Below are 55,954 nucleotides of genomic sequence, written 5' to 3'. Positions count from 1 at the left end.
AGGCCCATCGGGAGGATGGCGAGCGCGCGCATGCCGCGTTTCCCGCGGACGAGTTCGTGGGTCAGCACCAGCGCGATGGTGATCCCGACGAGCAGCTTCAGCGTCACGCTCGTCGCGACCCACAGCCAGGTGATCCCGAAGGAGTTCCAGAACTCCGCGTTGAAGTTGCTCCAGCGAACGACGTCCCACACCTGCCAGAGGGGCACGTCGGCCCGGAGCACGGGACCGGTCGCGAACAGTTGCGTGTAGTTCTCCAGTGGCAGGGTGACGCCGAGCACTTCGGGACCGCCGACGAACTGCTCGTCGCCGCTGAACATGTTCCGCGGCCGCGCGTTGGTGAACGACAGGTAGATCAGGTACGCGACCGGGTACACCATGAACAGTGAGAAAAGCAGCAGTCCCGGCGCCACGAGCAGGAACCAGGCGTCGCCACTGTCGAACGGGAAATGCGTCCCCGCCGTGTCGAGCATCCGGTTGACTTTACGCCGGGCTCCGCCGCCGGCGCTGCTCGATGCTTCGGAGTCAGCGGACATCGCTACTCCCAGTCGTCCCGGATGGTCTCCGCGGCGTTTTCGAGCGCCGGCTCGAGCTCCTGCTCGCCGTTGATCGCGCTCTTGAACGCGTTCTCGGTGGGTTCCCAGACCTTGTCCATGTGGGGGTGGTTAGGCATGCGCTGGCCCTGTTCGACGGCCGCGGCGTACCCCCGGACGTTCTCGGGCAGGTCGTCGCGGTCGGCCACGCTCTTGAGGACGGGGATCGCCGCCTGTTCCTCGGCGCGCTGGGTCGCGATGTCCTCGTTAGTGGCGTACCACTCGACGAAGTTCCGCGCCGCCTCCGCGCGCTCTTCGTCGTCGTCCATGCGGGCGGTGAAGTACCACATCTTGATGCCCGTGAACGGCTTGGGCTCGCCGCCCTCCGGCGACGGGAGCGGGGCCGCGCCGACGTCGTAGTCGTTGCCGGCGACGGTGCCGAGGAACCACGGGCCGTTGATCGCGAACGGCGCGTTCCCGTCGGCGAACGCGGCCGCCTGCGGGTCGTACTCGTAGTCGGACGGCATGTACGGGATGAGCTCGTCGAGGATGAACTGGAACCCCTCGATCGTCTCGTCGTTCGTGATCCCGAGTTCGTCGTTCTCCTGGTCGTAGTAGTAGCCGCCGAACGCGTGCGCCCACGCGCTGATGAAGTACCCGTCGACCGGGTAGCTCAGACCGTACTGGTTGTTGTCCGGGTCGTGGTACTCGTCCATGATCGACTGCATCTCCTCGATCGTCTCCGGCGGCTCGTCGACCATGTCCTTGTTGTACACGAGCCCGACGGTCTCCGCGTTCACCGGGAGCCCGACCAGCGCGCCGTCCGTCTGGACGGCGTTGGCGGCCGCGTCCGTGAACTGACCGAGGTCGACGTCGACCTGGTCGCTCTGGTCGCTCAGGTCGCCGCGCTGGTGGAACTTGACGACCCAGTCGTGTGCCCACTGGTACGCCTCCGGCCCGTCGCCGGCCGGGATGTTGCTCGTCACCTTGGACTCCAGATCGGCGATGTGCGACCCGGAGATATTCACGTCGTTTTCCTCGTTGTACGTCTCGAGGTTCTCCTCGAACTCGGCTTTCGGCCCCTCGGCGCGAGCATGCCACAGCGTCGCGTCGTCGTTCGGACCGCTACTGCCGCTGATGACGTCCATGCAGCCCGCGATTCCCAGCGTCGATGCACCGGCCATTCCCTGCAGCAGGGTTCTGCGATCCATTCTCATGGGTCAATATGTGATGAAGTATGTATTCACTTATTTAGTACTTTGGGATCGTTCCTGATAGTACCAGCTACTCGGAGAAACGTACGGAGGGTGATAAGTATCGCGGCCGGGAAACCGGACCGTGGCGACGGAGACGGGACGATCGGAATACCGTCCTCACCCCTGTAGGACGGGTGCGAGTGCGGGTTATCCCGGCTGGTATAGAAGTACTACGAAATATTGCATCATAAATCCTATCGATAGGGGAAGAATTATACCGTGGGAACTACCCACAGAGTACAATGGCAACTCTCGAACTGGACGGCCTAACGAAAGAGTTCGGCAACGGCAGTATCGTCGCCGTGGACGACCTCTCGCTGACGGTCGAGGACGGCGAGTTCGTCACCGTGGTCGGTCCCTCCGGATGCGGGAAGTCTACGACGCTGCGTATGGTCGCGGGTCTCGAACGGCCGACGCGGGGGCGGATCCGCATCGCCGACGAGGACGTGACCGAGCAGCACGCCCGCACGCGGAACATCGCGATGGTGTTCCAGAACTACGCGCTGTACCCGCACAAGACGGTGTTCCAGAACATGGCGTTCGGCCTCCGGATGAGCACCGACCTCACCAAGGACGAGCGCCGCGAGCGCGTCGAGGAGACCGCCGAGATGATGGACATCGAGGAGCTGCTGGAGCAAAAGCCCGACGAGCTCTCCGGCGGGCAGAAACAGCGCGTCGCGCTCGGCCGCGCCATCGTCCGCGAGCCCGACGTGTTCCTCTTCGACGAGCCCCTCAGCAACCTCGACGCGAAGCTGCGGACCTCCATGCGCACCGAGATCCAGCGCCTGCAGAACGAACTCGACATCACGGCCGTCTACGTCACCCACGACCAGGAGGAGGCGATGACGATGGGCGACCGCATCGTCATCCTCAACGACGGGAGCCTCCAGCAGGTCGGCGACCCCAAGACCGTCTACGACGACCCCGTCAACGAGTTCGTCGGCGGCTTCATCGGCTCGCCGAGCATGAACTTCCTCGACGTCTCGGTCGAGGGGAGCGGCCGGTCGGTCACGCTGCGCACCGACGACGGGGCCGCGTACGAGCTCTCGCCGTCGCTCTCCGAGCGCGTCACCGACCGGACCGACGCCGACCGGCTCGTCCTCGGCATCCGGCCGGAGGACGTCCGGACCGCGGACCCCGGCCGCGAGGACGCGGTCCGCACGTCGCTCGAAGTGCTCGAACCCATCGGGAGCGACAACTACCTCTACCTCGCGCTCGGCGACGACTTCATCGCGCGCGTCGACGCCGACGTCGAGCCAGACGTCGGCGAGACGGTGTCGGTCACCTTCGACGAGTCGAAGATCCACCTCTTCGACGCCGACACCGGCGAGTCGATCTTCTACGACGGCGAGACCGAGGCCCCCGTCGCGCCGACGCCATGACGGGCGACGCCGACCACCACCCCGGTCCGCCGCGGTTCGTCAGAGTGGGCGAGGACGTGGAACTCGCCCCCAGATCGCCCGGCCCCGACGCGTCGTTCGCCTGGTCGGTCCTCGACGCGCCCGACGACAGCGACGTGACGGTCGGCGAGGCCCCCGTCGAGCACGTCGAGCCCGACGTTCCGGGGCGCTACCGCTTCCGCCTCGACGCCCCCGACGGCGCGCACGACCTCACCGTTCGCGCGTTCCCCGACGAGCGCCGGACGGCCCGATTCGATCTCTCGCTCGACGAACTCCCGGACCACGACCGCGACGACGTCTCCGTGATCGGGCCGTTCAACGACTACACGCTGGGGGTCGACGCCCCCCGCGTCGAGGGCGACGCGTACGTCCACGAGCGACCGCTCGAACCCGGCGATCACTCCGCGATATTCGTCGTCGGCGACGACTTCGAGGCCACCGCCACCGCCGACTGCACCGTCGAGGGCCCCGGCCGCCCCCGCGTCCGACTCGACGCGGCGGTCGAGGACGGCGAGGTCGTCGTCTCCGCGGAGACGTTCGCGCCGCCCGAGGACGACCTGACGGACGGGGACGTCGACGTCGAGTTCTACGTCGACGACCGCGACCGCGGGACGCTCACCGACGACCTCTCGGTCGAGGGACGGGAGGCGCGCTTCGACCTGAGCGCGGTCGACGACGCCGTTCGAGTCCACGCCGTCCCCGTCGGCGAGCGCCACGGCGTGGCCGACGCCGTCAGCGTCGCGGACGACGGGCGCGTCACCCGCCTCAACGAGCCGCCGGAGTGGGCCGAATCGGCGACCATCTACGAGATATTCACCCGCGAGTTCGCGGGCGGGGCCGACACCACCTTCGCGGAACTGGAGCGCCGCGTCGACTATCTCTCGTGGCTCGGCGTCGACGTGGTGTGGCTGACGCCGGTCCTCGACAGCATGCGCCGGCACGGCTACCACATCACCGACTACTTCGACACCGACGACGACCTCGGGTCGCGGGCGGAGTTCGAGTCGTTCGTCGAGCGCTGCCACGAGGACGGCATCCGCGTCGTCTTCGACCTCGTCATCAACCACTCCAGCCGCCAGCACCCGGCCCACCAGATGAGCGCCGCCGGCGTCGACGAGTACCGCGACTGGTACGTCTGGGAGGACGGCGAACCGGAGTACTACTTCAACTGGAACCGCATCCCCAACTTCAACTTTGACTCGCCGGCGGTCCGGGAGTTCCTCCTCGACGTGGTCGAGGAGTGGGCACCCGTCGTCGACGGCTTCCGCTGCGACGTGGCGTGGGGCGTCCCCCACGGCTTCTGGAAGGAGGTCCGAGACCGCGTCCGCGCGGTCGACGACGAGTTCCTCCTGCTCGACGAGACGGTGCCGCGCGACCCGGACTTCCACGAACTGGAGTTCGACGTCCACTACGACACCACCCTGTACGGCCAGCTGCGGGACATCGGCTCGGGCGACGCCCCGGCCGGATCGCTGCTCGACGCCGCTCGCGCGCACGAACAGCGCGGGTTCCCGACCGACGCCGCGCACATGCGCTACGTCGAGAACCACGACGAGGACCGCTACCTCGACGAGTGCGACCGGGACGCCCTGCGGGCGGCCGCCGCCGCCGTCTTCTCGCTCCCGGGCTGTCCGATGATCTACTACGGGCAGGAGCGCGGGATGACCGAGTACCGGGGGCCGATGCAGTGGACCGAGGGGGACGACGACCTCACGCGCTTCCACCGCCGGCTCGTCCGGACGCGCGCCGACGAGCCGGCCCTCAGAGCCGGTGACCTCGCCGCCGTCGACTGGGAGGCGGACACCGACGACGCGGTCGCGTTCGCCCGCCGGCACGACGCCGGGGACGTCGTCGTCTGCCTCAACTTCGGCGAGGGGAGCGCCGCCGTCACCGTCGACGAACCGGTCGGCGACCGCGACCTCCTCGCGGGCGAACCGGTGGGCGTCGAGCGCGAGGGCGGGACCGCGACCGTCTCCGTCGACGACGCCGTCGTCCTCCCGGCGGCCGACCGCTCGGTCGACGGGTGACGCCGCGTTCGGGATGAGCGACTGACAAATCTTTATAGCTGGCCGGAAATAGCAGAGACAACCGAATGGACGACAACGATCTCACGGATAGACTGCGTCGCTTCGGGTTCTCCGGGAAGGAGATCGACACGTACCTCACCGTGCTCGAACACGGCTCGGCGAAGGCGAGCACCATCGCTGAGGACTCCGGCGTCTCGAAGCGTTACGTCTACAACATCGTCGAGAAGTTCGAGGACCGCGGGCTCGTCGAGGTCAACGACCACGTCGTTCCGACGATGATCGAGGCGAAGCCGCCGTCGGAGGTCGTCGACCTGCTCCAGCAGGAACTGGCCGACATGGAGGACGACCTGGAGGACCGCTACAGCGAGACGCGGGACGCCCCGCAACAGTTCGAGGTGATCAAGTCCCGCGCCACCGTCCACAAGCGCATCGCCGAGCTCACCGCCGACGCCGAGGAGGAGGTCGTCCTCTCCATCCCCGCGCCGGTCGTGCCGAAAGTCCGCGAGGACCTCGTCGACACCGTCGAGCGCGACGTGTTCGTCCTGGTGCTCGTGACCGGCGCCGACGGCGACGCGGCCGAAGACGAGTACGACGGACTCGGCAACGTCGTCCGGACGTGGGCGGAGAACGCGCCGATGCTGCTGGCCGCCGACCAGCGGGTCGGCGTGTTCGCCCCGAACGAGCTCCTCGCCAAGGCCCACTCGACGCGGCAGGCGCTCGTCCTCGCACAGGAACAGCTCGTGCCGACGCTCATCGGCTCGTTTCTGGGCAACTACTGGCAGGTCGCCGACGAGGCGTACGTCGACGCCCCGCGGGACCTGCCGGCCACCTACCGGACGTTCCGCCACGCCGTCCGGGACGCGACGCTGCATCTCCGCGCCGACGCGCCGATCGCCGCGGCGTTCGAGACGCCCGACGGGGAAACCGTGAACGCGCGGGTCGTCGACGTCCGGCAGGGCCTCGTCGAACCGACGAACAACGCCTTCCCCGTCGAGAACACGCTCGTCCTCGAAACCGACGACAGGCGGTTCACCGTCGGCGGCGAGGGCGCCTTCATCGAGGACTACGAGGCGAGCGAGATCACGTTCTCCGAGGCCGAGACGACCGAAGAAACGGGGACAGAGGGGGCGTAGCTACGGCGCGACGGTGGCGTTCGCGTCGTCGACCGGCGCTTCGATCGTCAGGTCCTCGTTGAAGTTATCGAACGTCATCACCATCTCCTGGCGCATCGTCTGGCCGTTCGTGGTCATCTCCAGGCTCATCTCCGTCTTGACGACGTACATGCTCTCCGTGTCGACGTACTGCGTGATGCTGATCTCGGAGTAGTTGACGTCGCTCATCGCCTGTTGCTGCTGTGCGTCGCTCATCATCTGCTGGTTCGTCAGGTTCGTGAACCCTTCCTCGTCGATGTCCATCTCGATGACGTAGACCTCCTGCCCGTCGATGGTGGTGGTCTTCTCGTCGCCGAACGAGACCTCGGACCCGTTCAGCAGGGCCTCCTGCTGCTCCATCGTGTCGCTCTGGTTCCACATGTCGTCGACGCCCATCCCGCCGGGCATCTCGGAGAGGTTCATCGTCTGCCACGCGCCGCCGTCGTACGACGAGTACATCGTGTCGCCGATCATGTACGACGTGCTGTTTATCGTCATGTTCCGACCCTGCGTCTGCATCGTGATCGTCTGGTTCTGTCGGAGGCGACGGTCCGCGATGTCCGCAGCACCTTCGCTGGTGGAGTTCATCGTCATGTTGTCCGACACCATCGACATCTCCATCGTGAACGTGTAGGACTCGACGTCCTGCATCTGCTCGGTGGCCGCCTCCTGCACGGCGGTCGCGTTGTCGTACTGTTCCGCGCCGTCGTCGTCACCGGCGGCGTCGCCGCCGGTCAGGCCGGCACAGCCCGCGCCGGCGACGAGGAGGGCGATCAGGGCGACGGTAACGAACCGTTTCGGTATATCCATACGACGAAAATATTGTCGTCCCAACTGTTTAAAATTTCCCTCTATCGGTCGTCGGAATCCGGCGGGGGCGCTTGCGGTCCGTGCCCGCGCCCGCGCTCGTCGTCGCCCGCAGGGGGTTCGGTCAGGCCCGAAGTATTCACCACAATATATTTGTAACTCGACAAACGCTACAGTACCGTGCAAAGCGACGGGTCCGGTGTCCGAACGGCGGGGATACGCCTCGCCGTTGCGCTCGTTGTCGTCTTGCTGTGTGCCGCCCCCGCGGCCGCAGCGGCGCCGCCGGGCGATTCATCCGGGAACGGTCAGGGACCACCCGACGGATCCCCGGGCCAGAAGACGAACGCGACCGACGCCGCGACGACCGGCGCGAACGCGACAGCATCCGGTGCGAACGCGTCGTCACCCGGGAACAGCTCCGGACCCGCCGGGAACGGGTCCGAATCGGCGGGCAACGGCGGATCGCCCGGTCCCGCCGGCGACCGCGGCGGCTCGACCGCCGGTAGTCCGTCGAACGGTTCGTCGGCACCGACCGGTAACGCGTCGGACGGCGGGAGCGCGGCGCCCGACACCGCGAACGCCGACCGAGAGGAGACCAGCGGGTCGTCCCCCGGCGGCGCCTCCCACGACGATACGCCGGGAAGCGATGCGGCGACTAGCGGACCGCCGGGACGGACCGACGGCGGTCCGACCGACGGCGGTCCGGGACAGAGCGCGGATGCGCCCGGCGCGAGCGGAACGGGAACCCCGTCCGAGCAGCGCGACAGCGGACCCGGCGCCAGCGGAAACGAGCCGCCGGGCCAGAGCGACGGCCACTCCAGCGGATCGGCGCCCGGACGGAGCGGTTCTTGGCCCGGCCCCGACGGCGGCGTTCCCGGCGAAGGCCCCTCCGACGCGCCCCCCGGACAGGCGGACGCGCCCCCAGGACAGGCCGACGGGAACCCCGGTGCACCTCCGCACGCTCCCACGGGCGCGAACGGTCCCGCCGGAAACGACTCTGCCGCGCCCGCCACGAGCCAAGGCGCGGAGAAGTCGTCGGGGATGGGCGGCGCTCAGGACAAGCCGGACGCGGGCGGTGCGACGCAGATCGACGAGACAGAGCCCGCGTCCGACCCCGGCGAGGAGGAGCGCAACGGCGGCGACCATAACCACAGCAACCTCACGAACGAGGTCGTCGCCGCGGGCATTCCGGGCCCGGACGCGCCGAGCGAGGGAACCCCGCCGATGGGGTACGGCGTCGGGGTGATCGCCGCCGGCGCGGCGGTGCGATACGGCAACACTACCGCGACCCACCTCACCACCTCCGCCGCGACGACCGCCCTGCCCGACCACCGCTGGTTCCTCCGCGGGATGGCCGGGCTGTACAGCAAGTTCGACGACTCCGACCCGCTCGAACACGAGTCCCGCGAGCGCCTGTACGAGACCGTCGTCGACGCTCCCGGCGTCCACCTCTCCGAGCTGTGCGACCGCGCCGGCGTGACGCTATCGACCGCCAGACACCACCTGCGCGTACTGGAGGACGAGGGCCTGATCGCGACCGCGAAACACCGGGGCAAGCGCCGCTACTTCCCGGCCGGCGACGACGAGCGGGAACTCGCTGCGGCGATGTCGGACGACGCGGCCGCCACGGTGCTGGAGACGCTGGCCTACACCGGCCCGGCGACGGTGTCGACGCTCGCCGAGGAGCTGGGACGGGACCCCAGCACCGTCACCCACCACCTCAAGCGCCTCGACGAGGACGGGTTGGTCGCCCGCGAGCGCGACGGCCGCGCGGTGATGAACAGCCTCGAACCCGCCGTCGAGAGCGCCCTCGCGCCGACCGTCGCCGACGCCGACGCTCCCCGCCAGACGGGAAGCGCCGACTGACGGCGGCCGCCGCTTTTACAGGCTGTCATGGCGAATGCCCCGGGGCTTGATCCCAGGGTTGAAGCCGACACCCCGTGACACAAACCATTAAGCAGTGACACACCGATAATCATGGTACAGCGATGTGGTACGACTACCGCTTCCGCGCCTATCCAGACCGGACAGGTGTGACTGCAGAAGTGGAGCGCCACATCGACATCCATCGCCAAGCCTACAATCACACCCGCTACGAATACCAAGCCCTCGACACCGACGAGGATAACATCGGCTCCACGTACCAGCATCAGAAGCGTCTCACCGAATGGAAGGACGAGTGGCCCGTGTTCTCCGAAGTCCACTCAAAAGCGTTACAGAAGACCGTCGAACGCTTCTACACGAACCTCTCGATCCTCTCCGAAAAGAAGCAAAACGGGCACAACGTCGGGTGGCTCAAATGGAAGTCACCACGGGAGTACCAGAGTATGACGTATTCGCAGTCCGGTTTCGAACTCAAAAACACGAGTGGCCGACACGCGACACTCTGGCTCTCCAAAATCGGTAATATCCCCATTCGCTACCACCGCTCCATCCCCGACACCGCCACCATCAAAGAAGTCACCTTGAAGAAAGAACGGACGGGTGAATGGTACGTCACGTTCGGCCTCGAAGTCGATAACACCGCGCTCCCCGAGAAACCCGACGTGGACGACTTGGATGCCAAGGACTGCGTTGGCATCGACCTCGGCATCAACAACTACATCTACACGTCGGATGACGACAGCGTGGACTGGCTCGACCTCGAAGACGAATATGAACGCCTACGCCGCGAGCAACGCAGTCACTCCCGGAAAGAACACGGTAGCAACAACTGGGAGAAACAGCGGCGCAAGGTCGCCAAAGTCAAGCGCAGGATCAAGCGAAAGATCGAGGACTTCCAGCACAAACTCACGACGTGGCTTGTCAAAGAGTATGACGCCGTGTTCGTGGAGGATTTGAACGTCACAGGGATGCTCCAAAGCGAAGGAAATGCGCGGAACGAGCAGGACGCCTCGTGGCGCAGGTTCATCGAGATGCTGGAGTATAAGGGCGACCTGTACGGGACGCACGTCGTGCAAGTGAACCCTGCGGGGACGACCAAGGAGTGCGCCGAGTGTGGTATCGAGACGGAGAAGCCGTTATGGGTGCGGGAACACAGTTGCCCGAGTTGTGGGTTCGAGGCAGATAGGGACGAAAATGCATCGTACAACGTTCTTTTTCGCGGTCTTCAGGAGTTAGGTCTGGGACAGGCCGAAGTCACGCCCGTGGAGACTGCGACCGCTGTGGAAACCGACGGAGGACGGTCTTCGTCGGTTCCTGCAAGTCGCGTCATTGAAACGGGAAGCCTCGGGGCTTGACCCGAAGCGATTCACTGCTGCTGGTCGTAGTGCCCGCCATGCGTGCGCGACTCCGGCGGGCGCTGGCTGTCGTCGTCACCGTCGTCCGCGTCGCCCGGCGGAAGAACATCCCGTTCATGGCTGGCAGCATCGCCTACAACGCCTTCGTCTCCCTGCTGCCGCTGCTGCTGATCCTCTTTCTCGTCGTCGCGGCGGTCGGCGACGACCCCCTCGCGCTCTACGTCGTCCGGCTGACCGAGGAGTACCTCACGCCGACCGCGCAGCTACTGGTCGCGAGCGCGCTCTCCGACGACGCGGGGCAGGCCGGCCTGTCGGCCATCAGCGCCGTCACGCTCCTGTGGGGGACGTTCAAGATCTTCCGGGGCATCGACACCGCGTTCGGCGTGCTGTACGGCGTCGCGGCGGACTCGTCGATCGTCGACCAGCTCCGCGACGGGGCCGTCGTCCTCTTCGCCGTCCTCTTTGCCATCCTCGCGGCGGGGGTCGCCGGCGCGGCGTTCGCGATGTTCCCCGAGATACCGTTCATCGGGGTACTCAACCCGCTGTTGCTGGTCGCGGGACTCACGCTTGCGTTCTTCCCGATGTACTACGTCTTCCCCGACGCGGACGTGACCGCCCGCGAGGTCGTCCCGGGCACCGTCACCGCCGCGGTCGGGTGGGCGGCGCTGGAGGCGGTGTTTCAGGCCTACGCCGCGGTGGCGAGCACGTACGAGGTGTACGGCACCATCGGCGCCGTTCTGCTATTGCTCACGTGGCTCTACTTCGGTGGCCTCGTTCTCCTGCTCGGCGCGGTCGTCAACGTCGTCCTCGCCGACCGACTGGACGAGGACGCGGCCGCCGTCGAGGACGGGGACGATCTCAGTATCGACGACATGTTTCCGAATAGATCCGGATAGTTTCCGGGGTAGAGCGGCGCTGTTGCCCGCGTGAAACTGACAGAAACAGTATAAAACCGACAGACCTACAAGTAAGTTCGACGGTTCGACAGGCGATGCTCCCGCTACTCTCGCAGTGGGTGGTGCCGTTCACCGCCCTCCTCGCGACCTCCATCACGGTGTACAAGTTCTGGATACAGCGGCCGTCGCTGATCGTCGACGCCGAGGTCGCGGGCGCGGCCCGGACCGCCGACGGCGTCGCCCTCGACCTGGACCTGTACGTCGCGAACGTCGGCCGAGATTTCGCCGAGGACGGCTACGTCGCCGTCACCGCGAGCGACTGGACGCTCGACGCGACGCCGGTCGACGGCCTCTCGACGACGACCTGCGACGACGAGACGACCGCTCGCGACGGCGAGTGGAAGGCGTTCATCGACGACATCGTCTACCGCGACACCGGCTTCAAACTGTACGACGGGACCGCCACGGTGCCCGGCGACGGCCGCTATCGGCTCTCGTACACGACGGCCTGCCAGTCACAGCGCCCCCGAACCGGCACGCTGGACGTGATAGTCGAGAGCGGGACGGCGACCGTCAGAACCTGAGGACGCCCGCCTCTCTCGCCGCGGTCACTCGGTGTGGTGGGCTTCGCCGGACTTCTCCTCTTTCGCGATTATCCGGCCCGAGAACCACGTGAGCAGGGCGAGCAGCAGGAAGTGCCACGCGACGATGAACAGGGCCAAGCCCGTGAACAGCGGGTCCCACCCCCACGGGTCGAACGCGACGAAGACCACGAAGAAGAACGCGAGGATCCCGAGCGGAATGAAGTTCACTGTGAGATCCAGCATCGTCTCCCGGTCGATGTATCGGTCCATCCTGTCCGGACGGACGGCGTCGACGCGAAAAGGCGTTTTCCGGTGTTCGAGGCCACTTACTTGCAGGGTAGTCACCGGGTCCGACGCTCCCGCGTGTCAGAATCCCGGCCGATACCGGGGCTTATGGACGGACCGGCCGTGTGGTACGACCATGGAGTCACCGCGTTCCAACGACCTCCGCGAGACGCTGGAGTCGGACGAGGTCGCGCTCGGCGTGCTGGAGAACACGTACGACCCGACGCTCGTCGAGTTCTACGGCGAACTCGGCCTAGATTTCGTCTGGATCGACCTCGAACACGGCGGGCCGAGCCCGTGGGACGGCGAGCGGATGGAGGACCTCCTCCGCGCCGCGGACCTCGGTGGGACGGAACTGCTCGTCCGCCTCCCGCACCCGGACCCCGGACTAGTTCGGAAGGCGCTCGACGCCGGCGTCCGGAACCTGTTCGTCTCCCGCGTCGAGACGGCGGAGGAGGTGCGCCGCGCCGTCGAGGCCTCGCGGTTCGAGTACGACGGTGATCCGGGCAAGCGCGGGTTCGCCAACCCGCGGGCGAGCAGGTGGGGGACGACGGAAGACTACGCCGCGACCGAGGACGAGGAAGTGGTCGTGGGCGTCACCGTCGAGAACCGGACGGCCGTCGAGAACCTCGACGAGATCCTCGCGGTGCCCGACCTCGGCTTCGTGTTCGCCGGGCCGCTCGACCTCTCGGTGTCGCTCGGTCACCCCGGCGAGGCCGGCCACGAGGACGTGCAGGACGCGGTGGAGACGATCCGCAGCAAGGCCACCGACGCTGGCGTCCCCCTCGGCGGACTCGGCCTCGGTATGGACGACGTGAACCGGAAGGCCGAGTCCGGCTACCAGATCATCAACCTCGGGAGCACGACCGGCGCGCTGCAGGGCGCGGTGTCGTCGTGGTTCGACGCCTACGAGGGCCCGGAGTAGGGCGGAGCCGGGGCTCGACGGCGCCGTGCGGTTCTTGGCACTCCGACCCACAGCTACGGGTATGGACGACCGCGAACGCGGCGCCGTGGCGCGGGCGCTCCGCCGGCTACGGCCCCGTCCGCGCGTCGTCGACTGGTCGCTGCTCGCCGTCGTGCTGGTCGAAGCCGTCACCGGCCTGCTCTCGTTCACCGTCGCGACGCCGGCGTGGCGGCCGCTGTTCTGGCTCCACCGCGCGACCGGACTGGCGTTCGTCCTCCTGCTCGGGTTCAAGTTCGCGCGGGTCGCCTCCCGCCTGACGAACCGCGACGAGTGGCGGCCGTCGACGGCGCTGTCCGTACTGACCGCCGTCGCCGCGCTGGGGGCCGTCGGAACCGGCGCGGCGTGGGTGTTCGGCCTCGACGTCCGCCTCTCGTACTGGACGCTGCTGTCCGTCCACGTCGGTGTCGGCCTCGTGCTGATCCCGCTTGTCCTGCTGCACGTCGGCACCCGTTTCCGGCCGCCGCGCCGCGCCGACTTCGAGGGGCGACGCACCGCGCTCCAGTACGGCGCGATGCTCGTCGGCGGGGCGCTCGTCTACCGCACACAGCAGGCGGCGAACTCGCTGCTGGAGACGGCCGGCGCGGACCGGCGGTTCACCGGGTCCCAACCCCGAGAGGGCGACGGTAACGGGGCGTTCCCCGTCACCTCGTGGGTCGCCGACGACCCCGACTCGGTCGACCGAGACGCGTGGTCGCTGTCGGTCCGGGGCGCGGTCGAGGAGCCGCGGGACCTCGCGTACGCCGATCTCTCGCCCGACGTCGAGCGGGCGGCGCTGCTCGACTGCACGAGCGGGTGGTACACCGTGCAGGACTGGCGGGGGCTCCGGGTCGGCGACCTGCTCGACGAGGTCGGCGCGACCGACGAGGCGCGCTACGTCCGCTTCGTCTCGGTGACGGGCTACCGCTGGAGCCTCCCGCTCGACGAGGCGCGCGACGCGCTGCTCGCGACGCACGTCGGCGGCGAGCGGCTGACTCACGGCCACGGCGGGCCCCTGCGACTGGTCGCACCCGGTCGCCGGGGGTTCCAGTGGGTGAAGTGGGTCGAACGCGTCGAGATGCGGCGCTCGGGCGACCCGGCGCAGTGGCTGGTGACGCTGGTCAGCGGGTTCGACTAAGGCTCCCGGGTCAACAGACCGACCCTGACCCGGTCGGCGACGTTCGTCAGGTGGGCCTGCCCGAACGCCGCGACCAGCAGCGCGCCGAGGGTGTTGAACATCAGGTCGCGCACGGTGTCGTCGAGGCCGTGCTGGGCGAGCGGCATCTCCAGGCCGGTCTCGGCCGACGCGACGTCGAGGCCGAACTCGAACAGTTCCCAGATGACGCCGAACGCGAGGACGACGACGAGGATGTAGACGAACGCGAACCGCCGCGGGATGTGGATGTCGTCGTCGTGGAGGTCGATCGCCCTCGCGGCGATGTAGCCGGTGCCCGCGACGAGCGACGCTGACATGGCGTGGGTGACGTGGTCCCACCAGTGAATGTAGCCGTACAGCCCCGCCGACCCGAGCGTGTGCAGGAAGACGGCGGCGGTGAGCCAGGTGCCGAGCCACGGGTCCAGCGGTATCTCGTAGTTACGCTCCAACAGCGCCGGCATGACCGTCACCGCCAGCGCGATGCCGCCGTTGACGATGGCCTTCGACTGCCCCGCGACGAGGCCGTAGCCGACGATGGCGACGAGCACGGCCTGCACGACGCGCGTGACCCGTCGCTGGTTCTCCTCCGTCGGCTGCGGGAGCAGGTGCATCAGTCGATCACCTCGCCGACGGCTGCCCACAGCTCGCGGTCGCGCCGCGTGAAGTAGACGTCGAACAGCAGCCCCGCGGCGAACCCCGCGGCAGTCACCCAGAGCCACTCCGTCATCAGCGCCTCGTTCGTCGAGAGGTACGAGGTGCCGAGGACGCGGTCGAGGTTCCAGCGGACGACCGTCCACGCCGCGGCCGACGCCATCGTCGTCAGCACGACGAGCGCGATGGCGAACCAGTGGGTCACCTCTAGATCCGTGAACGCGTGCAGCTCGACGGTAACGATTAGCGCCAGCCCGGCGACGGCGAAGTACGAGGCGAACGCCCCGACGTCCCCGGCGTACAGCGCGCGGCCGATCACGGGGACAGCGACGACGACGAGCAGCTCCCACGGCGGCATCACGCGCCACTCACCGTACGCCGCGGCCGGGATGAGCACGACGGCCACGATCCCGGCGACGAAGGCCATCCACTGCCGATCGAAGTCGAGAGCGCTCTCGACGAACGCCAGGGTGAGGACGCCGACCACCGCCCACGCGAGCGCCGCGTTGGCCCGCCCGCTCCGGAACAGGCGGCGGACGACCCCCCGTTCTCCGCCGTCCTTCGAGGGCGCTTCGCCGCTCGCAGCTCGGTCGTCGCTCATGTTCGTGATCCCCACGTCGTCGGGCATAAACACCGCCGACGGACTTATTTTGTTGCCTCGCTTCCATCACTGTATGATGCTTCCGACGCACGCGATGGTCGGCCTGGCGGTAGCGGCGCCGCTGGTCGTCCTCGCGCCCGACGTCGTTCCCGCCGCGCTGGTCGGCGCGCTCATCGGGAGCGTGCTGCCGGACCTGGACCTCTACGCCGGCCACCGCCGGACGCTCCACTACCCGACCGGTTACTCCGTCGCCGCCGTCCCCGCCGCGGCCGCCGCCGCGCTGCTCGCGACGCCGGTCGCCGTCGCCGCCGCCGCGCTGCTCGTCGGCGCGGCGCTTCACTGCCGGATGGACCGCTACGGCGGCGGCCTCGAACTCCGGCCGTGGGAGGGCACCTCCGACCGCGGCGTCTACGACCACGTCCGCGGCCGCTGGCTCGCGCCGAAGCGCTGGGTCGCCTACGACGGGTCGCCCGGGGACTTCCTGTTCGCGCTAGCGCTCGGCGTCCCGCTGCTCGTCGTCCTCGACGGGCCGTTCCGGTGGGTCGTCGCCGCCGCGCTGCTCGTCGGCGGCGCGTACGCCGCACTCCGCCGCCGTCTCGCGAGGCTCGCCCCGACCGTCTTCGGCCGCGTACCGGGCCCTGTCCGGGAGTACGTGCCGGCGCGCTACCGGGAATAGAGAACGGATCGCTGCCTCGCAGCAACAGACCGCACTGCGGCCACTGTCGCCGCTTCGTCGACGTCAGGCCGCGCTGCGACCGTCGCCGCGCTCGTCGGCGACGGCGCCGCCGGCGTCGAGGCCGTCGAGGAACTCCGCGAGCGCGTCGTTGAACGCCTCCGGTGCGTCCTGGTTGACCATGTGCGCCGCGTTCGCGATCTCCAGCACTCGGCCGTCGTCGACCTCGCTCGCGATGGCCTGACCCTGTCGCTTGACTGGCGGGGCTTCCTCGTCGCCGTAGACGACGAGCGTCGGCGTCGACACGCCGACGAGCGACGGCGGGTCGTAGTGATACAGCGCGCCGAAGATCTTCCGGAACTCCGAGGCCGGGACCTCTCCGACGGCGTCGAGCGCCTCGGACCGGACGGACGGTTCGAGCGCCAGCCAGACCCCGCCGGTCGTCGCCCGGATCGACCCGAGCATCGACCGGAACGTCGCCTCGGACCCGAGTGTCGAGAGCGACATCCCCAGCGCCGGCAGCGGCGAGACGAACGGCTTGACCGCCGCCGGCATGTCGACCGGCGGCATCGACCGGACCGGCCCGGCGAGGACCGCGCCCGCCGCCGCGTCCGGGTGACGCGAGAGGTACTCGTGGACGACCATCGACCCGAGCGAGAGCCCGCAGAGCACCGGGTCCTCGACGTCGAGGTGGTCGAGAAGCGCCTCCAGGTCGTCGGCGAACAGCCCGACCGAGTACCGACGCGCGTCGGTCGCGCCGGTCTCGCCGTGACCGCGGACGTCGACCGTGATCACCCGGTGCGAATCGGCGAAGCGTTCGACCTGCCGGTCCCACGCCGCGCTGGAGGACCAGCCGCCGTGGACGAACACCAGCGGTCGCCCCTCGCCGCGTTCCTCGTACCAGATCGTTCCGTCGTCGAGAGAGAGTTCTGCCATCGACTCTAGGTGGGTACGGAGACGGATGAACGCTCGCCCCCGATGCTTCGACTGCATATATAGAAAAAATTACAGTAACTCGCTTCCGGAAACTGCCTTCTTACCGACTACCGAACTCTCTAGTGATGGCGGAGTCCCGACGACTCATCTGGAAGTACTACGCCTACCGCGCCAGCAGCGCCGCCGGGTTCTACCTCCCCGTCAGCGTCCTCTACCTGAAAGACCAGGGGTACGGGCTGGCGTTCATCGGCCTCGCGCAGGCGGTGTTTTCCTTCGCGCTCCTCTTGTCGGAGATCCCGTCCGGCTACCTCGGCGACCGCATCGGTCGACGCGGGAGCCTCGCGCTCGGCAACGCGCTCCGCGCGAGCGCGATGGTCGCGTACGTCTTCGCGGGGTCGGCGGCCGGGATCCTCGCCGTCAAGGCGGTCTGGGCGATGGGGTGGGCCTTCCGCTCGGGCACCCAGAGCGCCTGGCTGTACGAGCTGCTCTCCTCGCGGTTCGACGAGTCCGAGTACGCCCGCATCGACGGTCGGGGAAGCACGGTCCTGCTCGTCACGTCCGGCGTCGGCGCCGTGGTCGGCGGTGGTCTCTACACCGTCGACACCGGCCTGCCGTTCCTCGTGAACGCGGCGCTGGCGAGCGCCGGCATCGCCGTCCTCGCGACGTTCCCCTGCGTCGAGTGCGGGGACGACGCGGACGACGCGTTCACCGTCCGTGAAGCGGTCCGCGTGCTCCGCGTGCAGGTCCGCCGGCCCGAAGTCCGGTGGTTCGTCGCCTACGCCGCGCTGTTCGCGGGACTGTTCGGCGTCACCCGCACGTTCGAGCAGCCGGCGCTCGACGCCGCCGGCGTGCCCGTCGTCGGCATCGGTCTGCTGTACGCCGGGTTCAAAGCGGTCTCCGCGGCCGCCGCCTCCGCGACGGGGTGGCTGAACGACGCGCTCGGGGTGCGCCTGACGTTCGCGCTGTTCGTGCCTGCCTTCGCCGTCGCGTACGCCGGCATCGCTCTCTCGCCGCTGCTGTTGGTGCCGACGCTGGTGCTGTACCGCGCCGCGCAGACGGTCATCCGCCCGCTCCGGAACCAGTACCTCAACGACCGCCTCGGGGACATCGGCCGCGCGACGGTGCTCTCCGGGGCGTCGATGGCGCTGTCGCTCGCCAGCGGCGCGGCCAAACTCGCCGGGGGCGCCGCGGCCGGGTCGCTGGGCGCTGTCGGCGTCCTGCCGTGGGCCGGCCTCACCGTCGCCGGGATCGCCGGCCTGCTCTGGATCCGCACCTCGCCGGTGCGGGACCAGTCGACGGCCCCCGCGAGCGCGCCCGCGGTCGCTGCGGAGTCCGACTGACGGTCCGTGTTCGTCTGGGGCGAATCTTCAACCCGTTCGCTCCCGTACGTCCGGACATGTCCGACACAGCGCTCGCCGACCGGGAGTGCGAGGCCTGCACGAGCGAGGACGAACCGTTCGGTCCGGACGAGTACGAGGAGTACCTCGCGGAGGTTCGCGGCGACGTGTGGGAGGTCGTCGACGACCACCACCTGGAGGGGACCTACGCGTTCGAGGACTTCCGGGACGCGCTGGAGTTCACCTACGAGATCGGCGAACTGGCCGAGGAGGAGTGGCACCACCCGGACATCGGACTGGAGTGGGGCGAGGTCACCGTCGAGATGTGGACCCACAAGATCGATGGCCTCCACGAGGCGGACTTCGTGATGGCCGCCCGGATGGACCGCATCTACGAGGACTACGAACCCGACGGCGGTGCGTAGCCGCGCTCTCGGGTCCGGTCCGCCGCGGAGGCGCCCGGTCCGGAACGGTCTCTCACCGCCCCAGATCGCCGCGGTCGGTGCCCTCGGCAGTCTCCGACGTGGCCGCCACGTTCGGCCAGAACGCGAGCGCGAAGAGGCAGACGTAGCCCGCGATGACGACGCCGAAGACGACCCAGCCGGCCGTTCCGGAGACGGTCGCGGCTTCCACTATCGGCGCTTCCTCCCCGCCGAGTCGGAAGAGCCAGACGAGCAGCAGGCCGCACAGTAGCGGCAGATACACCCTGCGGAGACGGTGGGCGAGCGCGCTCGGGAGCGACATCCTCGGCTTCGGGTTCCGGAAGTCCTCGCTCAACTGTCGCCGCCAGTCGCGCTGTTCGACGTCGCGGGAGGGGTCGAGCGCCTCCGCGAAGAGGTTCTCCTGCATGGATCGCACCCGGGACCGCCAGATGTCGTATCGCTGGAAGCGGCGGGCCTCGATCAGCAGGAAGACGACGCCGATCACCATGCCGACCAGGATGATCGAGTGCGCGACGTCGCTGCTGGAGAACGCGTACGCGAGGATCGCGGAGATGATCGTCACCGCCCAGTTCGTCGTCGAGTCCAGTCGGCCGCGCCAGTTGACTGCCCGGTCCATCTCGCCGCGGTACAGATGCGCGACGACGGAGCCGAGTCCGCTGCTGTCGTCGACCATCTCGCGACCGATCCGGCGCTCCTCGCGCGCTTCGGGATCGAACTCCTCCTCGCTCTCGTCGCGAGCCATTACGCCAGCCACTACGAGAACGCCGGTGAAACGTCTATTGTCAGGTGCTTCGGGACGTGACGCGGGTCGGCGCTCGTCGCCGAGACGCCTCTGGGCCGTCGCCGCACCGGTGCAAACGCTTTCGGCCGACGGCCGCGTACGCGTGACCGATGGCCGACGCACGCTGCGACGACTGCGACCACGAGTGGGAAACGGACGCGCCCGCCGAGGAACTCGACGAGGCTCCCCGCTGTCCGGCCTGCGGGAGCGAAGCCGTCGACGTGGAGACCAGCGACGGCTGGTTCATGGTCTGGCGCTAGCGGACCGCGCGAGTCTCGCGCTCGCCTCGCGAGACCGCGGCCGTCCTTTAAGTGCTTCTCGCGACAAGGGTTCGTAGTGAAGGATTCTCCGAGCGCTCACTCCCGACGAGCGATGGGTCTAACCCCGATAGACGACGGGACATCGATCCCTCTCGTGGCGACGAGAGGATTTCCCATCCGTTGCCCTCGTCACGAATTAACAGCGATAGTTTGTTAGAGACGTTTCCACACCAAATTTCAGGTCACCAGATCACGGTTCTAGCCGTGAGCTTGTCGGTGGACTCCCGTTCTGGCCTCTATCCCGAGGCAGGCGAGTACTCGCCGTTCACGCTCAACGTCCCCGACTTCAGGGCGAGATGACGTGTCGCCCCTCCGTGTGAGGACTTTTGCCTCCCACGGAGTAGTCTGATGCCGATATTCTTCGCCGCGTTGTAGTCCGCTTGTACCTGATATCCGCACTCTTGGCAACTGAACTTCGCCTGCGACGGACGATTCCCGTCTGATATTGATCCACATCTCGAACACCGCTTAGAGGTGTATGCCGGATCGACTTGCCTAACTTCTATTCCCTCTGTTTCGGCTTTGTACGATACATACTCGTACAGCCGGTGGAAAGCCCAATTCTGGAATTTCTTTCCCGTAGGTAGTCGCTCACCGATGTCGGTCAAGTCCTCGAACGCGATGATATCGCAATCGTTCACGACCGCCTCTTCGATGATCTCCTTAGAGATCCGGTGTAGATAGTCCTTGACCCACCGCGTTTCGCGGCCGCTCATTCGTTCGATAGTCCGGTGTGCGGATTCCGTTCCGGTTTGTTGAAGAGAACCGCGAATCCGCTCGTATTCTCGTCGCCGATGCCTGAGGTAGTCGCCACTCCAGAACCGTCCAGTCGACGATACGGCGATCTGTTCGATACCGAGGTCTACACCGAGGACTGTACTGTGCTCGGCGTCGCCTCCGTTCGGTATCTCGGACTCCGCGTCGGCTTTCGTTCCGACGTGAAGTTGACATCCTCCCGCGCCTAAAGACGCAGGAATCCACGAAGTGGATATTCAGGTTGCGCGTTTCCTCGGGGTTCAAGTACGCTTTCGCGTGACCCATCAACGGTCGCCGTCCAGTTGTGACCAAGGACGTGCTTTCCAGCGTGTGTAGCCCTGTCAATGGGGCCTTCCTCCCCGCATACAGCGGGCGTCAACGACGGCAGGTTATTCAGCCCGCGAGGTAGCACGGTTCGCGTCAGCCGAACTGCTACGCCGTGCATGGTTCACCCTCCCGTTGTGCAATATTCTCCGAAGCGTTCAGGTCGGCATGGCGTCCACGACCACACTCCGAACACGAAAAGTGGTCACCGTCACGAGCCCCCATCGAACCGCACGCCGAACACTGCTGGCTGGTATGGTACGCATCGACCTTCTCAACGCGAATACCAGCGCGTTCGGCCTTGTACGTGATGAACTGTTGGAGTTGGTGGAAGTGCCACGAGTGGACGCCCGACCATGAACTGTTCTCACGGATACCTTTGAGGTCTTCCATCCGAATGACAGGGTTCTCGAACTGTTCCGCGAACGTGATGAGACGACGGGAAAGTTTGTGGTTCAAGTCCTTGATTCGACGCTGTTCTTTGTCACCCACACGGTTGCGTGCGCGAAGCGCACCCGCTTCTGAAAGCGAATCGCGTAGGGAACGATATTTGCGCCGAACGTACTTCGCCTCACCACCAGACACCAGCATCGACTTATCTTCGCCGTAGGCCGTCACCGCGAGTATGTGCCGTTCACCAATATCGACGCCGATGGGCGTCTCACCAGACGTGTCGGTGTCGTATTCAGCGTTGAACGTACAGTACCAGTTGTCTCCACGGCGGTACACTTGAAGTCGCGTCTTCTTAGCATCACCTTCGACCAGTCGGTCTACGGAGTCAGCAATATCGTCGTACACTTCGATAGGCGTGTACCACCATTGGGAGACGCACGGGAAGCCAACGACGACCGTGCCGTTCTCGGTCGTGTCGAGCTCCCAGTTCTGGTTGTTGACAGCGAACGGCTGACTCTCTTGGTAGCGAACCTCTCCGTCCTTGGTGTGGTCGGATTTCGCCTCTCGGATGGCTTGGTTCTGGATGGCCGAGTAGAGATCATTGTCGATGCTGGCTGTGGTCACGGACTTGTCGAAGTCTCCGTTCTCCCATCCGTCGATACAGAACTGCTTGGTATCACGGTAGAGGCGAGTGGCGTGTTGCCACTCTCTCCGCCGTGAGAGGGATGGGTTGTGGAACTTCGCGGTGACAGTCACCGTGACCATTACAACTGTAATTAGATATGATGTGCTAAGTACCTATGGGAATATCAGGCCGTGCTATCATCGGTGGATTGTGTCACTAAATGACGGCGCGTATCCACGGCCTGAAGGCCGTGGCATTGCGCCTGTTCAACCTGTAAACCGGATTGAGCGGCGGTCTGTAAGCGCGATCGACTGGAAACCGAGAGAGATAATTGTCCGGCGGCCCGTTTTCGTCCCGTGAACCGTCGCGTCGCCACCGTCGGCATGTTCGTCGCCCTCGCCGTCCTGTGGGGCCTCTCCTTTCTCGCCATCGCCGTCGGCCTCGAGTCGCTGGAGCCGGTACTGTTCGCCGCCTTTCGCTACGACCTCGCGGCCGTGTTGCTGCTCGGCTACGCGGTCCTCGCAGGCATCGCATGGCGGCCGACGGACCGGCGGAACGTCCTCGGCGTCGTCGCGGGCGGCCTCTTTCTCGTCGCCGCGAACGCCTTCCTGTTTCTCGGCCAGCAGACCGTCCCCAGCGGGGTGGCGTCGATCATGCAGAGCCTCGTCCCCATCGCCACGTCGCTGTGGGCGCTCGTGCTCCTCCCGGAGGAGCGCGTCTCGGCGACCGACGCTGTCGGTATCGCGCTGGGCTTCGTCGGCGTCGGCCTGATCGTCCGCCCCGACCCCGCGAACCTGCTCGGGGCCGACGTCGTCGGTCGACTGCTGATCCTCCTGCAGGTCGCCGGCGTGGCGCTCGGCGGGGTTCTGGTCCAGCGGATCGGCCCGACGATCGACAAGGTGGCGCTCTCCGGCTGGTCGATGCTCGTCGGCGGGATCGTCCTGCACGCCGTCAGCGCCGGCATCGGTGAGCCGTTCGCGCTCCCGTCGTCGGTCGCGGCGGCCGCAGCGGTGGGCTATCTCGGTGTCTTCGCCACCGCCGTTGCCTTCTTCATCTACTTCACGCTGCTCGAGGTCCGCGGCGCGCTTGAGACGTCGCTGGTCGCGTACCTGGTCCCGGTCGTCGCGACCGTCGCCGGGGTCGCGGTCCTCGGGGAGTCGATCACCCCGCTCACCGTCATCGGCTTCCTCGTGATCTTCGTCGGGTTCGTCGCCCTCAAGCGCCGGGCGATCGCCGACCTCGTGAGTGAGGGACGGGTGGCCGTCGCCCGCGCCGGCGACTGAGGTGAGTCGCTACCGCCCGCCCGTCGTGCGGGCTACGCGCGCCGCCGGTACGCGTGGACCATCCGGTAGACGGCGACGTAGCTGACGACCGTGAGAACGACGGCCAGAACGGCGACGCCGACGAGCAAGCGGGCGAGCACGTCCGTCCCGGCGTTCAGTCCCAGGTCGGCGACGGAGAAGTTCGGCACCGGCCCCAGCAGGGCCGTTCCCGTGGCGAAACTCGCGGCGTAGAAGCTGCTCTTCGCCAGCGGGTTCAACACCGCGACCGCCGCCCCGAGCGCGAGCTTGTTCGCCCACGCGAACTGGTAGCCAACCCACGCGAGCACGATCAGACCCGTCCCGAGCGAGGGAAGCGCCGTGACGAAGATCCCGACGGCGAAGCTCATCGCGATGTGGTGCGGGGAGTGATCCTCGGCGAACGACGCCCGAAGCTGCTGCTTGGCCTGGTTCCAGTATCCTCTGACCCGACCAACGCCCATTGTTCGACGCATGGGACTCGGGGACTATGAACCTACTGTCCGCGACCGATACTAATCAGTGATATGACTGGAATTCCGGTGCCTGCACGACCGATCACTCGGTTAATGAAAACACCTGACCGCAGTGAAAATGTACAGCGTTAACGTGTATACAGCCACAAAACTCCGTATGAAGGACTGGGAGGGGATTTCTTCCTCCGACATCGCGTTCGATCCGTTGGCTCACGTCCAGCGACGGAAACTGCTGGTGGCGCTACTGGAAGGTGAACCGCGAGACGAAGTGACGGTCGTTCGCACCGATTCCGACGGCGAGTACTCCGTCACCGAACGTCGACTGCCGATCAGTCAGGAGCACCTGTCCGAACTGGCGGAGTACGGATTCGTAGAGTGGGACAGCGAGACGCAGGAGGTCTCGACGGGGCAGAACTTCGACGAGATCAGCCCGCTTCTGGAGTCCCTGACGAACCACGGCGACGAGCCGGCGCCGGACTGGCGGTGACACTCCTTCGCGCGTAGAGCGCTCGCCGCGGTAACCGACGGTCCGCGTCCGGCTTTCTGCCCCGTCGTCGCAGGGGAACGGTTCATTCGTCTCGAGCCCGTGTAACTGCTGTATGACCGACGACGACATGACCGGTCCGTGGATACTGGCTCTGGGAACGCTCGCCGTCGGGACCGGCGCCGTCGCCGCCAAGTTGCTGCAGCGACGGTCCGCTGATAGCGGCGGGCGCTCGGCTGACGAGGAAGCGCGATCCGACCCCGATCCGGAGGACGCGGACGGCGTACAGTAAGAGCTACGAGGACTCGACGGACGACGGGAACTCCACGGCGACGAGTTCGTGGCCCGTTTCTCGCCCGTGGCCGTTTCCGATCTCGGTCGCTTCGTCGCGGCCCTCCGCCGTCCGTTCGAACGAACACCCGTCGCACTTCACGATGAACTGCCTCGCCTCGCCCCGGTCGGGAGCCGTCTCTTTCAGTGCCATACCTCCCTATTTAGCGACCCGCCGCATCAACTAACGGCCAAAAGAATTGGGGTACTTGTGGATCGGCAACCATTAGCGATGAGGTCGGGATGCGCCGGTCCACCCCCAGTTCGGTCGTGCTACCCGCTCACTCGACGTCGAGAAGGTCCTCGTACCGCTCCACTCGCTTCGGGTCAACGGCGAGCGTCACCGTGTCGTTCGCCTCGTCGTGACGAATGGTGCCCGCGTCCTTCAGTTTCGGAACGTGGGTGTGATACAGCGACAGATGTAGTCGCTTCGCCTCCTCCGTCGTCACTTCCGCCCTCGGTACGTCGTTTTCGCGCGCGGCGACTTCCTCGGCCAACTCGCGTAACTCCATCGGTGCCTCGCGTTCTTTCAGACAGTCGATGACGTGGCGACGCCGCTGGCTGGACAGCAGCTTGAAAACCGCATCCAGGGACGGATTGAGGCCGAACTCGAGGGCGTCGGTCCGAACGTCCTGTCGACCGGGAGATTCGCTAGACATGATACGTAAATTGCACCGTTAGGGGGATAACCTCCCGGCCAAACTATCTTGAATCCGGTCGGAAACGTTTCATTTCTCGGACCGCTGGCGCGGGCCGTCGCCGCTGCCGGTAGCGATTCCGAGCCGTCATCGGTCCGGACGACGACCTCCGCCGGACCGCGGAGGCGGACTCGTCGCCGGACCGAGCGGATACGACCCGCAGAGAGTGTGGACGCGACCGCTTCGACGATATCGACGGCCGCGGCCGATCCGGACCGACCCCGTTTGGCAGCGGCGCCTGTCGCACTCTCCAGATCAAGCGAAATCACGGCAGAGAAGGCCTCGAGTGAGTGTCCGGGGTCGCCACAACGGCGGTGGCGACCGAGTCGTTCCGTCCGTAACTACTATATTAGAAGAGTCTAATATTAGGGTACGCTAAAATGGAGGGGACACAGACCGGCGACGAGAGAACGGACGAGCGGGGCGGGGAGGCGGCCGACTGCTGTTCGGTCGGCCATTCGCTGACGGAAGCGGCGGTCGCGACCGACGTGGAGACCCTCGCGACGCTCGGCAACGACACCCGCTACGAGGCGCTTCGGCTCATCGCCGCGTCGGACGACGGCGTGTGCGTCTGCGAACTGGAGCCGACGCTCGGCGTGAGTCAGGGAGCGGTCAGTCAGGCGCTTTCTCGGCTCTTCAGCGCCGGTCTCGTCGAACGGCGGAAGGAGGGGCGGTGGCGGTACTACTCCGCGACGCCCCGCGCGGAGCGACTGCTCCGCGCGCTCGACGACACGAGGCCGTCCGACGATGAGTGAGGACGCGCGACCCGCGGCGACGGACGCCGAGGGACTCGACGCCGCCGAACAGCGCGCCGCCGTGCGGGAACGGTACGCGCGGATCGCGACGGAGTCGTCCGCGTGTTGCGGCGATGGCGACGGCGGAACTGCCACCGCCGACCGGACGAGCGATATCGGTTATTCGGACGACGACCGCGAAGCGGTCGGCTCGGACGCGGAGCTGAGTCTGGGCTGTGGCAACCCGTCGGGGATCGCCGGGCTCGACGAGGGCGAGACCGTCCTCGACCTCGGCTCCGGCGCCGGGTTCGACTGCTTCCTCGCGGCGCGGGAGGTCGGCCCGTCCGGGCACGTCGTCGGGGTCGACATGACGCCCGAGATGGTCGAGAAGGCCCGCGAGAACCGCGAGGAGAGCGACGCGACGAACGTCGAGTTCCGGCTCGGCGAGATCGAGCACCTCCCGGTCGCCGACGAGTCCGTCGACGCGGTCATCTCGAACTGCGTCGTCAACCTCTCGCCGGACAAGTCGCAGGTGTTCCGCGAGGCGTACCGCGTCCTTCGACCGGGCGGCCGCCTCGCGATCTCCGACGTCGTGCTGACCGCGGAACCCCCGGCTGACCTCCGGACCGACCTGGACTCGGTGGCCGCCTGCGTCGCCGGCGCGGCGTCGATCCCCGCGCTCGAAGCGATGCTGACCGACGCCGGGTTCGTGGCCGTCTCCGTCGAGCCGAAAGCGAACGGCGAGGCGATCGTCCGCGACTGGGACGCCGAGCGCGATCCGAGCGACTTCGTCGTCGCGGCGACGATCGAAGCAGAAAAGCCAGCCAAACGCCCCGACAGCGACCCCGATACTGACCGATGACGCGACCACCAGGCGCACGATACCGCACAGGACCGCAAGAACCCACGTGGCGGAGCATCCTCGCCGCCTACGCCGTCGCCGCCGCGATCCCGGCGCTGTTCTGGCTCGTCAGCTACCCGCTGGCTGGCGTCGCCGCCGTCGCGGCGGTCGTCGCCCTGCGGGCCGGCGCGCGCCGCACCGCGAGCCTCGTCCGCTGCTTCCGCGAGTGTCGGGGGTTCGCGTTCGACCTCGGCGGCAGGGTTCGAATCACCGTCACGAACCCGTCCATCGATGACCCCTGCTAGCCGTCGCTTCGAGTCGCGTCGTCGACCCGCCGACCGGCGCGACCGGCGATCCTGCGGGCCAGCGAGTCGGCGACTGACGCTCGCGACCACCGATACAGCATGACTGACTCCACAATATCGCTCCGACGAGCTGATCCGGCGGACCTCGACCGCGCCGAGGCCCTGCTCGCGGCGAACGACTTCCCGCACCGGGACGTGCGAACCGACGCAGTACAGTTGTTCGTCGCCGAGTCCGGATCGGAGTTCGTCGGCGTCGGCGGGCTCGAACCCCGCGGCTCGAACGCGCTCCTCCGCTCGGTCGTCGTGGCGGAACCGTGCCGCGGGAAGGGTTACGGGGCGGAGCTGTGCGCCGCGCTGGAGGAGCGCGCACGAACCGAAGGGATAGACGAGCTCTACCTGCTGACGACGACCGCGGCGGCGTTTTTCCGCCGCAACGGCTACGAGACGATCGACCGGGAGAGCGCGCCGCCGCGGATCCGGCGGACGACGCAGTTCGAGGATCTCTGTCCGGACTCCGCGGTCTGTATGACGAAGTCGCTCGACGGGTGACTGCGGCGGTCTCGACGGTACACCGGCGTCGAGATCTCGAGCGGGCCTCTGCCCATTCCTTTTGGGACTATCTGGGCAGTTTCACAGGGGGAATGGATATAAATAATACCCGGTGGCAGGACACGCCCTGTCCGGTTCCCCCCACTGGAGGCCACCGAGGGTTGACCGAGCGTTTACTGACGCTGACAGTCGTTGGTAGTGATCGCTTTGAGTGCAACTCGTATTCCATCACCGAGCATACATTACATAAAATATATTTCAATTATGGTCTTGTTATACTATATCTATATAGTAGGTTTAGATTCATTTCCTCGCGCCAGCTCGATAGGTACGATGTCGAAACCAATATTCCTCTTTTCGCCGGCATAAAACCCTATCTTTGGGTGTCTCGAAATTCTATATGGTTTCCGCCAAGAGGCATCGTTACAACTTCAAGTAATAGTAAAAAAGCGATATAGGCTACTACATGGGGGTTTAAAGAGGATATAACGACTGTGGGTTCTCCGGATAAGTAGATATAAGTATACAATATTTCATCTGTGATAGTATTTCTTATGTATTGGCCAACAAGTAGAAATTCGATCACTATATGCAAATCAGTTCGGTGGCTGTATCAGATAGAACGAATACTAATTTTCACCAGTTTAGATCTCTTTCAATTTGGTTGCTTTCGTGTCGCTGCTGAAGAAACCGGGGGGTCTATTGTCCACTTGATTTTCACGAGATCTGCGTATCTAGTCCCCTGCTAATCTCTGAGAATTATATCCGGTTTCGCTATTTTACGGGGCTATCTCTGTAATCCGGATGCTCTAGCGACCGTCGGATCATCTCAACGCTAGCTCGTCCAGCGCAGTGTTCTTCGCGATGGTCCTGTTTTCGGTCGTCTAACTCTGATACAGTTCGTCAGAGTCCTCTGGGCGATTCTCGCAACACCACCGGAGAAAAACTGGGCGGTCAGATCTCCGGTCGCGGTGACGGTTCTGAGACGGATCATCGTCCCATGCTACGGAACGCGTATCTGTCGTGCCCGTTTGGAATCCACTTCTTCTTCGTTGTTCGTATTTTCTCGTCTAAGGGCCCCAATGAACCAATTTTACTCCTGCTATCTTCCCGCATCCAGTCTGGTCCCTCGTATCGCCAATCGCTGTACGTTTGAAATACGGCAGTAAGAGACGAGGAAATCACTTCTAACCCGTAATCTATACTCGAGAAGTGAACGAACAGTACTGTCCCACAGCGATGAACTATAAGGAGGAGGAGTATGAACAATAATCATGGCAAAATCCGAATCCAACGATTCGATCAAGTCCGTCGATACAGCGTTCAATATAATCGAAGAACTCCGAGAACAGGGTGGAGCGGGCGTGACTGACCTCGCTGAGGCAATGCAATTGCCGAAAAGTACGGTCTACAACCAGCTCAAAACGCTCGAAAAGCAGGCGTTCGTTGTGAAGGACCGGGGCGAGTACCACCTCGGACTCCGGTTTCTGGGGCTCGGGGAGTTCGTGAGAGAGAAGAAAGAGGTGTACAGAATGATCGAACCGAAGGTCGAAGAGATCGCGGAGAAAACCGACGAACGCGCTCACTTCGTCGCGGAGGAGCAACGCCACGCGATCCACGTCCACACGAAGACGGGCGCGAACGCGGTTGAGAACGGGACCGACTCCGGGACGCGTCGGACCGACCTCCACGCCGTCGCGGCCGGAAAAACTATCCTCGCGTACCTACCGGACGACGAACTCGAGCGTTTCCTCGAGGAGAATACCCTGGAGGCCTACACGGGAAACACGATAACGGAGAGGGAACGTCTGTTCGAGGAACTCGAGTCCGTTCGCGACCGCGGGTACGCCCAGAACGACGAGGAATCGATGCTGGGGTTGCGGGCCGTCGCCGCGCCGATCCTCTACCCGAACGGGGAGCTGCTCGGCGTTCTGAGCGTCTCAGGACCGACGCACCGCCTGAAGGGCCACCGTTTCGAGAGGGAAATCCCCGACCTGCTGCTGGGGAGCTCTAACGAAATCGAGATCAACGTCGCTCACGCCCAGCAATCGTCGTAACCACTCTCCGCTGTAGTGAACTGTTCTCAGTGTTCAGCCTTGTGGAACACGGTGTCCGACGATAGGTGCTGTTACCAGCAGTAGAGGGTGTGTACTGTGCGTTCCCCGACTTGGAAAAACGTCGACGAAGCGGGGATACGGAGACGCTGTTCAGTGATGAACGGGTGATTCATGGCTCAGTTTACATAATCTTTATTGGGCTGGTCGGCGGGTTATCCTGTGTAGTGTTCCCATATGACGGGGTACGAGTCCATCGCACGGCCGAATAGAGGTGTAACCGGATGAGCACGAGCGGTGCGAATCGGGGGATATTCACGCGGCTCGGCGACGGAGCGAGTAGCCTCGTGCAGCGGTACCTGCCGGACGCGTTCATCTTCGCGCTGATGCTCACGTTCCTGACGATGATCCTCGCGACGCTTCTCACCGACAAGGGTCCGGTCGCGGTCGTGACCCACTGGGGAGAGGGGTTCTGGTTCGTCCTCGCGTTCTCGATGCAGGCATCGCTGGCGCTGTTGACCGGATGGGCGTTCGCCGACTCCCCACCGATCAAACGGGTCCTCGGCCGCATCGCCGAGATCCCGAAGACGCAGAAACAGGCGATCTTCGCAACCGCGGTCGTCGGGCAGCTCTTCGGGCTGTTCCACTGGGGCGTCGTTCTGGTCGCGGGGGCTATCTTCGCTCGCGAGATCGGCATCGCGATGGAACAGAAGGACATCGACGTCCACTACCCGCTGCTCGTCGCGACGGGGTACGCGGGCCTGCTGCCGTGGCACCAGGGACTGTCCGGCGCATCCCTGCTGCTCGTCGCGACGCCGGATCACTTCCTCGCGGGCGAGATCGGCGTCGTTCCGGTCTCGCAGACGATATTCAATCCCGCGAACCTCCTCATCGTCGCGGGGGTCGTGTTGGTAACGGTGATCCTCATGCCGCTGATGGCACCGGACAACGAGGAGGACCTCATCACGGTCCCCGAAGACCAACTCCGGAAAGCCGAACAGGCGGTCGCGGACGGCGGCTCCCAGGCGGACGAGAGCGACGCCGTAATGCCGAACCGGCTTCGTGAGGCCGGGTACAAGACGGCACTGCTCGACAGCAAGGCCGTCGGCATCGGTCTCGGACTAATCATCTGGGCGTACCTGGGCTACATGTTCGCTACGAACGACTTCATGGACGTGTTCAACCTGAACGTGTTCATCTCGGTGATGTTCGGTCTCGGCTTCCTCTTTCACGGCACTCTGCGGAGTTACATCGACGTCTTCCGAGACGCGATCAAAGGGGCGAGCCAGATCCTCATCCAGTTCCAGTTCTACGGCGGCATCATGGGCATCATGGCGTGGTCGGGGCTGGCGACGCTCATCGCCCAGACGGCGGCCCAGTACTCGACCGAGACGACGTGGTATCTCGCCGCGTTTCTCTCGGCGGGCACCGTCAACTTCTTCGTCCCTTCGGGCGGTGGCCAGTGGGTCGTCACCGGACAGGTGATGATCGACGCCGCGCAGGGAATTCCGGGAGTGGCGATCGACAAGACGATGATCGCGTTCGCGATGGGCGACCAGTGGACGAACATGATTCAGCCGTTCTGGGCGCTACCGGCGCTCGGCATCGCGGGGTTGTCGATCCGCGACATGATGGGCTACGTCGGCGTCCTGTTCCTCTTCAGCGGGGCCGTGATGGGGATCGGGGCGCTACTCATGGGACTGGGGATCCTATAGGAGGTGACACGATATGGCAACTGAAACCACGGACGGCGAGACGGCGACCGAGGAGGACTTCGTCCCGTTCCTCGGGCAGTTCTTCCCGGAGGCGCTGACGCTCGCTGCACTGCTCGCCGTACTGGCGCTGCTCGCTACGGTTCCGTTCCTCGGGACCGTCAGACAGTTAGAGCTGTTCTCGACCGGGTTCTTCCGGCTGTTCACCGTCCAGATGCCGTTGATCCTCCTCTGGGTGCTCTCCGCGACGGTCGTCGAATCGAGTCGGATGGGTCGCGCACTCGACTGGGTCGCCGAGGCGTTGCCGACGGGCAGTCAGTGGACGGTCGTATACGCGACCGGCGTCGTCGCGCTGGTGTTCGGCTGGATCAACTGGGCGCTCGGCCTGATCGGTGCGTTCTACGTCGGTCGAAAGCTCTGCCGACGAGCCGAGGAAGACGGGACTCGGGTCCACTATCCGGCCGTCTTGACCGCCGCGCTGCTCTCGCTCGTCATCACGAACGTCGGACTGTCCAGTCCCGGCGCGCTCCTGATGGCCGACGCGTCCGGGACGACGAACTTCCTCGTCGACCCCGAGCAGGCCGAGGTCGTCGTCGACATGTCGGCGTTCCTCCTTCACCCGGCAAACGTCATCTCGTCGCTCCTGTTCGTGCTCACGCTTCCGGCCCTGTTGGCGGCGCTGGCACCCGGCGAGGGTGAGCGTCGACCCGTCTCGGCGTACGCGTCCGTGCTTCAGGGGAGCATCGCCGAGACGCTCGATTTCTACTCGCCGCCGCCGCGGGACGAGTGGGTGTTCGCCGACAAGCTCGAGCAGTCCCGGACCATCGCCGTCGTCACCTTCCTCCTGGGCGCGACCTCCGCCGCCGCGTACTTCGCCACCGGCGGACGGCTGACGATGCTGTGGTTGCTGTTCGTGCTGATGATGACCGGTATCCTCATCCACGCTCGACCGATGGCCTTCGCGGACAAGGTCACTGACGCTACCCGATGGGCGAACCACGTCGCCATCCCGTTCCTGCTGTACGCCGGGGCCTTCGCCCTCCTCCTGGAGGCGGAGCTGTACGCCCCCATCGGCGACGCGTTCGCCGCGACGGGAGTCACGCAGGCCATTTCCTACGTCGTCGCGCTCGCGTTGGGGCTGCTCGTTCCCAGCCCCGGGTCGTTGTGGGTCCTCCAGGGGCCGGCGCTCGTCGAATCGGGGGCCGACCTCGTTCCGTCGGTCATCTCGGTGATGTACGGCGCCGGGGTTTCGAACCTCTGGCTCGGCTTCCTGTTCGTCGGCGTCATCGCCGCGGTGTACGGGTTCGACTGGCGAGAGTTCGTCCGCTACGCGGCCGCCGTGACGGCGTACGTCTCCGTCGTCGTCATCACTCTGCTGGTCGTCTTCTAACGGCTGTGACCGGGCACTCATCTTTCTCGTTCGCGCGTCGACGAGTCCCCCCGTACACTATCTTTCGACAGTCCAATCCGAGTACGAGCCCCATCGCAGACGTCTGGGGGTGCTAACCGATGCTTTCCGTTGCCACGCCCGAACTGATACTCCTCCTGGTCGTTATCGCGCTCGTCTCCGGCGTCGGCTGTACGACGCTCGGACCGGGCGGGATCTTCGTGACGATCGCTCTGTACCTGCTGACACCGCTGTCTTCGGCGGCGGTTGCCGGCACGGCACACGTGACGTTCATCGCGGTCGGTGCGGTCGGCGCGGTCGGCTACGCTCGATCGGGAGAACTGACCGAGGGCGACGGGTACGTACTGGCGGTGATACTCAGCGCAACGAGCATCCTGGGAGCGATCGCCGGCGCGCACCTGAACGCGTACGTCTCGCGGCGACTGTTCGGCGTCATCCTCGGCATCGTTTCCGCAGTCACCGGTCTCGTCCTGCTCCATCGTGAGCGAAACGAGTTAGATTCGGTCGTTGCAGTTGACCCGCACACCCTCAAGGGGAAGACAGCGTTCGGTTCGCTGGGCGTCGCGCTCGGCGTTACTGCGGGACTCGTCGGCGTCGGTGGACCGGTGTTCGCGGTTCCAGCGCTCGTGCTGCTCGGCGTCCCGATGCTACTCGCGCTGGCGATCGCTCAGGTGCAGGCGATCTTCATCTCCGGCTTCGCGACCGTCGGATACCTCACACGAGACGCCGTGTCGGTCCCGTACGCCCTGATCACCGGCGTGCCGCTCGTCTTCGGGGCGGCGCTGGGGTGGTTGATCGCCCACCGCGTGGATCCCGAGCGTCTGAAGGTGGGGCTCGGTATCGTCTTGATCGTCGTCGGCGCATACCTCGTTCTGTGATCGCGGGCGTCGAACACGCATGGTCTTCCCCCGACCCCAACGATCACGGGCTCCGAAAGCGGACGTGTCGGGGCCCGATCCCGCCTGGTGGTTGTGAATATCTCCCAAAGATATATTGCCGGTCGCATAGCAGTTTCACCCGATGAGTCGAGTCAGATCCGCGGCTAAGAGCATCGCGCTCGTCGCCGGCGCGGCCGTCCTGGAACTGGTCTCGTACCTGTCGCTGAAACGGTACGGGGAGGGACTAAACAGCATCCCGACTGTCGTCTTGGAGGAGTTCCCGCCGATCGACCGCGAGTTACTCGAGAAGTTCAGCAGCTTCGATCCCGAGCTGGGTTGGAGTCCGCAGCCGAACACGACGAAACAGAAAGACACCGGCGAACACCTCCCCGGCGAAGAGGTACGAACGGTCGTCACGTACTCGACGGACCAGTACGGGAGCAGAGTGTGTCCCGCCGAGGACCGCGATCCCGACGCGGACCTGACGGTGTCGACGTACGGTGACTCGTACTGTTTCTGCCGGGAAGTGGATGACGAGGAGACGTTCCAGAATCACCTCGCGCGAAAGCTCGACACGCACGTCGGGAACTACGGCGGTGGCAACTACGGTCTCGATCAGGCACTGCTCCGACTCAAACGGGTGTATCCCGAAGACCCGACGGACTACGTCTTCATGGTCGTCACGGCGTCGTCCATCGCTCGCATCCTGAGCGTGTGGAAGCACTATCAGGAGTTCGGGAACATCTTGGCCGTAAAGCCGCGATACACCCTCGAGAACGGCTCGCTGAAGCTGATCGAGAGCCCGATAACCGAAAAGGACCAGCTTCTCCACCTCAAGGACTACGCCGAGTTCCTGCGGAGTAACGACTACCACTACGAACACTGGTTCAAGCCCCACTTGGCGTCGTTCCCGTACACGGACGATTTCCTTCGGAACCCCGACCACGTGCGGTACTCCCTGTACTCGGCGCTCAAGGAGGTCGAAAGCGAGTACGAGATCGACGTTCCGGGGATCGACTTCGACCAGCGGCTAACGCAGACCACGGTGCGGTTAGAGCAACCGAGAGTCGAGTATCACGAACGGCTGTTCGACGAACACGACGACCTCTTCTCCGCCATCGTCGGCGAGTTCGTCTCGTACGCCGACGAGCAGGACTTCACTCCCGTGTTCGTGATGGTCCAGCAGTTGCGATACGCGACGTACGAGGTCGAACACGGACCGATCTACGGCGACCTGCTCGACCGGCTCGACGACCGGTACCCGGAACTGGTCACGATCGACATGGCGAACCATCTGGGAGGGGGCGACGACGTCGAGTCCCTGTACGTCGAGCGCGGGGAGGGCGGACACTACAGCCCCGAGACGAACGAGAAGATAGCAGACGTCTTCGTGGACGAAGTGTTCGAACGACCGCACGTAGAACAGCCACGGACCGAATCGTGACCCTCGACACGGGCCGGGCGAACCGGACCCGCGGGACGGAACGAAGCCCTGCCGAGCCCCGAACGTGAGAGAAAAGCCATGTTGAACGTCCCGTTCGATCTCCCGCTACAGGTATTGCTCGTCCTGATCGCGTTGTTCTCCGGGATCGGAATCACGACCATCGGGCCAGGCGGGATCTTCGTGACGATCGCCCTGTACTCGCTGACGCCGTTGTCGTCGAACATGGTCGCGGGAACCGCGCACTCGACGTTCATCGCGACGGGACTGGTCGGGACCGCGGCGTACGTCCACTCCGGCGAGATGAAGACGGGGGAGGGTCGCGTCATGGCGATCATCCTCAGCCTTTCGAGCATCGTCGGTGCGCTGATCGGCGCGTACGTGAACTCCTTCGTCCCGCGGTCGGTCTTCGGAGTTCTGCTCGGTACCGTCGCAATGGCGACTGGCGTCACCATCGTCTATCGCGAGCGGCGCGGTCTCAGCCCGATGTATCGACTGGACGCCACGATCCGCCAGGGACAGGTCGTCCTCGGTCTCCTCGGTTTCGTCCTGGGCATCGCTAGCGGGCTGCTCGGCGTCGGCGGTCCCGTGATCGCGGTTCCCGCGCTCGTCCTGGTCGGCATCCCGATGCTGTTGGCCGTCGCCGTCGCGCAAGTCCAGTCGATCTTCATCGCCGTGTTCGCGACGACGGGGTATCTCACGCAGGGGAACGTCTCCGTCCCGGTCGCCGTGCTCGTCGGCATCCCGCTTCTCGTCGGCGTCGTCGCCGGCTGGAAGGTCGCCCACCTGATCGACCCGAACCGATTGAAAGTCGCGCTCGGGATCGTGCTGTTCGCGGTGGGGCCGTATCTCGCGCTGTGACCGTATCGGAGATCCTGACACCTATACACTTATATACGTAAAATTATATCTTTCTAGCAGCATCAGATACTATTACAATATCTGTCTCGAAAACCCGTCCCACAGTCGACGGTCCTCTCGGAGATCCCGGAATGGCAACTCGGACGGTCGAACGACCGGGAAGTATTTCGACGGCGATGCCGTACGTCCGCGCAGGCGTGACGTCCGACCCCGACAGACCGGACGATCTCCCCGAGTGGTGGGCGGAGAACCAGCGAATACGCGAGGAGCTGAACCTGCCACCGTACCGCCCGCCGCGTTTCGAAGACGGGACGTACACGCACGAGGTCACCTCCAGACTGGAGGAGGAGTACGACTGCTCGATCCGGTTCGCGAGCGTCAATCCCCGGTATCCGGAGGACTGGTCGATCGAGGTCGACGGCCGCGCGGTCGCGAGCATTGGTCGGCACCGGGACGAGAACGGGAACACCGTCTACGAGACGACTACGTCCGAGTTCGAAGAGCTGTTTGAGAAGGCGATGCGGAAACGCTCCGGGGACTGATCGTGAGGATCGCTCGATCGGATCGGGCTTCTATGGGAGGTGACTACGACTACAGTTCTACGACGATCTCCCCGTCGGTGACGGTTACCGGGTACGACGGAAGCCGGACCTTTTCGCGGGAGAGGCACTCGCCGTCTCGGACGTCGTACTCCCAGCCGTGCCACGGGCAGTTCAGGATGTGCCCTTCCTCGCTCCACTCTAGTTCGTACTCGAGCGTGTCGCGGTCGAACGTGGCCTCGTACGTCCCCGTGACGGAGCCCTCGCAGACCGGCCCGGACTGATGCGCACACCAGTTGCTGTAGGCGTAGTACTCCCCATCGACGTTGAACACGCCGACTTCGCGGCCCTCGACCTGTACGACCTTCCGCTCGCCGGGACCCAGTTCGTCTGCTGACGCGACGACGTGGCTCGCCATGGTTACGCGTCCAGGTGGAACGCCTCCGCGGGCGTCTCGTGCAGCACCTGACGGCGCTGTTCGGCGCAGAACTGGCTCCGGAGGTGTTTGTCGACGCCGCTGGGATGATCGAAGTCCCAGTGCGGATAGTCCGACGCGTAGACGATACTGTCAGTGCCGACCATATCTATTATATTTTTCATGTGTTCCGGATCGTTCGGTTCCCCGAGAGGTTGAGTGGAGAAGTAGCAGGACTCCCTGACGTACTCCTCGGGACTCCGTTCGAGAAGCGGGGCCTCGCTGCGCCGGATGGAGTACTCCTTGTTCAACCGATACATGGTGTACGGCACCCAGCCGAGACCGGCCTCCAGAAAGACGAAGTTGAGGTCCGGGAACTTCTCCGGGACTCCCTCGGTGAGGAGGCTGACGAGGGTGAGCTCCTGACTCCACGTGTGTGCCAGCGTGTGCACTTGCAGGAACTTGTTCAGCGACTGATTCTGCCGCGGGAACTCGAACATGAAATCCTCGGCGTTGCCGTGGTACGCGATCGGGAGGTCGTTGTCCTCGGCCGCGCGGTACATGACGTCGTAGCGCGGATCGCCGAGCGGCGGCTGCGACCCCGTCGTTCCGATGTACGCGCCGACGACCCCGTCCTCGTCGGCTAACCTGTCGATCTCCTCGGCGGCCCTGTCCGGTCGCTGCGTCGCCAGCGCGATGAGCGCTTTCACGTCGTCGGTCTCGTCGAGGATCCTGTCGAGGACGTAGTCGTTGTACCCCCGCATCAGCGCCATCGCGAGTTCGTCCTGCGGAAACTTCCCCAGCGGGTCGAATGTGTTGATGATCGGGTAGTCGACGTGGAACTCCTCGCAGAACTCGTCGATCGCCTCCGCTGTAGTGAACGTCGACCAGTTGTCCTCGATCTTTCCGCCCATCCACTGGTCCCATCCGCTCGACGGGAACGGCGTCCCGTAGGTGGTGTTACTGATGTGTGTCCGGTGCGGTTCGTCGAGGTACGGGGCGAGTTCTTCGGGGTGGACGGTCAGGTGAACGTCGGTATCCACGACCGTCGTCTCGGCGAGCGCGTTCTGTGTCGTTTCTGCCATACTACTCTGTTGTATGTTATCTATTACCAAGAACCTACTGCGTTTTGTGCCTGAAATCTACTCTGGTTTTACAATTCCTTGCTATTATTTATAATAGTTAAAGAGTAAATAATATATTGTGGCAGAACACCCCATGACCGTTACCCCTCATTAGACTCTCCAAGGTGCCTGTCCAAGTGCACGACGCCGCCGAAAGTTCCGTGCCGCCGGTGCTGCTCAACGTCCCCGAGGTGTGTACGCACTGGACGAGGTGTCCCCGGTCCGGGAGACCGACGCGTTCGCATATGAGGATCACGATCCACTTCTATCGACCGCCGTATTGGATTGTAGCCAAAGGCTGGAGGGGCTCCAATTAACCGTTATCAGAACAAAAGCCTGAAAATCATCTATTAATGAGCTGTCTATGGGCGAGAACGATACTCAGTCGGGAAAATCGGTAACTACTGTCCGACTCGGATAGTTGAGCATCGTGTCGAACCAATCCTACAAGTACTAATAATATTAAATAACTATATTTGTCAAGTGTAGTTCTGATAGGCGGTCACTGCGAGAGAGAATATTATTAGGGCGATCAAGCCAATAGAGATGGAGCTACTTGTCATGAAGCTAATTGGTTCACGACCGGTAAGCAACCATCCCCGAACGAAGCCCGTCTCTGCTATTGGTCCGACAATGACTCCGAGAACGGGACTGACGATGGGATAGTCATATCTCACGAAGACGACCCCCATCAGACCTGCTGCAATCATCACAAACAGGTCGAAGCCGGAATTACGGACCGCGAATGCCCCGACAACCGCTAGCAGGGTCACTGCGGGGATGATGTAGCGGATGGGAATGTACGCCACTTTCCCGAAGTACCGCGATCCGGATAATCCGTACACGATGATGAGGAAGTTGCCGATAAACAGCGAGAAGATCATCGCGTAGACGATGGGTCCGGACCGCTGAAACAGCCCTGGCCCCGGATTGAGACCGTGGATCGCGAGCGCGCCGAGCAACGCAGCCGTGGCACCGCTTCCGGGGATTCCGAGTGTCAGGGTGGGCATCAGCGCTCCGCCTTGCGTCGCGTTGTTGCTGGCGTCTGCGGCGATCACGCCCTCGATGATGCCCGTTCCGAACTTGTCGGCGATGTCGTCCGAAGACCACCGCTGGGCTTCGTTGTAGGAGACGAAGTTCGCAACGTCGGCGCCCGCACCCGGCAGTGACCCGATGAATGTACCGATGCCGGCGGCACGGAAGAAGTCGACCGGACGCTGGAAGACGGCTCGGACGCCGTCGATCACCTGATCGAACCCACCGCTTCCTCCATTCCCGCCGTTGGAATTGGTAATCCCTCCACGGATAGCTAGCCTGATCATCTCCGTGATGACGAAAAGGCCGATGAGGATCACGATGTAGTTGAACCCGTCACGCAGGATCGTGAACCCGAACGTGGCGCGCGGCCTAGCGAGTTGGGGGTCGTTGCCGACGGTGGCAATCAGTAACCCCAGCATCCCCGCGAGCAGGCCTTTCGATAGCGAAGCGTTTTTCGCCGCCGGGATTATCGTCAGCGCAAAGATCGATAGGAAGAACATCTCCGGCTGGCCGAATTCCAGAGCGAAATCCGCGATTATTGGGGCTGCCACTAGGAGTGCTCCGGCGGCAAGAATCCCGGCCACTCCGGATGCGAATGCGGAGACGGCCAGTGCATAAATTGCCAAACCCTGCTGAGTGAGCTTATAGCCGTCCCAACAGGTAACAACGGATCCCGGCGCGCCGGGCGTGTTGATAAGGATCGCCGGAATCGAACCGCCGTACACGGCAGCCCCATAGGCCGAGACGAGCAGTATCAGCGCCACGGCAGGTTCGAGCGGAATCGTCACTGGCGTTAGCAGGATCACCGTCATCGTCGCCGAGAACCCGGGAATGGCACCGAAGATCACGCCGACTGCCGTCCCAAGGAGGATCGCTAACAGAACGATCGGATCGGCTAACACTTCGAGCCCTGCCATCATGTTCAGGGTCACAAACACGGTAGTTTCACGCACGGCGCTTAACAACAGTAGTGGTATCTGACCTTGCATTGTTCTGGTTATGAGAGCGGTATCTTGAGCCAGGAGACGAACACTGCCCAGACTATCACGGCGAACCCGGCCGAGTACGCGACGATTCTCGTCCACCTACGCTCGCCGAACAGGACGAGGGTAGCGGCCAAGAACACGGCCGACAGCCCCATGAATACGAGGTTCGACATGAAGAGCGTATTGAGCGCCACAACGTATCCAGTCGTCAGCACGACGAAGATCGTTGAGGTCTTTCGGTTGAAGTACGGGGAATCGGTCTCTTCGTTTTCCTCGAATAGCTCCTCTTCGGCTGGACGGTCAGTGACGCTGTCGGCCACGTCAACTTCCCCGGCACCATCGGTCATCATCTCCTCATCCTCCCCGAAGGAGATCGCGTGTTGAACGATGGTGATGACTGCTAAAAATACGGTGACGTAGAGAACCGGTTCCGCGTATATGAGCGACTGGTCTGGCAAGCCCCGCGTGTCTATGTAATACAGTGCGCTGGCGATAATCGCGATAATAGGGAGGACGAGTTCCCCTATTTTCACCGTGATCGTTCTCCCGAACACGTCGTACGAAAGTTGTTTGGGAATATCTGGCATGATTTGGCGTATTACGGTGAGGCTGTTAAGCTTTATTATAAATCGTGTCCGAGGAGGGACTTACCCACTAATGAAGTCCTCGAACAACGATTCGTACTGAGACATGAACTCGGAGTTCTCCTGGACGATCGATTCGGTTTCGTCGGGACCGTTGTAACGAATGATCTTGTCGAGGTTCCCCTGTTCACTGGCACGGTCGAGGTAGTCCTCGGAGTTCATCGCCTCCTCATACGTCGTGACGAGTTCCTCGTACCTGTCGGGATGGTTCTCCTCGACGCCACCGGGAGCCATCATGAGTTTCCACTGGACGAGGCCTCTGTCAACCAGCGGGAGGTCATTTAACCCGAGTTCCTTGAACGAAGGTGTATCGGGCCAGAGTTCCTGTTGTTCGGGCGTGTGTGATCCGAGCGTCGTCACCTCGCCGATGTTAGACGGATTGAACGCCCACGGTTGGTTGACGGCGGCGTCGACGTCGCCGGAGAGCACGGCTTGCCGCGTCGGCGTTCCGCCCTCAAGATTGACCAGTTCCATGTCGACGTCGTACGTGTCTCGCACGAGAAGTCCCGAGAGCGCCGTGTTTCCGATAGCGGAAGTGAGGCCGACGGTGACGCTGTTCTCGCGCGCGTAATCGAGGAACTCGGTCATGTCGCTGTACGGCGAGTCCTGCGGAGCGAACCACATCGTCGGGTCGGCGTGATTGGTCCCGATGTAATCGAAATCCTCAGCCGTATACGGTGCGTCCTGGAAGAGCCACGTCGCCTGCATTTGCGGCAGATTCCACATCCCGACCGTGTACCCGTCGGCTTCGGCGTTGTACAGTTTCTCGCCGCCGACCTGTGTGGAACCGCCCGGATAGTTCTCCACGACGAAGTCCTCTCCCAGTGTCTCCGACCAAGTCGGGGTCAGCGCTCGCGTCGATCGGTCGGTTCCGCCACCTTGCGACCACGGGACGATGACAGTGACCGACCCGTCTCCGCCGTTGCCACCTCCTCCTCCACCGATTCCTCCCTGCGAACAACCCGCTAAACCGATTATGCTGACCGATGCTCCCGCCTTGATGAATGTTCTTCTATTTGATTTCATGATTGTTGTCTCTCTCTGTTTGATAGGTGCTTTTCGTCCTCCTCTTGCCTGTCTTTTGATCCCTGTTATCGTATGACTATCTCAAATTCGTTCTATTGAACTATTTGGTAGTAGTTAATAGTTTTGAACGATATTGTGATATATCACTCCGATTTCTGTCTCTCACCATGCTTTAGACGGAGAAATGTCGGGGGCCGGGGCACGATAGTGAGATTTAGCTCCGGAATATGCGCCGTCCGATCCGAAATAATGGTATCGGTACTGATAGCCGATAGCGATTATTCCAGAGTACCGGCTATGCCGGCTGTGGGTTAGAGTCAGCCAACTCCAACCATGGTATGCGTTAGCAAAAGTGTTATATCACTGCTTGTGCTCATTGAGAGGTATGCGAGAGCAAGCCTTAGAAGGAGTCGATGTTATCGATCTCGGTCAGATATACAACGGCGCGTACTGCTCACTGATACTCTCGTATCTGGGGGCGGACGTGACGAAGATCGAGCCACCATTCGGGGAACCACTCCGTTCACGCGTGGAAGAGGGGGAACCACCGGAGCTGGTGATGCTCAACTCTTCGAAGGACGGTATCACGCTGAATCTCAAGGAAGACCGCGGAAAGGAACTGTTCAAAGACCTAGTGCGTGACGCTGACGTCGTCGTGGAGAACTTCGCCGTCGGAACGATGGAGAAGTTCGGTCTCGGCTACGACACACTCTCGGAGATCAACCCGGAATTGATCTACGCTCACGGGAGCGGGTTCGGCGAGCACGGACCGAAAAGCGATCGGCTCGCGATGGACCTCATCGTTCAGGCGATCGGCGGCGTCATGGACGTGACCGGGTTCCCCGACGGTCCGCCGGTGAAAACGGGTATTGCGCCCGGAGACTTCCTTGGAGGTATTCATCTCGCCACGGGTGTAATGGCGGCGCTGTACGAGCGCGAGATAACTGGCGAGGGGCAGTTCGTCGAAGCGAGCATGTATGACGCGGTCTATCCCTCGCTGTTATCGCAGTTGGGATCCTACTACAAGGAGGAGAGCGTCCCGCCCAGAACGGGGAACCGTCACAGTGGCCTCGCGAAATGTCCGTACAACGCCTACGAGACGACGGATGGGTACGTCGCGATCCTCTGTGCGTCGGACAGACACTGGGAACAGCTGCTCGAGGTCATCGATAGAGAGGACCTGAAGGGACATGAGGAGTACGAGACGAACTTCAAGCGACTGGATCACATGGAAGAGATCGACGAGATCATCGAGGACTGGACGAGCGAGCGAACACGCGACGACGTCGAGTCCACGATGCTCGACGCTGGCGTTCCGTGTGGCGCAGTTCAGACCGTCGAGGAGGTCATCCACGATCCCCATCTCGAGGAGCGGGAGATGGTCAAGGAGATCGACCATCCGGAAATGGACGAGCCGATCCGGGTGCCCGGCACGCCGATACGCCTCTCGGAGTCCGAGATGCCGAACATCGAACCGTCGCCGACGAAGGGCGAAGACAATCACACCGTGTTACGCGACCGCCTCGGCCTCTCCGAAACCGAAATTGAAGAGCTAGAGGAGCGCGGCATCATCTAATTCCGCCCGATTGACTTTTTCCCCGGGAATCCCCTCGAAACGTTCCCGCGTCAGGTGTTTAACAGGATCTGTCAGCTCCTCTGGTTAAGTAAGTTGACGCGCGCCGCGGTGCGACTCGCCAGCTCCCGGAAGTTCTGTTTCGTCCCGCTTTCCTCGTCTCGGATCGCGATCGGTGGGAGATGCGTCACCGGTTCTCTTTCTTCTCTGGTACGTGGGAGCCGGAGGTCACCGAGCAGCGGAATGGAGATGCCGGGGGCTTCCGTCTCGTTCTCTGCCGTCAGCGTCCCGACGGACGGATCGATAGGGAGGTGACTGAGGACAGGGACATCGTACTCTTCTTCGATGTGGGCTCCGCCGCCGGTGCCGAAGATGTCGTGGTCGCTGTCGCAGTCGGGACACTCGAAGTAGCTCATGTTTTCCGCGACGCCGAGGATGGGTACCTGGTACTTCGCGAAGGCGTCAAGGCCCCGCTCGGCGTCGTCGACCGCGACCGCCTGAGGCGTCGTCACGATGACCGCACCGGTCACCGGGATGTGCTGTGTTAGCGTGAGATGGGCGTCGCCGGTTCCCGGTGGTAAGTCAACGATGAGGTAGTCTAGCTCGCCCCACTCGACGTCGCCGAACAGCTGTTTGAGCATGTCGTCGACCATCGGTCCGCGCCAGATAACCGGGTCGCTCTCGTCGACGATGAAGTCGATGCTCATCACCTTGACTCCGTGCGCCTCGTGCGGGACCATGGTGTCGTCCCGGGTCGTCGTCGGCGGATCGTCGGGCGCACCGAGCATAGTCGGCACGTTTGGACCGTAGATATCGGCGTCCAATAGGCCGACGCTTCCACCCGCGTCTGCAAGCGCTGCTGCGAGGTTCACCGCAACGGTACTCTTCCCGACGCCGCCTTTGCCGCTCGCCACTGCGACGACGTTTTTCACGTCCGGGATGAAATCGATCCGCGCTCCACCGTCCGCGGCGTCTGGTTTCCACTCGTAGTCGACGCTGGTAACGGCCGGGAGGCCCGCGATGGCGTCAGTGAGTTCTCGTTCGATCGAGGCTCGAAAAGCCGCTGATGGAACGGGTAACGTGAGCGTCACCGAGACCACGTCTTGATTGGCGGTTATGTCTCCGATGCCGCCCGTATCGACGAGATCGGCAAAAAGAGCGTCTCGACCGACCGAGGCGTCACGTATGGCGTTTTCGACCTTGGCTTCGAGTTCGCTCCTGTTCTGTTTCACGATCGTTAGTCATCGTCGTCCGATAATATGTCTTTGGGGTCCCATCTTTCAGACCGTCCGATCGGCCCGTCGACGTACCACGCGTCGTCTTCGTCGGTGGCCGTCGGCGGAGCGATCGGACGCTTGAGCCACTTGGGACGACGAAGGCCGTTCGGTCCCGGGGCCGGTTTGGCGTCTTCCACCCACTCCCTGTAGATCTCCATCGAACGGTCGGTGTCTACGTAGATATCGCCGTAGTGGTCATCGGATTCCGCCGGACGAACGGTAACCTTCTGGTGCCAGCAGTGCATTCCGGAGATCGGATCCGGATGCGGTGCGTGAGTGAGATTCTGCGCGACGCCGCCGTCGTTCCACCAGACTCGCTCACTATCGGGGTCAGTACTTTCGAAGGGCTTGATACCCTCGACCTGACGCATCCCCCACTGGTTGTTCTCGTTATCGAGGTCGACCGTCACTTTTCCGTACGGATCGCCGCCCTCCTGTACGTCGGAGTCGGCGTCTTCGCGGTTGACTTTCCACTGGCCCATGTGGTGGCTCATCGCGACGATACCCGGCTTGATGCTCTCGGTGACCCACGCTTCGTTCACGTAGTATCCGATATCGGTCTCCACACGGATGAGATCGCCCGTCTCGACGTCGAGTCGTTGCGCGTCGCGAGTGTGGATCCACACCGGGTTGTTGTGCGAGATCTCTTCGAGGTACTTCGAGTTCGAGGACCGGGAATGGATCTGCGTCGGCAGTCGGAACGTCGGAACCAGTACCATTTCCCCGTCTTCGTAGTCGATGTTCTCCGGATGGACGTGGGACTTGAGGTAGTTCGGAACGGTGTAATCGAGGTCATCCCATCCCCACTCCGCCATCGTCTTCGAGTAGAACTGCTGCTTCCCGGTCGGCGTCGGGAAGCCGCGTTTTATCTCCCCGTCGACCATGACGCCGACGACCTCCGATCCGTCTGATTCTGAAGCGTATTCGGGGTCCGAGCGCCGGACGGTTCCGTACTCGTCGACGTAGACGCCGTCCTCGTCGAGGATGGCGTCGTCTATCGTCTCCTCGTGGACCTCGTAGTCGTTGGAGGACGCCTCGAACGCGCCGTGGTGTTTCATGTACTCCAGCGGCGTCATATCCTTCTCGTCGGCGACTTCGACGAGGTTCTCCTCCTGTTCGAAGATGTAGCGGTAGTACTCGTCGATGGTCATCTTTGCCGGCTCACCGTCTTCACCGTCGCGGTATGGGCTCTCGAAGTACTCGCGAATCCCCAATTCGCCGTCCTCGTCGACCCGCCACGAGAGGTCGAGCCAGAACTCGTCTTCCTCCCACACTTCGCCGGGATTCGCCTCGTACGTCCGGTCGATATCTTGTCCCTCGCGTTCGGCATACTCCCGGAGTACCGGCTGGCGGTACGTCACCCATGTCCCCGCGTGCGTCTCCTGGCTCTGGATGTCGTGGCGCTCCGGACTGTGTCCCATCGGAAGGACGTAGTCGGCGAAGTATGCCGTCTCGTTCCACGTCGGCGTCAGCGCGACGTGAAGGCCGATCTTGTCCTCGTCGGTAAGCGCCTCGATCCACGAGAACCCGTCGGGATACGTGTACACCGGGTTGAATACGCGAGTGAAATAGACGCTGATCTTCCCCCTGTCCTCCTTGAGGAAATACGGGAGGAGCTGGCTCATCTCGTAGTGGGAGAACGGCCACTCCTTCGGCAACTGGAGTTCGTCCCAGAGCTTCTGGCGCGGCGGTTCGTTAGGGAGTTCCGGGTCGAACTTGTGCCACGCGTTCGGCGATGTCCCGCCCTTTGTTCCCACACTTCCCGTCAACACCGAGAGGAAGTGAAGCGTCCGAGACACCTGCCAGCCGTTCTTGTTTCCGCTGGCAGCGCTTCGCCAGATGTAGCTGGCGAACTGATCGCCGGCCATCCCGACCTTCCGCGCGACCTTCTCGATCTTCTCCGCGTCAACGCCGCTCTCCGCCTCGGCGTACTCGGGAGTGAAATCCGCATAGAGGTCCTTGAGCGTCCGAACGTACGTGTCGAACGTCCGGTCTCGCTCCGGGAACTCGTCGTCGAGGAACTGCCGCCAGTTCACCCAGTTCCGCAGGAACTGTTCGTCGTACAACTCCTCGTCGATGATCTGATTGGCGATCGAAAGCAGGATCGCAGCCTCGCTCCCTGGCTGAGTAGGCATCCAAATGTCCGACATCGCGGCCGTGTTGGAGAGCCGCGGGTCCATGACCGCGAGCTCGCCGCCTTCCTGCATCCCTTCCATGATGCGCTGGGCGTGCGGGTTGAAGTAATGGCCCGACTCTAGGTGCGCCGACAGCAGCAGGATGAACTCGGCGTTCGCGAAATCCGGGCTCGCCCGGTCGTACTTGTGCCAGAGCGCGTATCCGGTCCGTGCTCCGGAACTGCAGATGTTCGTATGGGAGTTGTGACCGTCGAGACCCCAGGCGTCGATGACCCGGTCCATGTACTCCTCGTGACCGGGTCGCCCGACGTGATACGTGATCTCGTTTTCACGGCCGTCCTCGATCGTCGTCCGCATCTCCGAAGCGATGTGGTCGAGTGCTTCGTCCCAGTCGACGCGCTTCCACTGGCCGCTCCCTCGGGGGCCGTCGCGTTTCAGCGGATATTCGATCCGCTGCGGGTCCTCGATCTGATTGATCGTCGCTGGTCCCTTCGCGCAGTTTTTACCTCGGCTACCGGGGTGCTCGGGGTTCCCCTCGATCTTCCGTATCTCGCCCGTGTCCTTGTTGATGTACGTAAGGAGGCCGCATCCGGCCTCGCAGTTGAAACACGCCGTCGGCACGACGGAGTATTCCTGCGGTTCTCCGCTCGACTCGAATTCGACCCAGGAGTCCCAGTCCTCGGGGTCAGGATACGAGGCTAACTGTCCGTCCTCGTCGTGGATAGCGTTGACCTCGGAACCGTCGAGGCGTTGCTGTTGCTTTTTCGTATCCGTCGATCGGTTCGACAGAAGTCCGAGCTTTTCTGCGAGCGCTTCGATCTGACTCGTTTCGAATTCGTGTCCCATTGTTCTGTTGCGGTTTGCGTTGTTTTTGTCTCTTCAGGCGAGGGAGATCGTCTGCGGTGCGAGTATCCAGCAGTACTCGTAGGCGAACAGCCCCACGAGGGCTGCGATGCCGGCGGCGGCGACCGCCGTAGCGCTAGCTCCGACTGCGACTACGGCAAGCGGGAGCAGAACGCCTATGCCCACGGCGCCGACCCAGAACTCCCGGCTGAACCGCCCGCGAGTGATGCGGACGGCCGCTTCTTCGGCGTCTTCCGTCTGATGCGGAGTGAATATCTCCGACAGGATCAGCGCGGCATGCAGGGCTATCCCGGCGCCGAGCACGAGACGGGCCGGACCGACGAGTCCGTCGAAGCCGGCCAGACCGAGCAGGCCCGTCGTCGCGCCGCCGGCGATGACCGCCTGCGTGAACATGTGAAGCGGCATTGCGGGACTCTGCCACAGGTCCCTCCCTTTCGACTGGCTGAAGAGGAACGCGGTGTAGACCGCTGTCGCCGCCGCGGCCACCGACGCGACCGACAGGACTACCGGATTGGTAACTACGTCGGCCCCGACTACCGCACCGGCGATCAGTAAGCCGAGAATCGCTCCGTAGACGGTGATGATGTACGCTCCCTTGACCAGCCACGAGTTCCAGTTCGGTCGAAGTAACACCCAGTGGAACCGCTGGGGTTGCTCTAGGTCGAGGATGAGAAGCACACCCGTGATCGCCAGGAAAACGGTACCAATGCCCGCGCTGAGGCCGATCAGTTCCGGGGTAACGCTGATGAGTCCCATCGCCGCGAGCATGGCGGGCACGAGGACGGCGCCGGCAGCGATGGACTTCGTCCAGGTGTAGGAGTACACCTCCCACCCCCAGGAGAGATAGTGGTTCTCGTCGATGTCGTAGACCCGCTTTGCCTCCTCGTGGAGGAGTTCGTACGCGCGTTCCGTCTTCGACTTGGACTCGTCTTCGTCGGCGAACTCGCGGTCGTTGTCGAGCGCCTCCGTCTGGACCGCGGACGTCGTTTCGGATTTCTGAACGCGCTGGCGCTCCTCATCGATCGCTGAACCCTTTGTGACACCCCCGTCGGAAGCCGTCCGCTCGCCTCCGGGATCAGACTTCTGACCACACTCACAGCTTCCGCAACCACAACCCCCGTCAGCTCGTGCTGATTCTTCGTCGTCGGAGAAGGCGACGTCCGATTCGGCGAGTGACTCCGCTGCTCGCTGGAGGTCGAAGTCCTCTCGCGCAGCGCCTTGCGTTTCCATCCTCGACGGCGAATCACTCCACATGTAATGTTCCTCTCGGGCGGTCGTTCCCGGAGTGATACTCCCTTCGTCCCCGTCGACGTAGAACAGCTTCGGTTCGGTCCCTTTTTCGGGCTTCCGCGCCTGAACCTCTTGGTCTGCGACGGTCTGCGTAATCTCCGTGTCGTTGTTCTCCATGTCCCCCGCGATGATAGCGTCCTCGGGACAAACGGTAACGCAAGCGGGTTCCCGGCCGGAGTCGACACGATGTGAGCAGTAGTTACACTTCGCGGCGGTGGACGTCTCGGGGTCGATGTACAGGGCGTCGTACGGACAGCCTTGCATGCACGCCTTGCAGCCGATGCACCGTTCCGGGTCGAAGTCCACGATACCGTCCTCGCGCTCCCAGAGCGCAGTGACGGGACACACGTCGGTACACGGCGAATCGTCGCAGTGGTTGCACCGCATTACCGAAAAGTTTCGATTGGTGTTCGGGAAGTCTCCCTTCTCGATCTGCTTGACCCAGGTCTTGTTCACACCGATCGGGTCGTCGTGTTCGGCTTTGCACGCGACCGTACATGCGTGGCATCCGATACACCTCCGGTTGTCGATTACGAATCCATAGTTAGTCATCTCTTCCTCCTTTCGCTATAGAATCAATGCACGTGGCTGAACCATAAAGGTTAGTGAACCAATCACATGCACGACTGTTCCGAGCACTGCCGAATGGGGTTACTCATGCCGGCTCAGTCACCGTATCGGCCCTTTACTGATCTTTCAAAACCGGTTCCTATTCCTACAAGTACTGTCCAGAGGTCATGGAAATAGTCACCAAGAGGGGACTCACCCGTATCTACCGCCTTTTCTGCAGAGTCCAGTCACGTGTTCTTGCCAGTTGGTGGCATATGTCGTGTGCAAAATCGTTAAGAGGGCATGAGTAGCACCTGTGAATGCACCAGAAAACGAGCGGGTGCTCCCACCCGAGTGTGATACACCCATGGAGTTAGCGACAGTCGGTATCATGCTGATCGCGGTAGTTACGAGTATGTTCATGGCGTGGACCATCGGCGCGGGGTCGAGCGGATCGACGCCGTTCGCGCCTGCAGTCGGTGCGAACGCGATCTCAGTGATGCGAGCCGGGTTTATCGTCGGTATCATGTGTCTCCTCGGAGCGGTAACGCAGGGCGGAGCCATCTCCAAGGCGGTTGGAACGGATCTGGTTCACGGCGTCAGTCTCTCGCCGCTGGGGACGGCGATAGCCCTCATGACGGCCGCACTCCTCGTCGCGATCGGTATCTTCACTGGCATCCCTATCTCCACCGCCTTCACCGCCACGGGTGCTATCATCGGCGTCGGCCTCGCGCTTGGGGGGGTGCCGGCCTGGACGAAGTATCGGGAAATACTGCTCCTTTGGATTCTCACCCCATTCGTCGGTGGCAGTGTTTCGTACGCGGCTGCACGAACGTTTCAGTGTGATCGCTACCGGCAGAGTCTCCTTACAGGAGCATTGGGGGGAGTCACGGGAATAATCATCGCAAACATGGAGTTCGTCGTGCTCGGATCGTCAGGGGAGAGTTCGTCGCTCGCGATGCTCGCCGGTTCGTCCTTTCCGGGCCAGGTCCTCTATGGCAGGGTTCTCGCTTCAGCGTTAGTTGGCGCGGGACTCACGATAGTTCTGTACAAACACGTCGCCCGAGACATCCAGAGGGGCCAACGACAGTTCCTCCTCGCTCTCGGGGGACTCGTCGCGTTCTCTGCGGGCGGGAGTCAGGTCGGCCTCGCTATCGGTCCGTTGATCCCACTCTTACAGCCACGCGGGGTTCCGCTGCTCGCCATTCTCTTCGGCGGGGGAGTCGGTCTGCTTATCGGCTCGTGGACGGCCGCCCCGCGGATGATCAAAGCCCTCTCGCAGGACTACTCGTCGCTCGGTCCTCAACGCGCGATCGCGGTACTCATTCCTTCATTCACGATCGCACAGTCGGCGATCTTCTTCGGCATCCCAGTCTCGTTCAACGAGATCATCGTCAGCGCCATCGTCGGAAGCGGGTATGCGGGGAACAGGGGAGGGGTCGGCAGGGAGAAAATGGTGAAAACGGGCTTCGCCTGGGTCGCTTCCCTCGTCGGGGCAATCCTCGTCAGCTACGCAGTGTACGCCGGCGTTGAAGCTGTCTTGTGAGTGGCTGTTACCGACAGCATCCTGCCCGTCTTCTGGACGGTAGAGCAGACGCTTCACGTCGTCACCGAGCGGTCAAGCCGTTACTCGACGTGCTCTAGCGAGTCGGCGAGCTCGTGTAGGCTTTCGATCGTCATGTCCGGGTCCTGTCCGAGTTCCTCGTCGGGATAGTGTTTCTCCGGTCGGTTCAACCACGCCGTCTCCATACCGGCGTTGTTCGCGCCCCAGATGTCACGCATCGTCCCGCCGGACACGTGGAGAATATCCTCGATCGGCGCGCCGGCTCGGGCGGCACCGTGGCGGTAAATCTCGGGTTCAGGCTTGAACGTCTCGATCTCGTCTGCACTGATCGCGTCCTCCACTAGACCACTGATACCCGCCGTCTCGACCATGTGCGTCAGCATCTCCGGATCGCCGTTTGAGATGACGAACAGATCGTAGCCGGCGTCGGTGAGTCGCTCCATCGCCGGGCGGACGTCGTCGAAGACGGTGATGTTCTCCTTGTAGACTCGGCGGCGAATCTCGTCGCGGGTCTCACCTGGTACGTCGTGGCCGAACGATTCGAGCGCGTACTTCAGCGAGAGCCCCTGGATCTCGTAAAACGGTCGGTAAGCCCCGACGTCGTTCGCGATCACGGTGTACATCATGTTTCGAGACCGCCACACCCGCGAAACGAACTCGGGGTGTTCGATCCCGTCCACGGTCTCAGCGAGTACGTCCGCCTGCGATCCGACGTCGACGAGGGTGGTGTACGAGTCGAATGTTATCGTCTCTACCTGGTCAAGATCAGGCATGGAAGTGGATACCACAGACACGGTCTTAAAACCAACTCCCAAGATAACGATAGTGAGCAGTGGGGCAACGAACCGAGACGGAGTAACCTACTCAGTGTTCACCGGCTGTAGGGAACTCGACGATTCCCGTCTATTGAGTGCACCGCTCGTGACGATGTCCCCGGCGCTCGTCCCTGGGTCGGCGGCGGCCATCGCCGCTGTAACCGTGATCACGTCGACGATGTCGTCGGCGCTCGCACCCCGTGAGAGATCGCTGATTGGTCGTGCGTAGCCCTGTAGGACCGGACCGAGCGCCGTGGCGCCAGCCAGGCGTTCCGATATCTTGTACGCGATATTCCCTGCCTGGAGGTCGGGAAAGATCAACACGTTCGCGTCGCCCCGTATCAGCGCCGAATCATCTGTCTTCTTCTCGGCCACGTCCGGAACCAGCGCTGCGTCTACCTGCAGTTCGCCGTCGATGATGATGGAACCGCGCTGCTGTCTGGCGAGTTCGGCCGTACGCTGGATCTTTTCGACGGTTTCGTGACTCGCGCTTCCCTTCGTCGAGTACGAGAGCAGGGCGACTCTCGGCGTCCAGCCGAACAAGTTCTCAGCCGTGTTGGCGGTCGAGACCGCAATGTCGGCCAGCTGTTCGTCGGAGGGAGCGATGTTTACACCGCAGTCTGCGAACAGGAGCACGCCGTTTTCGCCGACGTCCTTCCGGTCGAAGACCATAACGAAGAAACTCGATCCCGTATCGACCGTCGGGTGAAAGCCGACGACGCCGTTTGCGACTGCGACGACGTCGGCTGAGCTGTTGACCGCACCTGCGACGAGGCCGTCGACGTCGCCGACCCTAGTGATCACCCCCCCGAGGACGAGTTCGTCGTTTAGCATCTCGGCAGCGATCTCGTGCGGTACGTCCCGCAAGTCGGCGTAGATCGCTGCATACTCGTCGATCTGTTCTTCCGACGGATCCAGGATTCGGACGTTGTCGAGCGTGATATCGTTCTTGTCGGCAACGCGTCGGACTGCTTCGCTCCTTCCTAGTACGACCGGCTGTGCGATTCCACTCTCTCCTACGCGAGCGGCGGCTTCGAGGACGCGCGTATCCTCGGCCTCGGGGAGCAGTATCTCCGGAGATTCCTCTCGCGCTTGCTTTCGTAGTTTTGATAAAAGTTCGGTCATCGTGCAACTCCGATGTGCTGTAACGGGTAGGGTGAATCGGGTGGAGCCCTACTCGTCGTAGTTGGCGTCACCCGGCTGCCGGTACTTCTCTAAGACGCGCTCGGGGTCGTCGAGCGCATCGCGGCGGAACGGTTCGAGGAGTTCGGTGCCGTCGGTGATGAGTTCGACCACCGTCGGCTGGTCGGTCGAGAGCATCTCTTCGACCGCGTCGGTGATCTCGTCGGGGCTCGTGACGCGGATCCCGTGTGCACCCATCTCCTGGGCGATCTGGGCGAAGTTGGGGTTCTCGGGGAGATCGGTCCCGAGGAAGCGCTCCTGGTAGAACCAGTACTGGTTCTGCTTCTCCGCTCCCCACTCCATGTTGTTGAAGATGATGGCGTTCGCGTTGATGTCCTCGCGAACGGCCGTCATCACCTCGTTCATCTGCTGCATGCCCCACGCACCGTCGCCAGTGATAGCCACGGCAGGGGCGTCCGGACGTGCGACTTTCGCGCCCATCGCTGCCGGATACGCGAACCCACAGTTCCCGTACGTACCGGCGGCGAGGAAGTTCCCGGGGTTGTCGAACTCGAGGTAGGCATTCGCCATCGAACACGTGTTCCCGATGTCCGTGGAGACGATCGTGTTCTCCGGCAGCGCCTGCGCGACGTCCCAGAGCCCGCGCCGCGGGTGGATCGGCATCTGATCCTGCTGGGACATCTCCTCGAGTTCCTCCTTCCACTCGGCGTACGCGTCCTGGATCTCTTCGACTCGGGAATCCGGCGCTCCGGCCGACGAGTCGAGCTTGTCAGTGAGGCTCCGGACGGTTTCGGCCGCGTCGCCGACCAGCCCGAGGTCCACGGACGTTGTCCGGCCGATCTGGGAGGCGTCGACATCGATCTGGATGATGTCGGCGTCGTGGGGGAACCAGTCCATGCCGTACTGCGGGAGGAGTCCGAAGCCACTCAGTCGACTGCCGACCGCGACGATGGTGTCCGCCTCGGAGAGTTGACCCATCGCTGCTTTCGATCCCCCGTATCCGAGTGCACCGACGGCGAGGGGATGGCTGATCGGGAAGCTATCGTTGTGGAGATACGAGTTGGCGACCGGCGCGTTGAGGAGTTCGGCGAGTTCTGCTACCTCGTCCACGGCGTCCGAGTAGATAACCCCGAGGCCGGCGATGATAGCCACGTTGTCGCCGTCCTCGATGATGTCGACCGCCTCCTCCACCTCCGATTCGGCGGCACCGCCGATTTCGGTCTGCCGGTACTGGTTCGGCGGCAGGACGTCGACCTCGATCTCGCCGTAGAGGTTGTCCCGAGGGAAGTCGATGTGAGCTGGCCCCTTCTTCGTGAGCGACTGGCGGTAGGCCGTGCGGACGTACTCGGCGATACGGCTCTTGTCTTCGAGGCGCTGCTGCCAGTCGACAGTGTCCTCGAAAATAGACATCGTATCGGCTTCCTGGAAGCCGTCCGTGCCGATCGATCCTGTCGTCGCCGTTGGGGACAGCATGATGACCGGAGAGTGGTTGAGTTGCGCTGCCTTGATCCCTGTGACCATGTTGGTGACACCTGGGCCGTTCTGGGCGACGCAGAGGCCGGGTTCCTCGGCCCGGAGCGCCTGGGCGTAGCCGTCGGCCATGTGAGCGGCGTTCTGCTCGTGGCGAACGGGCACGTAGCGGATCCCCGCCTGAGGCATGATGTCGAGGAAGTCCATGAACGCTGAACCGACGATCCCGAACATCACGTCCGCGTCCTCGGCTGCGAACTGCTCTAACAGCGCCTCGCTTGGCGTCATCACTGTATCTTCGTGAATCGGCTGGCTATCGGCTTCTTCGGCTGGCTCTTGCTGTGACATTGGGTAACTCAAAACATCCTTCTTCATGGCCACTATTATAACTTTCCATAACCATAATATATGATACATTTACTACCAACAACGGTACCTTGATTCCGACAGCGAGCCGTATCGTCGATATTGAGAACGCGTGATCGGCCGTCTCCTAGTTCTCGTTGTATTGCAGCCCCCACGTAATACGATTCCAGAGCCGATCATACCCGTAGTACGTGGCCGTTTTGACAGCGTTTGACCAGAGACCGATCGTGAGGGCATCTCCCGCTTGACGTGTGACAAGAAATGCGAAGACGACGGTAATGACGATCATAAAGACGCGGTAGATCACGGCTTTCACAACTGTGCGGCGTTGGTACTGTATCATCACGTCCTGTCTATTGAGCATGGTTACGAGGTTTCCTCTGAATCTGCCATATTGGAACCACCCACCACAGATTTAGCAATTCACATAAAAATCATCGAGCAGGGAAATTAGAGGACCGAGGCCTATTTCCCATATTTTTCGTGATACGAGCCGAGTAGATCCTCTTCAGACGGAACTTCCTCTTCGATGGTCTCAGAGACGGTCGTGATGTTCAAGAAGTGAGTGTACGTGAGATTCTCGTCGAGTTGGTTCCCGCCCCACGTACCGGCGCCCATCGAGAGGGTGAAATCGAGACCGTTGTTGAAGTTTCCACCGTTACCGTAGCACTGTGGCTGATTGATGAGGATCCGGCAGACGTCTATCTCCTCGCCGATCTTGTCGACGTGCTCGTCGGTCGTGGTGTGTAGCCCGCAGGAGTGGCCGGACCCCTCGAAGTCGAGGATGTCGTTCGTTATGTCTAACGCGTCGTCGAAGTCGGACGCGCGGTAGGCCGTGAGCACGACCGAGAGCTTCTCACCGGAGAGGGGATACTCCGGCCCGATGCCCTCTCCCTCTACGACGAAAAATTCCGCGTCCTGTGCTGCAGGATCAGTCAAGTCAGCGGCGTCTGCAA

55 protein-coding genes (2 of these 55 cut by a window edge) are annotated in these 55,954 nt (G+C 63.5%); 29 read left to right on the top strand and 26 right to left on the bottom strand.

Translation table 11 applies throughout. The features are described 5' to 3' along the window. Window positions 1-470 carry the 5' end (the start) of a carbohydrate ABC transporter permease gene (locus D8670_RS12055; protein WP_121818335.1) on the bottom strand. The gene continues 622 nt to the left of window position 1, outside the view, so only the first 470 of its 1,092 coding nucleotides appear in the window; its start codon is at window positions 468-470; its stop codon lies off the left edge, out of view. A gap of 65 nt (window positions 471-535) precedes the next feature. Then, window positions 536-1,741, bottom strand: a complete 1,206-nt coding sequence (locus D8670_RS12050; protein WP_193569353.1) for an extracellular solute-binding protein — start codon at window positions 1,739-1,741, stop codon at window positions 536-538. 287 nt (window positions 1,742-2,028) lie between these two features. On the opposite strand from D8670_RS12050, the gene D8670_RS12045 reads away from it, so the two are divergent. From D8670_RS12045 to D8670_RS12035, 3 genes are all read left to right on the top strand, one after another. After that, window positions 2,029-3,168, top strand: a complete 1,140-nt coding sequence (locus D8670_RS12045) for an ABC transporter ATP-binding protein (protein ID WP_121818333.1) — start codon at window positions 2,029-2,031, stop codon at window positions 3,166-3,168. Further along, window positions 3,165-5,213 (top strand): alpha-amylase family glycosyl hydrolase, encoded by a 2,049-nt coding sequence (locus D8670_RS12040; protein ID WP_121818332.1) that lies wholly within the window; start codon window positions 3,165-3,167, stop codon window positions 5,211-5,213. Before D8670_RS12045 ends, D8670_RS12040 begins: the two co-directional genes overlap by 4 nt. A gap of 65 nt (window positions 5,214-5,278) precedes the next feature. Further along, window positions 5,279-6,346, top strand: coding sequence for a TrmB family transcriptional regulator (locus tag D8670_RS12035; RefSeq protein ID WP_121818331.1), 1,068 nt, complete (start codon window positions 5,279-5,281; stop codon window positions 6,344-6,346). Here D8670_RS12035 and D8670_RS12030 read toward each other — a convergent pair whose 3' ends face one another. Next, entirely contained in the window at window positions 6,347-7,174 is an 828-nt protein-coding gene (locus tag D8670_RS12030) for an SCO4651 family lipoprotein (RefSeq protein WP_121818330.1), read from the bottom strand. Between the two features lie 177 nt (window positions 7,175-7,351). Here D8670_RS12030 and D8670_RS21330 point away from each other — a divergent pair, with 177 nt between their 5' ends. The 4 genes from D8670_RS21330 to D8670_RS12005 all read left to right on the top strand — a co-directional run bounded on the left by D8670_RS21330 (window position 7,352) and on the right by D8670_RS12005 (window position 11,890). After that, entirely contained in the window at window positions 7,352-9,037 is a 1,686-nt protein-coding gene (locus D8670_RS21330; RefSeq protein ID WP_205254080.1) for a helix-turn-helix domain-containing protein, read from the top strand. 122 nt (window positions 9,038-9,159) lie between these two features. Further along, window positions 9,160-10,410 (top strand): RNA-guided endonuclease InsQ/TnpB family protein, encoded by a 1,251-nt coding sequence (locus D8670_RS12015; RefSeq protein ID WP_121818327.1) that lies wholly within the window; start codon window positions 9,160-9,162, stop codon window positions 10,408-10,410. Between the two features lie 38 nt (window positions 10,411-10,448). Further along, the gene (locus tag D8670_RS12010; protein ID WP_121818326.1) at window positions 10,449-11,306 is read left to right on the top strand and encodes a YihY/virulence factor BrkB family protein; all 858 of its coding nucleotides are present in this window, start codon (window positions 10,449-10,451) and stop codon (window positions 11,304-11,306) included. Window positions 11,307-11,401: 95 nt separating this feature from the next. Further along, complete coding sequence (locus D8670_RS12005; protein ID WP_121818325.1) at window positions 11,402-11,890, top strand: hypothetical protein; 489 nt, start codon at window positions 11,402-11,404, stop codon at window positions 11,888-11,890. A 24-nt stretch (window positions 11,891-11,914) separates the two neighbouring features. Here D8670_RS12005 and D8670_RS12000 read toward each other — a convergent pair whose 3' ends face one another. Beyond that, on the bottom strand, window positions 11,915-12,160 hold the full coding sequence (locus D8670_RS12000; RefSeq protein ID WP_121818324.1) for a DUF6684 family protein: 246 nt from the start codon (window positions 12,158-12,160) through the stop codon (window positions 11,915-11,917). Window positions 12,161-12,311: 151 nt separating this feature from the next. On the opposite strand from D8670_RS12000, the gene D8670_RS11995 reads away from it, so the two are divergent. Continuing rightward, entirely contained in the window at window positions 12,312-13,100 is a 789-nt protein-coding gene (locus tag D8670_RS11995) for an HpcH/HpaI aldolase family protein (RefSeq protein WP_121818323.1), read from the top strand. A 61-nt stretch (window positions 13,101-13,161) separates the two neighbouring features. Next, window positions 13,162-14,253: a molybdopterin-dependent oxidoreductase gene (locus tag D8670_RS11990; protein WP_121818322.1), complete on the top strand. Its 1,092-nt coding sequence runs from the start codon at window positions 13,162-13,164 to the stop codon at window positions 14,251-14,253. Here D8670_RS11990 and D8670_RS11985 read toward each other — a convergent pair. Beyond that, window positions 14,250-14,882, bottom strand: coding sequence for a DUF2238 domain-containing protein (locus tag D8670_RS11985; RefSeq protein ID WP_121818321.1), 633 nt, complete (start codon window positions 14,880-14,882; stop codon window positions 14,250-14,252). The genes D8670_RS11990 and D8670_RS11985 overlap by 4 nt on opposite strands. Next, window positions 14,882-15,523, bottom strand: a complete 642-nt coding sequence (locus D8670_RS11980; protein ID WP_162994285.1) for a hypothetical protein — start codon at window positions 15,521-15,523, stop codon at window positions 14,882-14,884. Before D8670_RS11980 ends, D8670_RS11985 begins: the two co-directional genes overlap by 1 nt. Window positions 15,524-15,596: 73 nt before the next feature. Between D8670_RS11980 and D8670_RS11975 the strand changes: the two genes are divergently transcribed. Next, on the top strand, window positions 15,597-16,199 hold the full coding sequence (locus D8670_RS11975; protein ID WP_121818320.1) for a metal-dependent hydrolase: 603 nt from the start codon (window positions 15,597-15,599) through the stop codon (window positions 16,197-16,199). A gap of 63 nt (window positions 16,200-16,262) precedes the next feature. Here the strand turns inward: D8670_RS11975 and D8670_RS11970 are convergent, their stop codons facing one another. Beyond that, window positions 16,263-17,132, bottom strand: a complete 870-nt coding sequence (locus D8670_RS11970; protein ID WP_121818319.1) for an alpha/beta fold hydrolase — start codon at window positions 17,130-17,132, stop codon at window positions 16,263-16,265. A 125-nt stretch (window positions 17,133-17,257) separates the two neighbouring features. On the opposite strand from D8670_RS11970, the gene D8670_RS11965 reads away from it, so the two are divergent. Next, on the top strand, window positions 17,258-18,472 hold the full coding sequence (locus D8670_RS11965) for an MFS transporter (RefSeq protein WP_121818318.1): 1,215 nt from the start codon (window positions 17,258-17,260) through the stop codon (window positions 18,470-18,472). A gap of 56 nt (window positions 18,473-18,528) precedes the next feature. Continuing rightward, on the top strand, window positions 18,529-18,894 hold the full coding sequence (locus D8670_RS11960; RefSeq protein ID WP_121818317.1) for a 4a-hydroxytetrahydrobiopterin dehydratase: 366 nt from the start codon (window positions 18,529-18,531) through the stop codon (window positions 18,892-18,894). 52 nt (window positions 18,895-18,946) lie between these two features. Here D8670_RS11960 and D8670_RS11955 read toward each other — a convergent pair whose 3' ends face one another. Further along, window positions 18,947-19,654: a DUF2270 domain-containing protein gene (locus D8670_RS11955; RefSeq protein WP_121818316.1), complete on the bottom strand. Its 708-nt coding sequence runs from the start codon at window positions 19,652-19,654 to the stop codon at window positions 18,947-18,949. A 149-nt stretch (window positions 19,655-19,803) separates the two neighbouring features. Between D8670_RS11955 and D8670_RS11950 the strand changes: the two genes are divergently transcribed. Next, entirely contained in the window at window positions 19,804-19,953 is a 150-nt protein-coding gene (locus tag D8670_RS11950) for a zinc ribbon domain-containing protein (protein ID WP_121818315.1), read from the top strand. A 296-nt stretch (window positions 19,954-20,249) separates the two neighbouring features. Here D8670_RS11950 and D8670_RS11945 read toward each other — a convergent pair whose 3' ends face one another. Both D8670_RS11945 and D8670_RS11940 read right to left on the bottom strand, forming a co-directional pair. Continuing rightward, window positions 20,250-20,990, bottom strand: coding sequence for an RNA-guided endonuclease InsQ/TnpB family protein (locus tag D8670_RS11945; protein ID WP_375137276.1), 741 nt, complete (start codon window positions 20,988-20,990; stop codon window positions 20,250-20,252). Between the two features lie 211 nt (window positions 20,991-21,201). Continuing rightward, on the bottom strand, window positions 21,202-22,251 hold the full coding sequence (locus tag D8670_RS11940; protein ID WP_121818314.1) for an RNA-guided endonuclease TnpB family protein: 1,050 nt from the start codon (window positions 22,249-22,251) through the stop codon (window positions 21,202-21,204). Between the two features lie 243 nt (window positions 22,252-22,494). Here D8670_RS11940 and D8670_RS11930 point away from each other — a divergent pair, with 243 nt between their 5' ends. Further along, window positions 22,495-23,394 carry a DMT family transporter gene (locus D8670_RS11930; RefSeq protein ID WP_121818611.1) on the top strand — a complete coding sequence of 300 codons (900 nt, stop codon included), beginning with the start codon at window positions 22,495-22,497 and terminating at the stop codon, window positions 23,392-23,394. 32 nt (window positions 23,395-23,426) lie between these two features. On the opposite strand, the gene D8670_RS11925 is transcribed toward D8670_RS11930, so the two are convergent. Further along, entirely contained in the window at window positions 23,427-23,873 is a 447-nt protein-coding gene (locus D8670_RS11925; protein ID WP_121818312.1) for a DUF2062 domain-containing protein, read from the bottom strand. A gap of 169 nt (window positions 23,874-24,042) precedes the next feature. Between D8670_RS11925 and D8670_RS11920 the strand changes: the two genes are divergently transcribed. Both D8670_RS11920 and D8670_RS20970 read left to right on the top strand, forming a co-directional pair. Continuing rightward, window positions 24,043-24,372, top strand: coding sequence for an ArsR family transcriptional regulator (locus tag D8670_RS11920; protein WP_121818311.1), 330 nt, complete (start codon window positions 24,043-24,045; stop codon window positions 24,370-24,372). Window positions 24,373-24,484: 112 nt separating this feature from the next. Then, window positions 24,485-24,661, top strand: a complete 177-nt coding sequence (locus tag D8670_RS20970) for a hypothetical protein (RefSeq protein WP_162994284.1) — start codon at window positions 24,485-24,487, stop codon at window positions 24,659-24,661. A gap of 3 nt (window positions 24,662-24,664) precedes the next feature. On the opposite strand, the gene D8670_RS11915 is transcribed toward D8670_RS20970, so the two are convergent. Beyond that, a complete protein-coding gene (locus D8670_RS11915) occupies window positions 24,665-24,853 on the bottom strand; it encodes a hypothetical protein (protein WP_121818310.1) in 189 nt (62 codons plus the stop codon). Between the two features lie 127 nt (window positions 24,854-24,980). Beyond that, window positions 24,981-25,358: a DUF7344 domain-containing protein gene (locus tag D8670_RS11910; protein WP_121818309.1), complete on the bottom strand. Its 378-nt coding sequence runs from the start codon at window positions 25,356-25,358 to the stop codon at window positions 24,981-24,983. A gap of 419 nt (window positions 25,359-25,777) precedes the next feature. Between D8670_RS11910 and D8670_RS11905 the strand changes: the two genes are divergently transcribed. From D8670_RS11905 to D8670_RS11855, 11 genes are all read left to right on the top strand, one after another. Continuing rightward, window positions 25,778-26,152 carry an ArsR/SmtB family transcription factor gene (locus D8670_RS11905; protein ID WP_121818308.1) on the top strand — a complete coding sequence of 125 codons (375 nt, stop codon included), beginning with the start codon at window positions 25,778-25,780 and terminating at the stop codon, window positions 26,150-26,152. Next, the gene (gene arsM / locus D8670_RS11900; RefSeq protein ID WP_121818307.1) at window positions 26,145-26,993 is read left to right on the top strand and encodes an arsenite methyltransferase; all 849 of its coding nucleotides are present in this window, start codon (window positions 26,145-26,147) and stop codon (window positions 26,991-26,993) included. The genes D8670_RS11905 and arsM overlap by 8 nt, the downstream gene beginning before the upstream one ends. Continuing rightward, window positions 26,990-27,277, top strand: a complete 288-nt coding sequence (locus D8670_RS11895; RefSeq protein ID WP_121818306.1) for a hypothetical protein — start codon at window positions 26,990-26,992, stop codon at window positions 27,275-27,277. The genes arsM and D8670_RS11895 overlap by 4 nt, the downstream gene beginning before the upstream one ends. 99 nt (window positions 27,278-27,376) lie before the next feature. Then, complete coding sequence (arsN2, locus tag D8670_RS11890; protein WP_121818305.1) at window positions 27,377-27,826, top strand: arsenic resistance N-acetyltransferase ArsN2; 450 nt, start codon at window positions 27,377-27,379, stop codon at window positions 27,824-27,826. 1,274 nt (window positions 27,827-29,100) lie between these two features. Beyond that, window positions 29,101-29,883, top strand: coding sequence for an IclR family transcriptional regulator (locus D8670_RS11885; protein WP_121818304.1), 783 nt, complete (start codon window positions 29,101-29,103; stop codon window positions 29,881-29,883). A gap of 281 nt (window positions 29,884-30,164) precedes the next feature. Then, a complete protein-coding gene (locus D8670_RS11880; protein ID WP_121818303.1) occupies window positions 30,165-31,595 on the top strand; it encodes a short-chain fatty acid transporter in 1,431 nt (476 codons plus the stop codon). 13 nt (window positions 31,596-31,608) lie between these two features. After that, window positions 31,609-32,982 (top strand): TIGR00366 family protein, encoded by a 1,374-nt coding sequence (locus tag D8670_RS11875; RefSeq protein ID WP_121818302.1) that lies wholly within the window; start codon window positions 31,609-31,611, stop codon window positions 32,980-32,982. A gap of 119 nt (window positions 32,983-33,101) precedes the next feature. After that, window positions 33,102-33,878, top strand: coding sequence for a sulfite exporter TauE/SafE family protein (locus D8670_RS11870; protein WP_121818301.1), 777 nt, complete (start codon window positions 33,102-33,104; stop codon window positions 33,876-33,878). Between the two features lie 142 nt (window positions 33,879-34,020). Then, window positions 34,021-35,322: a hypothetical protein gene (locus D8670_RS11865; RefSeq protein WP_121818300.1), complete on the top strand. Its 1,302-nt coding sequence runs from the start codon at window positions 34,021-34,023 to the stop codon at window positions 35,320-35,322. Window positions 35,323-35,400: 78 nt separating this feature from the next. After that, on the top strand, window positions 35,401-36,180 hold the full coding sequence (locus D8670_RS11860) for a sulfite exporter TauE/SafE family protein (RefSeq protein ID WP_121818299.1): 780 nt from the start codon (window positions 35,401-35,403) through the stop codon (window positions 36,178-36,180). Window positions 36,181-36,311: 131 nt separating this feature from the next. Beyond that, on the top strand, window positions 36,312-36,722 hold the full coding sequence (locus tag D8670_RS11855; RefSeq protein ID WP_162994283.1) for a Rossmann-fold NAD(P)-binding domain-containing protein: 411 nt from the start codon (window positions 36,312-36,314) through the stop codon (window positions 36,720-36,722). A 49-nt stretch (window positions 36,723-36,771) separates the two neighbouring features. Here the strand turns inward: D8670_RS11855 and D8670_RS11850 are convergent, their stop codons facing one another. The 5 genes from D8670_RS11850 to D8670_RS11830 all read right to left on the bottom strand — a co-directional run bounded on the left by D8670_RS11850 (window position 36,772) and on the right by D8670_RS11830 (window position 41,952). Beyond that, on the bottom strand, window positions 36,772-37,137 hold the full coding sequence (locus D8670_RS11850) for a Rieske (2Fe-2S) protein (protein ID WP_121818297.1): 366 nt from the start codon (window positions 37,135-37,137) through the stop codon (window positions 36,772-36,774). 2 nt (window positions 37,138-37,139) lie between these two features. Next, window positions 37,140-38,219: an amidohydrolase family protein gene (locus D8670_RS11845; RefSeq protein ID WP_121818296.1), complete on the bottom strand. Its 1,080-nt coding sequence runs from the start codon at window positions 38,217-38,219 to the stop codon at window positions 37,140-37,142. Between the two features lie 518 nt (window positions 38,220-38,737). Beyond that, window positions 38,738-40,228: a tripartite tricarboxylate transporter permease gene (locus D8670_RS11840; RefSeq protein WP_205254079.1), complete on the bottom strand. Its 1,491-nt coding sequence runs from the start codon at window positions 40,226-40,228 to the stop codon at window positions 38,738-38,740. A gap of 65 nt (window positions 40,229-40,293) precedes the next feature. Further along, window positions 40,294-40,869 (bottom strand): tripartite tricarboxylate transporter TctB family protein, encoded by a 576-nt coding sequence (locus tag D8670_RS11835; protein ID WP_121818295.1) that lies wholly within the window; start codon window positions 40,867-40,869, stop codon window positions 40,294-40,296. Between the two features lie 60 nt (window positions 40,870-40,929). Further along, window positions 40,930-41,952: a tripartite tricarboxylate transporter substrate binding protein gene (locus D8670_RS11830; protein WP_121818294.1), complete on the bottom strand. Its 1,023-nt coding sequence runs from the start codon at window positions 41,950-41,952 to the stop codon at window positions 40,930-40,932. A 385-nt stretch (window positions 41,953-42,337) separates the two neighbouring features. On the opposite strand from D8670_RS11830, the gene D8670_RS11825 reads away from it, so the two are divergent. Continuing rightward, window positions 42,338-43,528 (top strand): CaiB/BaiF CoA transferase family protein, encoded by a 1,191-nt coding sequence (locus tag D8670_RS11825; RefSeq protein ID WP_121818293.1) that lies wholly within the window; start codon window positions 42,338-42,340, stop codon window positions 43,526-43,528. Between the two features lie 71 nt (window positions 43,529-43,599). Here the strand turns inward: D8670_RS11825 and D8670_RS11820 are convergent, their stop codons facing one another. The 3 genes from D8670_RS11820 to D8670_RS11810 are packed head-to-tail and all read right to left on the bottom strand — an operon-like array spanning window position 43,600 to window position 49,643. Next, on the bottom strand, window positions 43,600-44,712 hold the full coding sequence (locus tag D8670_RS11820; protein WP_121818609.1) for an Mrp/NBP35 family ATP-binding protein: 1,113 nt from the start codon (window positions 44,710-44,712) through the stop codon (window positions 43,600-43,602). A gap of 50 nt (window positions 44,713-44,762) precedes the next feature. Further along, a complete protein-coding gene (locus tag D8670_RS11815; RefSeq protein ID WP_121818292.1) occupies window positions 44,763-47,783 on the bottom strand; it encodes a molybdopterin-dependent oxidoreductase in 3,021 nt (1,006 codons plus the stop codon). Between the two features lie 33 nt (window positions 47,784-47,816). Continuing rightward, on the bottom strand, window positions 47,817-49,643 hold the full coding sequence (locus D8670_RS11810) for a 4Fe-4S dicluster domain-containing protein (RefSeq protein WP_121818291.1): 1,827 nt from the start codon (window positions 49,641-49,643) through the stop codon (window positions 47,817-47,819). A gap of 364 nt (window positions 49,644-50,007) precedes the next feature. Here D8670_RS11810 and D8670_RS11805 point away from each other — a divergent pair, with 364 nt between their 5' ends. Beyond that, the gene (locus D8670_RS11805) at window positions 50,008-51,186 is read left to right on the top strand and encodes an inorganic phosphate transporter (RefSeq protein WP_121818290.1); all 1,179 of its coding nucleotides are present in this window, start codon (window positions 50,008-50,010) and stop codon (window positions 51,184-51,186) included. Between the two features lie 80 nt (window positions 51,187-51,266). Here the strand turns inward: D8670_RS11805 and D8670_RS11800 are convergent, their stop codons facing one another. From D8670_RS11800 to sauS, 5 genes are all read right to left on the bottom strand, one after another. Next, window positions 51,267-51,977: a haloacid dehalogenase type II gene (locus D8670_RS11800; protein ID WP_121818289.1), complete on the bottom strand. Its 711-nt coding sequence runs from the start codon at window positions 51,975-51,977 to the stop codon at window positions 51,267-51,269. A gap of 87 nt (window positions 51,978-52,064) precedes the next feature. Continuing rightward, the gene (locus D8670_RS11795; RefSeq protein WP_121818288.1) at window positions 52,065-53,144 is read right to left on the bottom strand and encodes a phosphotransacetylase; all 1,080 of its coding nucleotides are present in this window, start codon (window positions 53,142-53,144) and stop codon (window positions 52,065-52,067) included. 48 nt (window positions 53,145-53,192) lie between these two features. Continuing rightward, on the bottom strand, window positions 53,193-54,920 hold the full coding sequence (locus tag D8670_RS11790) for a sulfoacetaldehyde acetyltransferase (protein ID WP_233752234.1): 1,728 nt from the start codon (window positions 54,918-54,920) through the stop codon (window positions 53,193-53,195). A 205-nt stretch (window positions 54,921-55,125) separates the two neighbouring features. Further along, window positions 55,126-55,341, bottom strand: a complete 216-nt coding sequence (locus tag D8670_RS21840) for a DUF2061 domain-containing protein (protein WP_205254078.1) — start codon at window positions 55,339-55,341, stop codon at window positions 55,126-55,128. Between the two features lie 122 nt (window positions 55,342-55,463). Then, window positions 55,464-55,954, bottom strand: partial view of an acylating sulfoacetaldehyde dehydrogenase gene (gene sauS / locus D8670_RS11780; RefSeq protein WP_121818285.1) — the 3' portion only. Its footprint extends 940 nt past the window's final position; 491 of the gene's 1,431 nt are visible here — the last part of the coding sequence; its start codon lies beyond the right edge, outside the window — the gene reads right to left on this strand; it ends in the stop codon at window positions 55,464-55,466.

Origin of the sequence: Halostella limicola (assembly GCF_003675875.1) — an archaeon.
Classification (GTDB): domain Archaea; phylum Halobacteriota; class Halobacteria; order Halobacteriales; family Natronoarchaeaceae; genus Halostella; species Halostella limicola.
This window is presented reverse-complemented; position numbering and strand designations above follow the sequence as displayed.

Bases quoted from the DNA above. Each gene is read 5' to 3' on its own strand.
- D8670_RS12050 (WP_193569353.1), bottom strand. From the start codon at position 1,741: ATGGATCGCAGAACCCTGCTGCAGGGAATGGCCGGTGCATCGACGCTG.
- D8670_RS12045 (WP_121818333.1), top strand. From the start codon at position 2,029: ATGGCAACTCTCGAACTGGACGGCCTAACGAAAGAGTTCGGCAACGGC.
- D8670_RS12040 (WP_121818332.1), top strand. From the start codon at position 3,165: ATGACGGGCGACGCCGACCACCACCCCGGTCCGCCGCGGTTCGTCAGA.
- D8670_RS12035 (WP_121818331.1), top strand. From the start codon at position 5,279: ATGGACGACAACGATCTCACGGATAGACTGCGTCGCTTCGGGTTCTCC.
- D8670_RS12030 (WP_121818330.1), bottom strand. From the start codon at position 7,174: ATGGATATACCGAAACGGTTCGTTACCGTCGCCCTGATCGCCCTCCTC.
- D8670_RS12015 (WP_121818327.1), top strand. From the start codon at position 9,160: ATGTGGTACGACTACCGCTTCCGCGCCTATCCAGACCGGACAGGTGTG.
- D8670_RS12010 (WP_121818326.1), top strand. From the start codon at position 10,449: ATGCGTGCGCGACTCCGGCGGGCGCTGGCTGTCGTCGTCACCGTCGTC.
- D8670_RS12005 (WP_121818325.1), top strand. From the start codon at position 11,402: ATGCTCCCGCTACTCTCGCAGTGGGTGGTGCCGTTCACCGCCCTCCTC.
- D8670_RS12000 (WP_121818324.1), bottom strand. From the start codon at position 12,160: ATGGACCGATACATCGACCGGGAGACGATGCTGGATCTCACAGTGAAC.
- D8670_RS11995 (WP_121818323.1), top strand. From the start codon at position 12,312: ATGGAGTCACCGCGTTCCAACGACCTCCGCGAGACGCTGGAGTCGGAC.
- D8670_RS11990 (WP_121818322.1), top strand. From the start codon at position 13,162: ATGGACGACCGCGAACGCGGCGCCGTGGCGCGGGCGCTCCGCCGGCTA.
- D8670_RS11985 (WP_121818321.1), bottom strand. From the start codon at position 14,882: ATGCACCTGCTCCCGCAGCCGACGGAGGAGAACCAGCGACGGGTCACG.
- D8670_RS11980 (WP_162994285.1), bottom strand. From the start codon at position 15,523: ATGAGCGACGACCGAGCTGCGAGCGGCGAAGCGCCCTCGAAGGACGGC.
- D8670_RS11975 (WP_121818320.1), top strand. From the start codon at position 15,597: ATGATGCTTCCGACGCACGCGATGGTCGGCCTGGCGGTAGCGGCGCCG.
- D8670_RS11970 (WP_121818319.1), bottom strand. From the start codon at position 17,132: ATGGCAGAACTCTCTCTCGACGACGGAACGATCTGGTACGAGGAACGC.
- D8670_RS11965 (WP_121818318.1), top strand. From the start codon at position 17,258: ATGGCGGAGTCCCGACGACTCATCTGGAAGTACTACGCCTACCGCGCC.
- D8670_RS11960 (WP_121818317.1), top strand. From the start codon at position 18,529: ATGTCCGACACAGCGCTCGCCGACCGGGAGTGCGAGGCCTGCACGAGC.
- D8670_RS11955 (WP_121818316.1), bottom strand. From the start codon at position 19,654: ATGGCTCGCGACGAGAGCGAGGAGGAGTTCGATCCCGAAGCGCGCGAG.
- D8670_RS11950 (WP_121818315.1), top strand. From the start codon at position 19,804: ATGGCCGACGCACGCTGCGACGACTGCGACCACGAGTGGGAAACGGAC.
- D8670_RS11940 (WP_121818314.1), bottom strand. From the start codon at position 22,251: ATGGTCACGGTGACTGTCACCGCGAAGTTCCACAACCCATCCCTCTCA.
- D8670_RS11930 (WP_121818611.1), top strand. From the start codon at position 22,495: ATGTTCGTCGCCCTCGCCGTCCTGTGGGGCCTCTCCTTTCTCGCCATC.
- D8670_RS11925 (WP_121818312.1), bottom strand. From the start codon at position 23,873: ATGGGCGTTGGTCGGGTCAGAGGATACTGGAACCAGGCCAAGCAGCAG.
- D8670_RS11920 (WP_121818311.1), top strand. From the start codon at position 24,043: ATGAAGGACTGGGAGGGGATTTCTTCCTCCGACATCGCGTTCGATCCG.
- D8670_RS20970 (WP_162994284.1), top strand. From the start codon at position 24,485: ATGACCGACGACGACATGACCGGTCCGTGGATACTGGCTCTGGGAACG.
- D8670_RS11915 (WP_121818310.1), bottom strand. From the start codon at position 24,853: ATGGCACTGAAAGAGACGGCTCCCGACCGGGGCGAGGCGAGGCAGTTC.
- D8670_RS11910 (WP_121818309.1), bottom strand. From the start codon at position 25,358: ATGTCTAGCGAATCTCCCGGTCGACAGGACGTTCGGACCGACGCCCTC.
- D8670_RS11905 (WP_121818308.1), top strand. From the start codon at position 25,778: ATGGAGGGGACACAGACCGGCGACGAGAGAACGGACGAGCGGGGCGGG.
- arsM (WP_121818307.1), top strand. From the start codon at position 26,145: ATGAGTGAGGACGCGCGACCCGCGGCGACGGACGCCGAGGGACTCGAC.
- D8670_RS11895 (WP_121818306.1), top strand. From the start codon at position 26,990: ATGACGCGACCACCAGGCGCACGATACCGCACAGGACCGCAAGAACCC.
- arsN2 (WP_121818305.1), top strand. From the start codon at position 27,377: ATGACTGACTCCACAATATCGCTCCGACGAGCTGATCCGGCGGACCTC.
- D8670_RS11885 (WP_121818304.1), top strand. From the start codon at position 29,101: ATGGCAAAATCCGAATCCAACGATTCGATCAAGTCCGTCGATACAGCG.
- D8670_RS11880 (WP_121818303.1), top strand. From the start codon at position 30,165: ATGAGCACGAGCGGTGCGAATCGGGGGATATTCACGCGGCTCGGCGAC.
- D8670_RS11875 (WP_121818302.1), top strand. From the start codon at position 31,609: ATGGCAACTGAAACCACGGACGGCGAGACGGCGACCGAGGAGGACTTC.
- D8670_RS11870 (WP_121818301.1), top strand. From the start codon at position 33,102: ATGCTTTCCGTTGCCACGCCCGAACTGATACTCCTCCTGGTCGTTATC.
- D8670_RS11865 (WP_121818300.1), top strand. From the start codon at position 34,021: ATGAGTCGAGTCAGATCCGCGGCTAAGAGCATCGCGCTCGTCGCCGGC.
- D8670_RS11860 (WP_121818299.1), top strand. From the start codon at position 35,401: ATGTTGAACGTCCCGTTCGATCTCCCGCTACAGGTATTGCTCGTCCTG.
- D8670_RS11855 (WP_162994283.1), top strand. From the start codon at position 36,312: ATGGCAACTCGGACGGTCGAACGACCGGGAAGTATTTCGACGGCGATG.
- D8670_RS11850 (WP_121818297.1), bottom strand. From the start codon at position 37,137: ATGGCGAGCCACGTCGTCGCGTCAGCAGACGAACTGGGTCCCGGCGAG.
- D8670_RS11845 (WP_121818296.1), bottom strand. From the start codon at position 38,219: ATGGCAGAAACGACACAGAACGCGCTCGCCGAGACGACGGTCGTGGAT.
- D8670_RS11835 (WP_121818295.1), bottom strand. From the start codon at position 40,869: ATGCCAGATATTCCCAAACAACTTTCGTACGACGTGTTCGGGAGAACG.
- D8670_RS11830 (WP_121818294.1), bottom strand. From the start codon at position 41,952: ATGAAATCAAATAGAAGAACATTCATCAAGGCGGGAGCATCGGTCAGC.
- D8670_RS11825 (WP_121818293.1), top strand. From the start codon at position 42,338: ATGCGAGAGCAAGCCTTAGAAGGAGTCGATGTTATCGATCTCGGTCAG.
- D8670_RS11815 (WP_121818292.1), bottom strand. From the start codon at position 47,783: ATGGGACACGAATTCGAAACGAGTCAGATCGAAGCGCTCGCAGAAAAG.
- D8670_RS11810 (WP_121818291.1), bottom strand. From the start codon at position 49,643: ATGACTAACTATGGATTCGTAATCGACAACCGGAGGTGTATCGGATGC.
- D8670_RS11805 (WP_121818290.1), top strand. From the start codon at position 50,008: ATGGAGTTAGCGACAGTCGGTATCATGCTGATCGCGGTAGTTACGAGT.
- D8670_RS11800 (WP_121818289.1), bottom strand. From the start codon at position 51,977: ATGCCTGATCTTGACCAGGTAGAGACGATAACATTCGACTCGTACACC.
- D8670_RS11795 (WP_121818288.1), bottom strand. From the start codon at position 53,144: ATGACCGAACTTTTATCAAAACTACGAAAGCAAGCGCGAGAGGAATCT.
- D8670_RS11790 (WP_233752234.1), bottom strand. From the start codon at position 54,920: ATGACGCCAAGCGAGGCGCTGTTAGAGCAGTTCGCAGCCGAGGACGCG.
- D8670_RS21840 (WP_205254078.1), bottom strand. From the start codon at position 55,341: ATGATACAGTACCAACGCCGCACAGTTGTGAAAGCCGTGATCTACCGC.